The 57671-nt window shown below is 36.9% G+C and carries 52 protein-coding genes and 1 pseudogene (2 of these 53 running past the window's edge); 40 read left to right on the top strand and 13 right to left on the bottom strand.

Annotated features, from left to right (window positions below):
* The 5 genes from QE450_RS10430 to QE450_RS10410 all read left to right on the top strand — a co-directional run.
* Positions 1-1560: the 3' end of a glycosyl hydrolase gene (locus QE450_RS10430; protein WP_307299149.1), read on the top strand. 1638 nt of this gene lie to the left of the window's left edge; the window shows 1560 of its 3198 coding nt (coding positions 1639-3198); the start codon falls outside the window, past its left edge; its stop codon occupies positions 1558-1560.
* Positions 1561-1761: 201 nt separating this feature from the next.
* Entirely contained in the window at positions 1762-3126 is a 1365-nt protein-coding gene (locus QE450_RS10425) for a glycoside hydrolase family 140 protein (RefSeq protein WP_307299146.1), read from the top strand.
* 6 nt (positions 3127-3132) lie between these two features.
* A complete protein-coding gene (locus tag QE450_RS10420) occupies positions 3133-4800 on the top strand; it encodes a response regulator transcription factor (protein WP_307299144.1) in 1668 nt (555 codons plus the stop codon).
* Complete coding sequence (locus QE450_RS10415; protein ID WP_307299142.1) at positions 4797-6659, top strand: sensor histidine kinase; 1863 nt, start codon at positions 4797-4799, stop codon at positions 6657-6659. Before QE450_RS10420 ends, QE450_RS10415 begins: the two co-directional genes overlap by 4 nt.
* A gap of 22 nt (positions 6660-6681) precedes the next feature.
* Positions 6682-6906: a bacteriocin immunity protein gene (locus QE450_RS10410; protein WP_307299139.1), complete on the top strand. Its 225-nt coding sequence runs from the start codon at positions 6682-6684 to the stop codon at positions 6904-6906.
* A gap of 9 nt (positions 6907-6915) precedes the next feature.
* On the opposite strand, the gene QE450_RS10405 is transcribed toward QE450_RS10410, so the two are convergent.
* On the bottom strand, positions 6916-7509 hold the full coding sequence (locus QE450_RS10405) for a TetR/AcrR family transcriptional regulator (RefSeq protein WP_307302664.1): 594 nt from the start codon (positions 7507-7509) through the stop codon (positions 6916-6918).
* A gap of 255 nt (positions 7510-7764) precedes the next feature.
* Here QE450_RS10405 and QE450_RS10400 point away from each other — a divergent pair, with 255 nt between their 5' ends.
* From QE450_RS10400 to QE450_RS10380, 5 genes are all read left to right on the top strand, one after another.
* Entirely contained in the window at positions 7765-8523 is a 759-nt protein-coding gene (locus QE450_RS10400) for an SDR family oxidoreductase (RefSeq protein WP_307299137.1), read from the top strand.
* 288 nt (positions 8524-8811) lie between these two features.
* Positions 8812-9750, top strand: coding sequence for an ABC transporter permease (locus QE450_RS10395; protein ID WP_273612742.1), 939 nt, complete (start codon positions 8812-8814; stop codon positions 9748-9750).
* Positions 9751-9777: 27 nt separating this feature from the next.
* Positions 9778-10680: a carbohydrate ABC transporter permease gene (locus QE450_RS10390; RefSeq protein ID WP_273612741.1), complete on the top strand. Its 903-nt coding sequence runs from the start codon at positions 9778-9780 to the stop codon at positions 10678-10680.
* A 73-nt stretch (positions 10681-10753) separates the two neighbouring features.
* Positions 10754-12223: a type 2 periplasmic-binding domain-containing protein gene (locus tag QE450_RS10385; protein WP_307299134.1), complete on the top strand. Its 1470-nt coding sequence runs from the start codon at positions 10754-10756 to the stop codon at positions 12221-12223.
* Positions 12202-12510, top strand: coding sequence for a hypothetical protein (locus QE450_RS10380; protein WP_307299132.1), 309 nt, complete (start codon positions 12202-12204; stop codon positions 12508-12510). The genes QE450_RS10385 and QE450_RS10380 overlap by 22 nt, the downstream gene beginning before the upstream one ends.
* A gap of 111 nt (positions 12511-12621) precedes the next feature.
* Here QE450_RS10380 and QE450_RS10375 read toward each other — a convergent pair whose 3' ends face one another.
* The 3 genes from QE450_RS10375 to QE450_RS10365 all read right to left on the bottom strand — a co-directional run bounded on the left by QE450_RS10375 (position 12622) and on the right by QE450_RS10365 (position 14763).
* On the bottom strand, positions 12622-13050 hold the full coding sequence (locus QE450_RS10375; protein ID WP_273612739.1) for a hypothetical protein: 429 nt from the start codon (positions 13048-13050) through the stop codon (positions 12622-12624).
* Positions 13051-13382: 332 nt separating this feature from the next.
* The gene (locus QE450_RS10370; protein WP_307299129.1) at positions 13383-13766 is read right to left on the bottom strand and encodes a VOC family protein; all 384 of its coding nucleotides are present in this window, start codon (positions 13764-13766) and stop codon (positions 13383-13385) included.
* A 154-nt stretch (positions 13767-13920) separates the two neighbouring features.
* Complete coding sequence (locus tag QE450_RS10365; protein ID WP_307299127.1) at positions 13921-14763, bottom strand: AraC family transcriptional regulator; 843 nt, start codon at positions 14761-14763, stop codon at positions 13921-13923.
* A 212-nt stretch (positions 14764-14975) separates the two neighbouring features.
* Between QE450_RS10365 and QE450_RS10360 the strand changes: the two genes are divergently transcribed.
* From QE450_RS10360 to QE450_RS10340, 5 genes are all read left to right on the top strand, one after another.
* Positions 14976-16025 (top strand): SPFH domain-containing protein, encoded by a 1050-nt coding sequence (locus tag QE450_RS10360; RefSeq protein ID WP_274172509.1) that lies wholly within the window; start codon positions 14976-14978, stop codon positions 16023-16025.
* Complete coding sequence (locus tag QE450_RS10355) at positions 16022-16990, top strand: NAD(+)/NADH kinase (protein ID WP_301262113.1); 969 nt, start codon at positions 16022-16024, stop codon at positions 16988-16990. Before QE450_RS10360 ends, QE450_RS10355 begins: the two co-directional genes overlap by 4 nt.
* Before the next feature lie 62 nt (positions 16991-17052).
* Positions 17053-17406, top strand: a complete 354-nt coding sequence (locus QE450_RS10350; protein ID WP_273612734.1) for an ArsR/SmtB family transcription factor — start codon at positions 17053-17055, stop codon at positions 17404-17406.
* Positions 17407-17616: 210 nt separating this feature from the next.
* Positions 17617-19386 carry a SulP family inorganic anion transporter gene (locus tag QE450_RS10345; protein WP_307299124.1) on the top strand — a complete coding sequence of 590 codons (1770 nt, stop codon included), beginning with the start codon at positions 17617-17619 and terminating at the stop codon, positions 19384-19386.
* Between the two features lie 75 nt (positions 19387-19461).
* On the top strand, positions 19462-20022 hold the full coding sequence (locus QE450_RS10340) for a VOC family protein (RefSeq protein WP_307299121.1): 561 nt from the start codon (positions 19462-19464) through the stop codon (positions 20020-20022).
* A gap of 8 nt (positions 20023-20030) precedes the next feature.
* Here the strand turns inward: QE450_RS10340 and QE450_RS10335 are convergent, their stop codons facing one another.
* The 3 genes from QE450_RS10335 to QE450_RS10325 form a co-directional block, all read right to left on the bottom strand.
* The gene (locus QE450_RS10335; protein ID WP_307299119.1) at positions 20031-21137 is read right to left on the bottom strand and encodes a DUF4179 domain-containing protein; all 1107 of its coding nucleotides are present in this window, start codon (positions 21135-21137) and stop codon (positions 20031-20033) included.
* 336 nt (positions 21138-21473) lie between these two features.
* Complete coding sequence (locus QE450_RS10330) at positions 21474-23198, bottom strand: methyl-accepting chemotaxis protein (protein WP_307299117.1); 1725 nt, start codon at positions 23196-23198, stop codon at positions 21474-21476.
* Between the two features lie 364 nt (positions 23199-23562).
* Positions 23563-24399: a DegV family protein gene (locus QE450_RS10325; protein ID WP_273612729.1), complete on the bottom strand. Its 837-nt coding sequence runs from the start codon at positions 24397-24399 to the stop codon at positions 23563-23565.
* Positions 24400-24582: 183 nt separating this feature from the next.
* Here QE450_RS10325 and QE450_RS10320 point away from each other — a divergent pair, with 183 nt between their 5' ends.
* The gene (locus tag QE450_RS10320) at positions 24583-25188 is read left to right on the top strand and encodes a DUF1836 domain-containing protein (protein ID WP_307299112.1); all 606 of its coding nucleotides are present in this window, start codon (positions 24583-24585) and stop codon (positions 25186-25188) included.
* A gap of 141 nt (positions 25189-25329) precedes the next feature.
* Here QE450_RS10320 and QE450_RS10315 read toward each other — a convergent pair whose 3' ends face one another.
* Positions 25330-27030 (bottom strand): methyl-accepting chemotaxis protein, encoded by a 1701-nt coding sequence (locus tag QE450_RS10315; RefSeq protein ID WP_307299108.1) that lies wholly within the window; start codon positions 27028-27030, stop codon positions 25330-25332.
* A gap of 345 nt (positions 27031-27375) precedes the next feature.
* Here QE450_RS10315 and QE450_RS10310 point away from each other — a divergent pair, with 345 nt between their 5' ends.
* From QE450_RS10310 to QE450_RS10295, 4 genes are all read left to right on the top strand, one after another.
* Positions 27376-28671, top strand: coding sequence for an alpha-galactosidase (locus QE450_RS10310; protein ID WP_307299106.1), 1296 nt, complete (start codon positions 27376-27378; stop codon positions 28669-28671).
* Between the two features lie 320 nt (positions 28672-28991).
* On the top strand, positions 28992-30941 hold the full coding sequence (locus tag QE450_RS10305; protein ID WP_273612725.1) for a 3'-5' exonuclease: 1950 nt from the start codon (positions 28992-28994) through the stop codon (positions 30939-30941).
* A gap of 106 nt (positions 30942-31047) precedes the next feature.
* Positions 31048-34167, top strand: a complete 3120-nt coding sequence (locus QE450_RS10300; protein WP_307299101.1) for a metallophosphoesterase — start codon at positions 31048-31050, stop codon at positions 34165-34167.
* A 123-nt stretch (positions 34168-34290) separates the two neighbouring features.
* Entirely contained in the window at positions 34291-34530 is a 240-nt protein-coding gene (locus QE450_RS10295; protein ID WP_307299098.1) for a hypothetical protein, read from the top strand.
* A 99-nt stretch (positions 34531-34629) separates the two neighbouring features.
* Here the strand turns inward: QE450_RS10295 and QE450_RS10290 are convergent, their stop codons facing one another.
* Positions 34630-35148, bottom strand: coding sequence for a GNAT family N-acetyltransferase (locus QE450_RS10290; RefSeq protein ID WP_307299096.1), 519 nt, complete (start codon positions 35146-35148; stop codon positions 34630-34632).
* Positions 35149-35591: 443 nt separating this feature from the next.
* On the opposite strand from QE450_RS10290, the gene QE450_RS10285 reads away from it, so the two are divergent.
* The 3 genes from QE450_RS10285 to QE450_RS10275 are packed head-to-tail and all read left to right on the top strand — an operon-like array spanning position 35592 to position 36825.
* Positions 35592-35975, top strand: coding sequence for a DUF7674 family protein (locus tag QE450_RS10285; RefSeq protein WP_307299094.1), 384 nt, complete (start codon positions 35592-35594; stop codon positions 35973-35975).
* Positions 35968-36426 carry a putative immunity protein gene (locus QE450_RS10280; RefSeq protein WP_307299092.1) on the top strand — a complete coding sequence of 153 codons (459 nt, stop codon included), beginning with the start codon at positions 35968-35970 and terminating at the stop codon, positions 36424-36426. Before QE450_RS10285 ends, QE450_RS10280 begins: the two co-directional genes overlap by 8 nt.
* A gap of 51 nt (positions 36427-36477) precedes the next feature.
* Positions 36478-36825, top strand: coding sequence for a hypothetical protein (locus QE450_RS10275; RefSeq protein WP_307299090.1), 348 nt, complete (start codon positions 36478-36480; stop codon positions 36823-36825).
* 181 nt (positions 36826-37006) lie between these two features.
* Here QE450_RS10275 and QE450_RS10270 read toward each other — a convergent pair whose 3' ends face one another.
* The 3 genes from QE450_RS10270 to QE450_RS10260 form a co-directional block, all read right to left on the bottom strand.
* Positions 37007-38107 (bottom strand): WD40 repeat domain-containing protein, encoded by a 1101-nt coding sequence (locus QE450_RS10270; RefSeq protein WP_307299087.1) that lies wholly within the window; start codon positions 38105-38107, stop codon positions 37007-37009.
* Positions 38108-38214: 107 nt separating this feature from the next.
* Complete coding sequence (locus QE450_RS10265) at positions 38215-39735, bottom strand: HAMP domain-containing sensor histidine kinase (RefSeq protein ID WP_307299086.1); 1521 nt, start codon at positions 39733-39735, stop codon at positions 38215-38217.
* Positions 39732-40418 (bottom strand): response regulator transcription factor, encoded by a 687-nt coding sequence (locus QE450_RS10260; protein WP_273612713.1) that lies wholly within the window; start codon positions 40416-40418, stop codon positions 39732-39734. The genes QE450_RS10265 and QE450_RS10260 overlap by 4 nt, the downstream gene beginning before the upstream one ends.
* A 359-nt stretch (positions 40419-40777) precedes the next feature.
* Here QE450_RS10260 and QE450_RS10255 point away from each other — a divergent pair, with 359 nt between their 5' ends.
* The 4 genes and pseudogenes from QE450_RS10255 (at position 40778) to QE450_RS10240 (ending at position 43314) form a co-directional block, all read left to right on the top strand.
* The gene (locus QE450_RS10255; RefSeq protein WP_307299083.1) at positions 40778-41218 is read left to right on the top strand and encodes an SMI1/KNR4 family protein; all 441 of its coding nucleotides are present in this window, start codon (positions 40778-40780) and stop codon (positions 41216-41218) included.
* Positions 41219-41389: 171 nt separating this feature from the next.
* Complete coding sequence (gene add / locus QE450_RS10250) at positions 41390-42436, top strand: adenosine deaminase (protein ID WP_274172531.1); 1047 nt, start codon at positions 41390-41392, stop codon at positions 42434-42436.
* Positions 42437-42795: 359 nt separating this feature from the next.
* A pseudogene (locus QE450_RS10245) lies at positions 42796-43038 on the top strand (response regulator); the annotation flags it as partial.
* Positions 43039-43314, top strand: coding sequence for a response regulator transcription factor (locus QE450_RS10240; protein ID WP_307302662.1), 276 nt, complete (start codon positions 43039-43041; stop codon positions 43312-43314).
* 10 nt (positions 43315-43324) lie between these two features.
* Here QE450_RS10240 and QE450_RS10235 read toward each other — a convergent pair whose 3' ends face one another.
* The gene (locus tag QE450_RS10235) at positions 43325-44851 is read right to left on the bottom strand and encodes a hypothetical protein (protein WP_307299078.1); all 1527 of its coding nucleotides are present in this window, start codon (positions 44849-44851) and stop codon (positions 43325-43327) included.
* Between the two features lie 137 nt (positions 44852-44988).
* Between QE450_RS10235 and QE450_RS10230 the strand changes: the two genes are divergently transcribed.
* The 13 genes from QE450_RS10230 to QE450_RS10170 form a co-directional block, all read left to right on the top strand.
* Positions 44989-45660: a hypothetical protein gene (locus QE450_RS10230; RefSeq protein WP_307299075.1), complete on the top strand. Its 672-nt coding sequence runs from the start codon at positions 44989-44991 to the stop codon at positions 45658-45660.
* 409 nt (positions 45661-46069) lie between these two features.
* Positions 46070-46345, top strand: coding sequence for a DUF6809 family protein (locus tag QE450_RS10225; protein WP_307299072.1), 276 nt, complete (start codon positions 46070-46072; stop codon positions 46343-46345).
* Between the two features lie 71 nt (positions 46346-46416).
* The gene (locus QE450_RS10220) at positions 46417-47277 is read left to right on the top strand and encodes a Cof-type HAD-IIB family hydrolase (RefSeq protein ID WP_307299070.1); all 861 of its coding nucleotides are present in this window, start codon (positions 46417-46419) and stop codon (positions 47275-47277) included.
* Between the two features lie 244 nt (positions 47278-47521).
* Positions 47522-48436 carry a methyl-accepting chemotaxis protein gene (locus QE450_RS10215; protein ID WP_274172538.1) on the top strand — a complete coding sequence of 305 codons (915 nt, stop codon included), beginning with the start codon at positions 47522-47524 and terminating at the stop codon, positions 48434-48436.
* 188 nt (positions 48437-48624) lie between these two features.
* On the top strand, positions 48625-48867 hold the full coding sequence (locus QE450_RS10210; RefSeq protein ID WP_307302660.1) for a helix-turn-helix domain-containing protein: 243 nt from the start codon (positions 48625-48627) through the stop codon (positions 48865-48867).
* Positions 48857-49522 (top strand): BglII/BstYI family type II restriction endonuclease, encoded by a 666-nt coding sequence (locus QE450_RS10205; RefSeq protein ID WP_307299066.1) that lies wholly within the window; start codon positions 48857-48859, stop codon positions 49520-49522. Before QE450_RS10210 ends, QE450_RS10205 begins: the two co-directional genes overlap by 11 nt.
* 67 nt (positions 49523-49589) lie before the next feature.
* Complete coding sequence (locus QE450_RS10200) at positions 49590-50672, top strand: DNA-methyltransferase (RefSeq protein ID WP_307299063.1); 1083 nt, start codon at positions 49590-49592, stop codon at positions 50670-50672.
* A 299-nt stretch (positions 50673-50971) separates the two neighbouring features.
* Positions 50972-51784, top strand: a complete 813-nt coding sequence (locus QE450_RS10195; protein ID WP_307299059.1) for a hypothetical protein — start codon at positions 50972-50974, stop codon at positions 51782-51784.
* 297 nt (positions 51785-52081) lie between these two features.
* The gene (locus QE450_RS10190; protein ID WP_307299056.1) at positions 52082-54187 is read left to right on the top strand and encodes a thioredoxin domain-containing protein; all 2106 of its coding nucleotides are present in this window, start codon (positions 52082-52084) and stop codon (positions 54185-54187) included.
* A gap of 216 nt (positions 54188-54403) precedes the next feature.
* Positions 54404-54988 (top strand): RDD family protein, encoded by a 585-nt coding sequence (locus QE450_RS10185; RefSeq protein ID WP_274172541.1) that lies wholly within the window; start codon positions 54404-54406, stop codon positions 54986-54988.
* Entirely contained in the window at positions 54979-55551 is a 573-nt protein-coding gene (locus QE450_RS10180; protein WP_307299052.1) for an RDD family protein, read from the top strand. Before QE450_RS10185 ends, QE450_RS10180 begins: the two co-directional genes overlap by 10 nt.
* A gap of 199 nt (positions 55552-55750) precedes the next feature.
* Complete coding sequence (locus QE450_RS10175) at positions 55751-56881, top strand: PP2C family protein-serine/threonine phosphatase (protein WP_307299050.1); 1131 nt, start codon at positions 55751-55753, stop codon at positions 56879-56881.
* Positions 56882-56906: 25 nt separating this feature from the next.
* Positions 56907-57671, top strand: the 5' portion of a protein-coding gene (locus tag QE450_RS10170; RefSeq protein ID WP_307299048.1) for a FapA family protein. The gene runs 1296 nt beyond the window's last position; only the first 765 of its 2061 coding nucleotides appear in the window; its start codon is at positions 56907-56909; its stop codon lies beyond the right edge, outside the window.

The raw sequence follows: 57671 nt of genomic DNA, 5'->3' as shown, positions 1-57671 counted from the left end.
GCTCTAGGTACATTACCTGTCTTGATTGATGGACAACCAGATCAACGTCTGCTTCAACTTGAACATCATGTAACTGTATTGAATATTGATCGAGAATTAATATCATATGAACTGGATCAACGATTATCTGCGACGATCAAGCTTCATCAGCTCACACCTATTGTACCTGCACAGCAAGAGTCAATATCTTTATCTGCGACAGATCATTCTCCGATTCTGACCCAGCGAAGTACATTGGAGCAATACGAATTATATTATCTCGTCAATACTGATCGTCATATCAGTTATACGACAGAGATTGAATTTCCTTGTCAGGGGCATCTAGAGCAGATCAATCTTCAAACAGGTGATATTCATACTGTATCTACTGCAATAAACGTTCCAAGTGATAGTCATACTATGAATATCAAGCTTACATTTGCACCAGCTCAATCTTATCTATTTCGCATATTGCCAGCTCAACAAGCAACTGATCTGTTACCGATTGCTGAATCTTCGCTACATTCTCGTTCGGGTATAAGCGACCAGCATAGTGTAGAAATGAGTTCGAACTGGCAAGTGATGCGAAGTGATCTGAACAGTTTAACTTTAGATCGGTGTCGATTACAGATCGATAAAAATGAATGGAGTGAACCGCAACCGATTATTTTTTTGCAAGATCAATTAGTGAAAATAGGGCAAGCAGTTGATATTGGGTTGTCTTTTGAAGTACAGCTACAATATGAACCTCAAAATCATCAAGAAATGTATCTGGTGATAGAACAACCTCACTATTATCGTATGACTATCAATGGAACATCTGTAGATCTTCAGGATAGTGGATGGTGGCGAGATATTTCATTTCGCAAAATCAATATTCAAAATCATTTGCATCAAGGTGTGAATCAGATCGTTTTAGAACGTCATTTTCAAAATTCACAAACCACATTTGATGCGGTAGCACGAGCACAAGTCTTTGAATCTGAAAGCAACAAGTTGAGTTATGAAGCAGAGATTGAAAGTATTTATATTTTGGGAGATTTTGATGTGCATAGTCTTACCCCGTATGAATACGAAACAGGCGACAATCATAGTCTGTATACTCAAGGGGAGTTTGTACTGCAAGAAGTTACTCCTACAGCGCATACAGGAGATTTAACTACACAAGGGCTTTTATTTTATGCAGGTAATGTAAAATTACAACAATCTATAATGCTACCAGAAGATATAGCAGATCGCAGAATCTATTTTCAGTGGGATTGTCCTGATGCGGTATTGTCCAAGCTATGGTTGAACGGGCAAGAAGTGCATACTTTTTTGTGGGCTCCTTATGAGGTGGAGATTACTTCTTATGTGCAGAGCGGTGCAAATGAAGTGATTATCGAATTATTTTCCAGTTGTCGTAATCTGTTAGGGCCGCATCATCATATTCGCGGAGAGTTAACGATGGTAGGGCCGGATAGCTTTAAAGATACACCGAGCTGGACAGATGGTGATATTGATACCGAACATATCTATACACCACGTTATTGTATGGTGACATTTGGCTTAACTAGCAACCCTGTTATTTCTGTGTATTAAAAATATAAAGTTCAGACAATATCCCAAAAAAAGGTTGCAATCATACATCAGCGGTTGCATCCTTTTTTTGAGTTTGAGTTTGAGTTTGAGTTTGAGTTTGAGTTTGAGTTTGAGTTTGAGTTTGAGTTTGAGTTTGAGTTTGAGTTTGAGTTTGAGTTTGAGTTTGAGTTTGAGTTTGAGTTTGAGAGGAGTGTTATAGATATGAGTAAAATATATGATGAACATGAATCTATTCCGCAGATGTCTCGTTTGAAAGTCAGTCCGAATCAGCGGTTTGTTATACAGGAAGATGGTACGCCTTTTTTCTGGTTAGGGGATACTGCATGGGAATTATTTCACCGCTTGGATCGAGAACAAGCATTGATGTATTTAACGTGCCGGGCAGAGCAAGGTTTTAATGTTGTGCAGGCTGTCGCGCTAGCTGAGCTTGATGGTATCACAACAGGAAATGCTTATCATAGAATGCCTTTGCTAATGAATAAAGCAGGGGTATATGATCCTTGTCTGCCTGATACTACAGGAGATTACTCGTACTGGGATCATGTTGATTATATTGTAAATACAGCGGCTACACTTGGCATCTATATTGCTTTTTTACCGACATGGGGTGATAAATACAATCAGTTATGGGGAAAAGGCCCTGAAATATTTACAGCAGATAACGCATATACATATGGACAATGGTTAGGAGAACGGTATCGGAATTGTAATAATATTGTCTGGGTACTCGGTGGTGATCGTTCGCTTGATCAACCTCATCATATACAGATTATCGATCGTCTAGCAGAAGGATTACAAGCAGGTGATGGTCATACTCATCTGATCACATTTCATCCCAAAGGTTCAGCTTCTTCATCTCAATATGTACATCCAAAATCGTGGCTAGACTTTCATATGATTCAATCCGGTCATGCCGCAGGTGTACGTAATAATTATGTGATGATCCAGCATGATTATGAATTACAACCGATCAAACCTGTACTTGAAGCAGAACCCTGTTATGAAGATATTCCGATAGATTTTCAAGCCAGTAATGGATATTTTGACGAGGTAGATGTACGGCAGACTGCTTATTATGCTGTACTTGCTGGTTCACTGGGGTATACGTATGGGCATCATTCAGTATGGTGTATGAGTGATGGGATGTATGCTTCTACAGCATTGGATGCAATTGGTGATTTTATTATAATGTCGTGGCAACAAGCATTAACTCGTCCTGGTGCTGAGCAGATGAAGTGGTTGCGCCAACTGATGCAATCGGTTGATTTTGTAACAGGTGTACCTGATCAATCAGTAGTAACAGCTAACTTTGCAGGAGCTAACTATCAAGTGGCTAGTCGTGGCGTAGATTATATTCTAGTCTATTGCCCTCAAGGTCTGTATGTTAAAGTAAGATTAGGTATCCTGAATACAGATCAAGTCAGTCTGAACTGGTATTGTCCACGAAGCGGACAATTATATCCGATCGATATAGTAGCGAATGATGGAGTACATACACTAATCGCTCCATCCAGTGGACGAGGTCAGGATTGGGTGTTATATATTCATTCTGTACGTAAGGAGTGAGGTTGAATGTATAAAGTGATGATCGTAGAAGATGAGATGCTTGTACGCATCGGGTTGAAAAATTCAGTAGACTGGAGCAAGTTCAATATGCAGGTGATTGCTGATCTTCCAGACGGGCAAAGTGCCTGGGAGCAGTATCATCAAGAGCGCCCTGATATTATTATTACCGATATTCGAATGCCCAAAATGGACGGTATGGAATTGATTGCTCATGTGCGTGCAGAAGATAAATCGACTCGGGTTGTTGTCTTATCTTGTCTGGAAGAATTTGAACTTGCGCGTAAAGCAATGTCTCTAGGCGTATCCGGTTATATCCTCAAACTAACGATGACTGAAGAAGAAATTCAAACGATATTACAGACGATTCGTAATGAACTAGATCATCAGCAACGTACCAGAGTAGTCGAAGATCGCCCTTCATTATTGCCTTCTAATATTGAATTGATCAAAGAAAAGTATATTAAAGATTTCCTGTTATACGGTATCTATTCTGTCGAAGAATTTGAACGATTTGCTGTACAGAGTCAGATGCAGTTGTCACCTGTACGTCTGGTCGCTTGTATGATGGAAGTGGATCATTATTCCAAATTAAAGCAAAAATTTAAAGATGAACATGGTCATCTAATCAAAATGACATTACTTAATATGTTAAATGAAATTACGACTGCTTTTCAAAAAGGAGAAAGTCTGTATATTGATGAGACCCATTATCTTGTATTGCTGAGCTTTGAAGATATATTCTCCGAGCAACAGATCCGTCAGCAGACATTATTAATTTTACAACGGGTACAACATGTGATCGGAACGTATTTTAATAGTTCAGTTTCTTTTGGTATTAGCGAAATAGATAACGCTTACAAATCGCTTCCTCGCTTGTATGTAGAATCTTATGAACGATTACAGCATAAATTTCTTACCGGTACAGGATTGTATCATACAGGGCAGGAACATATAGATGTTGCGCCGATTCAAGCTCAATTAGAACAGATTCGTCTGTATCGTCCTTTACGCGAATTATTATCTCCGATGAAGCAAGAGCGATATGACGATTATATCCGTATACTGGATGAACATCTGTATGCAGATCGGCGATCGATTCAGCATTTGCTATTTCAATTGGTACAATGGATCAGTACCAGTCTATATGATTATCATCAAAATGAAAAAACGATTTTGTTCAATATTACAGATCAGCTAGAACAGTGTGATACATTGCCTGAAATGCTTGCCCAAATTCAATTATATCTGTCTGAAGTGGTAGAGCAATCACGCACAATGATGCATATGAGCAGTGAAATTACCAAAGCGATTCAATATATTAAGCAACATCACACCGAAAATATAAGTTTGCAACAAGTGGCTGCCCATGTGAATTTGAGTTTTGGTTATTTGAGTAATTTGTTCAAAAAAGAATTGCAAATTACGTTTATAGACTATCTGAATCGCTACCGGGTCGAACGGGCAAAAGAGTTATTAGTCGGAACTTCGCTCAAATCGTACGATATTGCAGCTCAAGTCGGATTTTCACCAGAATATACGTATTTTAGTAAGGTGTTCAAAAAAGTAACCGGACTGAATCCTAACGAATATCGCCGTCAATATTGGACACAAGGAGAAGGGACTTCTAATTTACATCATTCTTCACCATCTGAATCGCTGAAAGGCTCGTTATGAAAAAGCTACGCTGGCGTAAAATACAAAAAATTAAAAAAATCGGTAAAGTACAACATTTGGGTACGCAATTAATCGTCTTTTTTATGGCGATTAGTATTATCGTATTTTCGATTGCTTCGTATTCGCTATATTCATTTATGTTGGGATTGATCAAAGAACAAAACGAAAAATTACTATTACAACAATTCCAGCAATTGGATCATAATATTCATAGTCTTGTAGGAGATGTAGATCGCTTATCCAAGCTTTTTCTGCTGGATGATCATGTGCAGAATTATATTCAAAACACGAATATGAACACAGAAATCGATATGATTGATTTGAAAAAGGCGATCTATGGGCGGATCACCAATTTTATCAGCAATTATAACTATATTCATTCGATCTATATCATTTCAGATACGCGGGGAGCATTAGGGGGCAATACCACGCAGACACTGGTACATGGAGAGCAAACATGGACCGATCGCTTTTTTCAATCCGATGGATATGAGAAAGCCAAGCAAGCTTTTCCTAATCTGATTATCGAAGGCGGAATTAAAGAATCTTATTATAATCCTTATAATGTGGATCAATATGATGGGAATCTGGTGAGCTTGATTCGTGGAGTTAGACCTATTTATGAACCACGTACCAATGCTACACTGGTATTCAATATTGATGAAACGTACTTGGCTTCTACGTATGCAGCTTCTCTTGATATGGCAGAAGGAGATATGTATATTGTTAATGAGCAAGGCGTGATTATTTCGGCTAATCGGGCTGAACAAGTAGGTACACAAAGTCCTTATAGTCCGCTACAAAACAGTTATGCTAATTTTGGTAGTTATGATATTACGCGTGATCATGAGCCGTTACAAGTCGTCTATTACAAACTGCAAGATGCCAATTGGTATCTGGTACGTGAAGTGCCATTAACTTTATTTTCAGAACAGATTACTGCAGTACAGCGGATTATGTTAATCGTATTCTCATTAAGTATTCTGGTTATTTTTTGCGCGACTTATTTTTGGTTACGTAAACTAATTCGTCCACTTCATTTATTGGCTCACAAAATGAAAAATGTCAGTCAAGGAGAATTAGGAGTAACATTTACAACGATTCCTAACAATGAATTTGGTATGGTGATGAGGCGATTTAACGAGATGTCGCTGAGTATCGTAGAATTGCTTCGTAGCAATAATGAGATTCAAGAGAAACGACGCGAATTAGAAATTGAAGCGTTACAATATCAGATCAATCCGCATTTTCTATACAATACACTCAATATGATTCGCTGGATGGCTTCCGCTGTAAAAGCAGATCACATTGTTAATAGTGTAGTAGCATTAGGCAATATTTTGCGTCCTGTATTTGCAAGTAAAGATACGATGTGTAGTCTACGGGATGAAATTAATTATTTGGAGAATTATATCAAAATTATCAATTATCGCTTTAACAATACGATTACATTCACATTTGACATTGAGCCTTCTTATTTGGACTATCGGATTCCACGCTTTATTTTGCAACCATTGATTGAGAATTCGACCAAATCAGGCAGACCGGATGATAACGTGATTGATATAGCGATAGAAGTCTATGAACAGGATAATGATCTGTGGATTTCAGTGATAGATTCTGGTCGTGGCTTCGATCCACAGATGCGTGAACAATTAAATAATCAGTTGCAGAGCGGAGACAGCTATACTTCGGAACAACAAGAATACAGCAGTGGTGTCGGATTATATAATGTGAATAAGCGCATACAGCTTTATTTTGGCAAAGAGTATGGTATTCAATTACCTCAAGTTCCTTATGGAGCAGAAGTTGCTATTCATTTACCTCGCTTATTAGAAAGTAAAGATCATATCTTATAAAAGAAAGGATATCCGAATCACTATGAGCCAGCTTACACGAACCGAATTAATAGAATGGGTTGAACGCATTATCAGCGCAGAAGGCAGTGAAGCAGAGATTGATGATTGGTTAACTATTGTACAGCAACATGTACCTCATCCTGAGATCAGCAATCTGATTTTCTGGAATGAAGAAGAGTGGACACCGACTCAAATTGTAGACGAAGCGTTAGCATATCAGCCGATTATTTTACCACCGCCATCTTGAACCAATAGACTAAGATAAGGGATTATTCCGGTGTCCATTTTGTTGAGTAATGATCTGTAGTAGCTGTTCAGACATATAATTGGCACTGTATTGGAAGTCATTTTGGATCCAGGCAATAATAAGTCCCCATATAGCATAAGCTTGATAACTAGCATATAGATCGATATTGATCCCTGCTTGATTCATCGTGCGAATCGCTTCTACATTGTGCATATCCTGAATACACAACTGTTGCAATTCATAACAAATACGTTGCTGAAATCCGGGCAAAGCGTTGGAATGTGTAATCAACTGATAAAAGTTCCGATGAGTCGCCACATGATCGAAAATCTTAATAGCCGATGCTACCATTTCTTGAATAATTAATGTGCTGACATGACGATAAGGTTCTTCATACGAATCTTTGAGATCAACAATTACACGTTCAATAATATCGTCGAGCAAGTCTTCTTTGTACGTATAATGCTTGTAAAATGTACCACGATTCACGTCTGCTATCGTGACGATATCGGTGATGGTAATACTGCGAAATTCTTTTGTTTGCAACAATGATAACAACGCATCTGTTAACGCTTGTTTGGTTTTGCGTATTCGTCGATCTATCATAGTGACTCTCCTCTGTCTGGCATCATTTCGTCATTGATCAATAATTAGTCTGTGATTAGTCTGTAATTTTATCGAGTCTAAAAAAAGATAATCAACAATCAGTATGATAACTGTTTATTTTTCAACATAATGATTCTTTTTTGCTGATTGCATGTCTATGTTTTAGATTTTAAGATAATTATAACAGATGTTTGTTAACCAACAGATGTTGATTAATAACGATAGAAGCCATAGATCGCGGGAGGAATCACGATGAGATTAAAGAACAAAGTTGCTGTTATTACAGGAGCCGCTTCAGGAATGGGTAAAGCGATTGCTTTACTGTTTGCAAAGGAAGGCGCTAAAGTGGTCGTTTCTGATATTGCGCAAGCTTCAGCACAATTGACTGTTGATGATATTTTGGCTCAAGGTGGCGAGGCTGTCGCTATCGCTACCAATGTCACGCAAGAAGAGCAAGTGCAATTGCTTATTCAAACAGCGGTTGAACACTATGGCACACTAGATATTCTCGTAAATAATGCAGGCATTATGGATAACTTTGTACCGGCAGCAGATGTAACTGATGAATTATGGGAAAAAGTATTTGCGATTAATACAACAGGAACGATGCGAACAGTCCGTCAAGCATTGCCTATTTTTACAGAGAAACAAAGCGGGATTATTATCAATATTGCTTCAGCAGGTGGATTAAATGGATCAAGAGCAGGAGCGGCTTATACTGCTTCCAAGCATGCTGTTGTAGGATTAACCAAAAATATCGGGTTTCAATATGCTCCATTAGGGATACGTTGCAATGCGATTGCTCCGGGCGGTGTTGCTACTAATATTGGCACTACGATTAGTGAACCGAATCCATTTGGGATGGAACGGGCTATGATTGGCATGGGCTTAAATCCTAGGAATGGTCAGCCAGAAGATATTGCTAAAGTGGCTTTGTTTTTAGCTTCAGAAGATGCTAGCTTTGTAAATGGGACAGTGATTGTGGCTGATGCTGGTTGGACAGCCTATTAAGATATACACGATTGAATAATATCTAACCGAATATAAAGTAATCACAACGTGTAAAGCATTCTAGAGTGAATCTGGAATGCTTTTTTGTGTTATATTTGTTCAACTTAATCTGTAAATGATTCAAGAATAGTGAAGAACTATCTGTATATTATTCAATTCTATCTACAGATTGTTCATTCAGTCTGTACCGGTATACCTTTACTATTAAAAGCAAGCAAACGATCTTTATACAACTATTGAATCTATAGATTCTGCACTCAATAGTCATCTATCGAAGGGGGTTCCGCTATGGATATTACGTACAAAAAAGAAAAGGTCGTTCAGATCAAAAGGCGGAAATATAATGCCGATGGAATTCGTTTATTACTTATGACTATTCCTTTCCTTCTTTTTGTAATCGCTTTCAGTTATGTGCCATTGTTTGGTTGGGTGTATGCCTTTTTTGATTACAAGCCGGGTATACCACTCAGCCAGACAGCTTTTGTAGGATTAGAACATTTCCGCGAAATGTTGCATGACCGCGATATGGGAAGAGTGATGATCAATACATTAGCTTTGAGTGTATTATCTATTTTATTTGCCCCTTTGCCGCTAGTGTTAGCGATTATGGTGTCAGAAGTGCGTAATGGATTTTTTAAACGTCTTATTCAGACAACGACTACATTACCGAACTATATCAGCTGGATCATTGTATTCTCATTAGCTTTCAGTATGTTCAGTTCTGAAGGGGCGATTAATACAGCGATAGATCGACTGGGGTTAAGTGATACTCCGCTCAATGTATTGGGAAATGCAGATCATGTCTGGTTAGTACAAACGTTGTTATTAATCTGGAAAACGATTGGCTGGAATGCGATCATTTATCTTGCGGCGATTGTAGGAATTGATGGAGAACAATATGATGCAGCGCGGATTGATGGAGCCGGGCGATTACGAAGTATCTGGTACATTACGATTCCGAATATTATGCCAACGTTTATTGTCTTACTTTTGTTAGCGGTTAGTAATTTGCTTTCAGCAGGGTTTGAGCAATATTTAGTATTTAACAATATTATGGTTGCTGACAAAATTGAAGTACTTGACCTATATGTGTATCGTCTGGGATTGGTCACTAATGATTATCCGTACTCCACTGCTGTAGGTATGTTCAAATCTGTAATCAGTATTGCGCTGTTATTTATGATCAACAGCCTATCCAAACGAGTACGTGGCGAAAGTATTATTTAATCATTAAGAGCATAAGGAGGACAATCCATGATCAGAGCGGAAAATACTAAATCGATTCAATGGTCAGACTGGCTATTTAATGCAATCAATTACACATTGTTGACGATCTTATTAATTGTGACGATCTATCCATTTTATTATATTTTTATTTATTCGATTAGCGATTCATTTCGTGCCCAGAGCGGTGTCTTTTTATGGCCTGCTGGCTTTTCGCTAGAAAGTTACAAAGCAACGATTAAGCTTCAAGGATTAGGCGATGCCGCAATCGTTTCTGTGTTGCGTACTGTATTAGGAACTGCGATTACGGTGGTATGTTGTTCTTTTTTTGCTTATTTGATTACCAAGCGAGAAATGCCTTTTCGCAAAATTATTTACCGATTTGTATTGATTACGATGTATTTTAATGCAGGCTTTATTCCATGGTACTTAACGATGAAAATGTACGGATTACAAAATAATTTCCTGTTATATATTCTGCCTACTGCATTAACAGGATTTTATATTATTTTGATCAAAACATTTATCGAGCAGTTACCACCTGCTCTGGAGGAATCTGCTAAAATAGACGGTGCTGGTTATATCACTATTTTTACTAAAGTTATTTTTCCACTTTCTACGCCGATTATAGCAACTATAGCTGTATTTGCGGCTGTCGGACAATGGAATACATGGTTCGATAATTTTTTCTTAGTCGAAAATCCCAAATTACAAACATTACAATTGTTACTTTATAACTTTTTGAGCCAATCTAATAGTATTTCAAATATGAGTGCTGCTGATTTGACGATGTCTGCGGAAGCTAGAGTGATGACACCTCAATCGATTCAGATGACGATTACGATGTTAGTCACATTACCTATTGTGATTGTATATCCTATGTTACAACGCTTTTTTGTCAAAGGTATTATGATGGGTGCAGTCAAAGGATAGACAAAAAAATCTTATCATTGCATAAACCAATGATAACTTGTAGCAATATAGAAGAATATGAGGAGGAAGCTTTATGAAAGATGAGAGAATCAAGCCGTTCAAGCGTACTATTAGTGTATTGTTAGCGCTAATTTTGATAACGCTTACAGCATGTTCAAATAATACAGCTAATACTAATGGTTCGGCTACACAAGCAGGCACAGTAGATGCGAATGGTATTGTCACTTTGCGTATTTTGGTAAACGAGACAGGAACCAAATGGAACACGTATCCAGATAATGAAATTGCCAAAGCGATTGAAAAAAAGATCGGCGTCAAAATCGAATATGTAGAAGCTGATTCTAATAAAATGAATGTATTGCTAGCAGGAGGAGATTTGCCAGATATCGTACGCTCCGATCCGACGCAATATGGAAAGCAATTAATAGATGGAAATCTGGTCATTCCGATGGATGATCTACTTGCCAAATATGGTAAAGACATTTCTAAAAATATCCCTACCGTTGTAGAATACAGTCAAAAGAATTGGAGTGAAGGGCAAAACAAATTGTACTTTTTACCTCCTCAAGTACAAGCAGATCCTAGCCCGGTCTACGCCAACCTTTCAATCGGCCCAACAATTCGCTGGGATTACTATAAAGAAATAGGAGCACCTGCTATTAACAGTACAACCGATATGCTAAATGTACTCAAACAAATTGTAGCCAAACACCCTACTACCGATGAAGGTAAAAAAGTATATGGAGTCTCGATGTGGCAAGATTGGGGATTGTGGCCGTATATTATTCCGTTTACATGGATTACTCAACAGACCGCAGCAGGCAATTCCGATTTGTTTGCGAAGCCTTTAGGTGGTAAGAAGCTAATTAATGTACTGACAGATGCCAATTCAAATTACTGGGTAGCTTTAGATTTTTATAACAAAGCTTATCGTGAAGGACTACTTGATCCAGATGCATTAACGATGAAAAATAATGATTATATGGCGAAAGCGACAGCAGGGCAATTTATATTAGGGCCAGCTACATGGGCAATGGGAGATTTTAATTCCAAATATGCTAAAGATGGCAAAGGATTTGTTGTATTACCTGTAGGCAAGCAAGCATGGTCAGGTGGCGTTCGTCCGATCGGTTGGGCAGACAAAAGCTATGCTATTTCAAAAAGTTCTAAATATCCAGAAAAAGCGATGGAATTTTTAAATTATATATATTCATATGAAGGTGCCAGAACGATGTATAGCGGTATTGAAGGAACTAATTGGACGATTGAAAAAGGTGTACCGCAATTAAGCAAAGAAGTTTCTCAGCTCAAAGTCACAGGAGGCGATGCTTGGGAACGTACAGGGATTGCGCTTGATCCTAATTTAATCGGATTAGGTGGAAATGTAATTGATCCTAAGACCAAGACACCACTTGATCTATTTGCTACAGAAGAAGCACTAGCGAACAATGCGACGGCATTAGAGAAAGACTTTAGTCAATATTATCATGCTTCTTATCCAGGCGAAGTGGTCGCTAATTTTTGGTCAAAGAAGGCAAATTGAACGATGAAAATACACCGCTCAAAAATTTGACACCAGAACAGACTATTATAGAAAATACGATTGTGTTGCCAGTGCTTACCGATGATCTACTCAAAAAAGAAACACAGCTCAAAGAAGTGGCTGCACGTACAGCAGCGACTATGATTCTGTCCAAAACGGATGAAGACTTTGCAGCCAATAAGCAAAAAGCGATCGAAACGTTCAAAAGTTCAGGAGCAGACGAATTGTCTACTTATATGAATACCGAATACGCCAAAGCTAGAGCAACAGCAGAGCAAGCTAAATAGAAAATGTATAATACGTTACAAAAAACCGCCAGTCTGTAAAAGCAGATTGGCGGTTTTTTGCTGTATATGATTTGGCTATATATAGCGTATAGTGGCGGCTATACGATACTTTTAACGTCGTGATGAACGTGTTTTGGAAGTGAATAATACTTTCTGTCCGGTGCTATTCAGGCTAGGTGCACCATGTACCACTGTAGATTGTGCTTTGGGAGTCGCTTGAAAAGCATCTTTGAACGAAGTAGAACAACCTGAGCATAGACGTCCTTGAGCAATAGGTTGCAAGCAACATTCACAAGGATAAGTCAAATTTTTGTAGCCGTTAGATAATTTACCTTGTTTGATCAGATCGTGCAACTCTGCTAAAGGAACTTGGGTCGCTTCACTTAAAGCTTCTGTCGTCGCTTTAGGAAATCTCCACATGTAATCCATGCAGTTTTTCAAAGCCAGATCTAATTGATTACTACAAGAAGAGCATAAGTTACGCATATTTTTTTGGAAAATAGAACCGCATTTCGCACAATAATCCACCATTAGAGTCAACACAATCACCCCTTACATCTGTTTTTTAGTCTTTAAGATATAGGTACATAATACTATATCGGTTATAAGATAACAATACAGTATACAAAAAAACATGAAATTTGTCGAAATCAATAAAATAATCCTGAGTATGTAGGTATTAGGGCTTGCAGGGTAATAATAGCATAATTAACACATTTACAAAGTAAGTTCCTGTACTATATAAAGCAATCGTAAAAATTTCAATCACTTTAGTACAAAAAAAACAACTCGCCTTCTTGATGGCAAGTTGTTGATAGATCAAATAGACAGTAGATAAGACTCCAAATTGCAAGCGGTTAACAATGATAATGTTATTCTAACGCACTACAGATTTCGATAAAATGTCCATCAGGATCAGCGATATAAGCGACTGTCTGTCCCCATGGTTTGACTACAGGTTCTTTTACAATCTTTACCTGTTGCTGACGCAATTGTTCTATCGTTGCTACTACATCATCGACGACAAATCCAATTTCAAATGTACTGGATGTTGCGATCTCTTCCGCAATTTCAAGTCCAATCTCTTGTCGCACAGACTGGCGTGTGTTAAACGACAATGTAGTCATGCCTGTATCAAATTCCACATAAGTATCCACTTGCATTTTGACTGGTAATTGTAGAATATCTCTGTAAAAATGCATCGTCTGCTCTACATCTTGAATATACAAAATAATATACTTCATTGCTAATTTCATAGATTGATCCAACCCTTTCTTAGTCACTTCTATTGTCAGTTCATTATTATGATTCTGATCTAGTTTGATTATGAATGATCTTCCTGCAAAAAGATTGGAAAAAACGGTCATATCATTGGGAATATCTGCTAGATATCTATTGTGTAGAATCAGACTAAGCTTGGATAACGTCCTGTACAGATAATTGCCCTGGAGATAGACCATAATAACGCTGAAAATGATGAATAAAATGAGATTGGTCATAATAACCACCAGAGATGGCTAACTCACCAAGACTACACTGCGGATAGCGATACATCATCTGCAAAATAGACTGAAAGCGAATAATATCTAATATTTCTTTGGGACGAATACCGAACTCTTGCTGGAAAATACGGCGTACAGTTCGTTCGCTGTAATGTACTTGTTGAGCAAGTGTCGCTAGATCCATCTGTCCGCCATAGGCATACATTAATTGTAAGCTGTGCGCTAGTAACGGATGAACAGGGCGAGGGTGAATATCATATGTATATAGCGCTTGTTGTAAGTATTGCTCGATAATATTGATCCGCATTGTAGTATCTGTTGCAACTATCACTTGCTCCCAGAACGTGCTTGCAGAATGTCCCCACAATTCCTCTAATAATATTTGTCCTTGAAGATCAGCTATAGGATATCCAACAATCGCTTGTACAGACTGAATATACATTCGGATACCAAAGAAATTCATAGATTCTTTAGGATAAAAAACTTCATACGTAGACATCCATGAAGAGACAAAAGCCCCTTGAGTTACAGAAATAGCATCCAGATCAAAAATAATATCTATACATCCATCTGGAATAATACGATAAGCAGAAGTATGAGGCAGAGTAGTAGAAGATACTTGAAAAGTAGACGACCAGTAACAAGCTACTGTAGATTGCAATACCGGTTGTGGAGCATATTCCTGATAATGATAATAATCATTCTGTAAATGAGATTGTAGCTTAGGCGGCTGAAGAGGACGATATATCATGCCAGCACTCCTTTTCCAATACATAGCATTCGATGGATGTTTCTAATAACAGCAATATCACCAGATATCGATATTTTACGTTTAGTGTAACATGATTTGAAATGATCGTAATCTAATAATAATTAACAAATTGTTATTATCATATTGTAAATATCAAAATAGCGTGCTATATTGTTATTAACAAAAAGGAAATAACAAAGGAGAGAGTGATTATGTTTGGATTTCGCTTCGTCAAATTTCAACCTAGTGAATATGTGATGAAAGTAAGAAATGGCAAAATAGTAAAAGAAGGAGTCGGCTTATCTTTCCGCTATTATGCACCGACTACTTCTGTGATCGTAGTACCGGTATCATCGATAGATGTTCCTTTTATATTTGAGGAAATAACGAATGATTATCAGACCGTAACCGTACAAGGGCAATTGACATACCGGATTGTGGATTACCGTAAAACCACTCAAATCTTAAATTACACGTATAATTTACGCAAAAATCAATATATTTCAGATGATCCGAACAAACTGGCTCAACGGGTGATCAATATTGCCAAAGTATTAACTAAAAAACATCTGGAGCAAATGCCACTGCGAGAAGCGATTCAATCCAGTGAACGTTTAGCTCAAAGTATTACACGCGAAATTATGCAAAATGCCGAATTAGAAAAGTTAGGCATCGAATTGATGGGCTTCTCTGTTTTAGCGATTTTGCCTAATAAAGAAACGATGAGAGCGTTAGAAGCACAAGCACGTGAGCAGATTCTACGCAATGCGGATGATGCTCTATATGAACGCCGTAATGCCTCGATTGAACAAGAACGACGGGTCAAAGAAAATGAATTGAATACCGAAATTGCAGTAGAAACCAAGAAAAAACAAATTCGGGAAACTCAATTAGATGCTGAGCGCTCGGTAAGTGTGAAAAAGAATGAGATCAAAGAAGAACAATTGCAATTCGATACGATGATGGAAGAAAAGAAACAGCAATTAACAGAACTATCGATTGCCAATTCCAAAGCACAAGCCGATGCCAAAGCCTACGAAATGTCTGCGGTAATGAAGTCGCTTGAAGGCGTTAATCCTGCATTATTACAATCGATGGCGAATATGGGCATGAATCCTGATAAATTGATCGCGATTGCTTTCCAGGGATTAGCTGAAAATGCAGGTCGTATCGGACAATTGAATATCACACCAGATCTATTGCAAGGACTATTATCCGAATCAAATAACCATCAACAACAGCAAGGAGGTCGGAATAGATGAATAGCCGGATAAGCGAAAATAAAATTGTACTCGTCAAGCGTAAAACACGACTAGAAGAATTGATTGTTCGTTACAATACGATCCAGCAAGCACAATTTTATATTGAGCGTCTGGGTGTTGATTTTACCGACTATATACAAGAAGATCAGAATTATCGTCATGCTGTAGAACAATCGATGCTTGTGTTACAAACGATCGGAAGAGTACAACTGTTAGAGCGTGAACATGTACCGAATTTTATTTTTGGTGAAGATGATATTGTAGTGGTGCTCGGGCAAGATGGATTGGTTGCGAATACGATGAAGTATGTCACGCATCAACCGTTAATCGGTGTAAATCCTGATCCACTACGCTGGGATGGGATTTTGCTTCCTTTTCAAGTTCGTGATCTGATTCAGGTGGTACCTGATGTATTGAATCGTCGCCGCGCGATCCAAGAAGTGATGTTAGCCAAAGCAGAATTGAACGACGGACAGACGCTATACGGTGTAAATGATTTATTTATCGGGCGCAAAACACATGTCTCGGCTCGTTATCAATTGCAGTTAGCAGGGCATACCGAGCAACAATCTTCAAGTGGCATTATTGTATCAACAGGGATGGGTGCAACAGGTTGGTTCAAAAGTGTTCTTGCAGGAGCAAACGGTATTGTACACAGTGAAAGCTATCAGCAGATAACAGGTAGTATGCAGTATGAAGAGACTCACAGCTCCACTTATACTTCATTGGCATGGGATACACCACAGTTGTATTTTACAGTGAGAGAACCATTTCCTAGCCGTACCACTTCTACCGAATGCGTTTTTGGACAGATTCACGAACAACAGCCATTGCGCATTGTATCGCAGATGCCTGAAAATGGCGTCATCTTTAGTGATGGCGTAGAAAGTGACTTTCTGGAATTCAATTCAGGCATGACAGCAACGATCGGTCTAGCCGAGAAGCGGGGGCATCTGGTGGTATGATGATTATTTTGTGTTATGATATCCGTATCTGTTGAAGATAATACAGTAAGGGGTATGGATTCATGAATCAAAATATACAGCAATTCAAAGCTGATTTCTTCAAAGCTTTAGCCCATCCGATGCGGATTCAGATTTTAGAAGCACTTTGTACAGGAGATAAGACAGTCAATGAATTACAAACGATTGTCGGATCAGAAGGATCGGCTGTTTCCCAACAACTGTCGATATTACGTAGTAAAAATGTAGTCCAAGGAATCAAAGAAGGCACCTCGGTAATCTATTCACTACGTGATCCGCTTATTCAAGAATTGTTAGCAGTAGCCAAGCGCATTTTTGATAATCATCTGGTAGACGCGATTTCTTTATTGGAAGGCATGCGCAATGAACCTGAAGCAAGCAGACATCTTGAGAAATAAAATAAGCGAACCTGTTTACGATAAATAGATCATTTCCAAACCACAATTGTCTATACACAAAAAAAGTATCTCTTATAAATAAGGGATACTTTTTTTGATGTGCATAAAATATCATTGACACAATGTGTATGCAGGCGTACTATCTCTGTATATTCAAATAATCAGATATTTGAAATTAAATATTAAAATATGCAAAAAGAAGGTAGACAAATGAAGTGGACAGGAAGATTTGCTGGATATAACCGCAATAGTTTACGCAAAGATTTGATTTCAGGCATGATCGTAGGTATTATCGCTATTCCACTCGGGATGGCTTTTGCTATTGCTTCAGGAGTTAAGCCTGAATATGGAATCTATACAACCATCATTGCAGGTATAATCATTTCTTTGTGTGGAGGTTCCAAATTCCAAATCGGTGGGCCGACAGGTGCATTTATTCCTATATTATTCGCTGTAGTGATGCAATATGGATATGAAAATTTATTGATTGCTGGTTTTATGGCAGGTGTCTTTTTGCTTATTATGGGATTGTGTCGATTAGGCAAATTGATTGCCTTTATCCCAAGACCGGTCACGATAGGATTTACCGCAGGTATTGCTGTCACTATTTTTGGCGGACAGATCGCCAATTTTTTAGGATTAAGTGGACTTGCCAAACATGAAGATTTTTTCTCGAATATGCGTGAAATCGTTATTCATCTGAACACATTTAATATATACAGCCTTATCACCGGATTGATCTGTTTTGTAGCTATGATAGTAACCGCACGCTTTTTCCCTAAAGTGCCAGGTTCATTGATCGGATTATTGATCTCGACAGGGGTGGCTGTGCTATTTTTTCAAGGCAAAGTGGCTACTATCGAATCTTCATTTGGCGCGATCTCAGGAGCACTTCCTCATTTTCATATTCCAGATTTAACATGGGATAAAATTACTTTTTTGATTCGCCCGGCATTAGTGATTGCAATGTTAGGCAGTATAGAGTCTTTGTTATCAGCCGTTGTTGCTGATGGGATGACAGGCACACGTCATAATAGTAATCGAGAGTTGATCGGGCAAGGAATCGCCAATATGATCACTCCTTTATTTGGTGGTATTCCAGCTACAGGAGCGATCGCTCGGACAGCTACGAATATCAAAAATGGCGCTGTATCGCCTATCTCCGGTGTAGTACATGGGATTGTGGTTTTACTTGTATTAGTGTTATTTGCTCCTTATGCATCCAATATTCCACTTGCTAGTATGGCTCCGATCTTAATGTTAGTAGCATGGCATATGAGTGAGCGTAAGCATTTTATGCATATTTTGAAAATCAAAACAAGTGATTCGCTCGTCTTGGCGATCACATTTATATTGACCGTATTTGCTGATCTGACGACTGCTGTGGAAGTAGGATTGTTGTTAGCAGTTATATTGTTTGTCAAACGAATGAGTCAAGGATTAACGATAACCAAAGTACTCCCTGATCCAGAAGCTGTGAATCAGCAAGTACAAAGTCATATGGTTACTGAAAATCATGATTGCCCGCAGATTAGTATCTACACGATTGAAGGAGCACTCTTTTTCGGTAGTACCCATCTGATCGAACAAGCGATAGATGAAGCTATTGCGAATCAACCTCGGATCGTATTGCTTCGTATGGGTAGAGTCCCGATGATTGATACAACAGGAGATGCTAACCTGACAATCTTAGTGCGTAAAGTACAATCGTACGGTGGCATAGTGATTGTCTCTGGTATCCAGCACCAACCACTTGAATTGTTACAAAAAACAGGCTTGTATACGATGATTGGAGCAGAGCATTTCTATGAGCGTACAGGTATTGCGATTAATAAAGCGCTGGGGTATCTTGATCTAGAACGTTGTCGTGGTTGTCAGCATTTTGCTTTTCACGAATGTCAGGCGTTATCTGCTGGAATCATCACTTCACCAGTAAGCTCACCCTTATTATTGAAAAAAGCATTAGGATCTACCGTTTAATTTTCAGAAAACAAGTGTAAAAAAAGACATACGCATCATATCCAATCTGTTGTTATTTAGAAAGGAAGGATACATATGTCTGCATCATCTCAATATACACATCAAGATTATCGATCTATACGAGGTATCGATCATATCGGTCTAACCGTTCCCGATATCGAAGAAGCGACTCGGTTTTTTAAGCAAGCATTTGGAGCTTCGATTTGTTATGATACGCTTACCCCTCAACAGCCTGCTCAAGAAGGCCCAGAGACTGAGCAGAAGTTAGGATTGCCACAAGGCGCTAAAGTGCTTCATATGCGACTGATTCAGATCGGTCAGGGTGCAAGTATCGAGATGTTCCAATTTGAAAATACAGAACAACGCTCTCCCGCATTAGCAGTAGATTATGGTATCCAACATATAGCGTTATATGTAGATGATATGCCAGCAGCTATCCGTCATTTTGAATCGGCGGGTGGCATTTTGCTGTCTTCTCCTAATCCATTACCTAATGAAGAAAAGGGAGAAGGGCATTTATTTGTGTATGGACGTGCGCCGTGGGGAACATTGATAGAATTACTGTCTTATCCACATGGGATCGATTATCCACAGACAAGCGAAAGTAACCGCTGGACACCGCCAGCAGTTACATAATTTGATGCTTATTTGATTTGTATAAGTTGAGTATCTCCAATATTATCAGCTTCTCGGGTAACGACTTGCAATTGCAGTGTTTTGGGTTGATCGAGTAAATTGCTGTAAAAGATATATTCATAACTGTTCGGATCATCGAAAGCCATTTTTCGATTTAACGCCCGTAACAGCACTGCTTGATCGCCTTCACCTGCAATAATGCCTGTCGCTTCTACCCATGATTTTTTGGTGTTATACGGTTCAAATGGCTGATCTAATGTAAAGCGAACACGCATCTCTAAAGGAGACATTTCGACTCTGGTCAGAGCAACTTTGTGATCTCCTAATTGAATAATATGATTCGGATAGACAATTTCAGTCTCAGGTCGTTTGAATTGACCAGCTAATGAGAAATGAATCAGCAGGGTAGGAGAATAATGCATATCTTCTGTGTTAGTATTGGTTACTGGATCGCTTAATCTGCCATCATCTACAGAAGCAATTTGGAATTTGGCGGCAATTTCTTGCGGGAAAGGTTCTCTTGATTTCAAACGAATAGTGGTTGTGCCACGAAATACATTTTCACTATCAGCATCATGAGTTCCGTTGTTGCGTGAATGACCTAGAGGCTTTCCTGTAGCGATACTGCTTAATTTGACACTGTTCATCCCGTATATTTCTTGTCCATTTAAGCTTTTGGCGGTATAGAGGAGAATCAATTGATTTTCATCAGCGGTCACAGCATTGACAGTAACGATATAGCCGTCTTTTTCAGCGCTCTCATTTACATATTGGATATAGTTGTGCTTGATAGCAGATATTAAGCTCTGGTTCTGGATAACATCACTTTGATACTGGTGAAAAGGTTCTAATTTGCCCCATGAATTAGCAGTGGTATATGTGCTTTGTGTAGGCATAGGAACGATCAATAGGATCAGCATGACTACCGAAGTAAAGCCCACAACGACTAATAAGCGAGCATCCAACCATGGAAAACGTGATTGCATTCGTTTGGCTTCTAGTACATCTTCCTCATCTGTAAGAGTAGAGGTATGAGACATTTGAGATAGAGAAGGTTGTTCTGTATGTAGGTGATTGTTAGATGGTTGAGAAGAATCTTTTTTGGATGTGCTCATAGCTACCATTCCTCCTGATTCAGAATAATTGACGAAGTTGCTTAGTTATAAGGCATAATTATAAAATGTAGTGTGCTTATTTTTAAATTTCTGGTCTGCTAAGTACTTATTGTATATATCGGTGGTAAAGCTACTTTTGTTACTTTTTTCTGCTAACCTCTAACTATAGATATTCTTTATTTTATCTTACTACGAATAGCCAATACAAGTAGACATCAAAAAGCCCGCCAGCTCTTTAAAGAAAAGCAATCCTTTTCATTTTAGAGTAATGTGGGCTTTTTGATCTATAGGTTGTAATATCTATTTTAGCGTAGTGCTGGTACAGATTGTCCCGAGTTAAATTTTGAATTCATTCATTTCGCTGTGTAACTGTTCGGCCGTCTCTGCTAGCGAAGAAGAGGAAGCATTAATTTCTTCCATCGATGCTAACTGCTCTTGTGTAGCAGCAGATACATTTAACATACCAGCAGCCGATTCTTGAGCGATATGAGAAATCTGTCTGGAATACTCTACAATCTCAGTTGTGCTTGCAGACATCTGTTCTGCACCAGCAGATACTTCTTCAATATCGCTTGCTACTTGATTAACTGCTTGTAAAATATCCTGGAAAGCAGTCCCTGCAATCGCGACAGAAGCCATCCCTTTATCAAATTCACGATTGTTTAGATCAACCGCTTCAATCGCATTTAACGTATCTTTTTGAATAAAAGCGACCAATTCAATAATTTGCTTCGCTGATTGGGAAGATTGTTCTGCTAATTTGCCGACTTCATCAGCGACCACTGCGAATCCTCGACCTGCTTCGCCTGCACGAGCGGCTTCAATCGAAGCGTTCAGTGCCAATAAATTCGTTTGCGAAGAGATGCCAGTGATTACTTTGGTAATATTACCAATCTCTTGAGAGCGACTACCTAATTCTTTTACTACAGAACCTAGAGAATGTAGCGATTGTTGAATCGAATCCATTTGTGATACCGCTTGTTGGATAGCATGATTACCATCCGAAGATTTGCTTGCCGCATCGACAGCAGAGTTAGATACTGTCTGTGCACGAACCGCAATTTGTTCTACACCGATCGCCATTTCTTGCATTGCTTGAGAAGATTTATTGGCAATATCGACTTGTTTGGCTGTACCGACTGCATTTTCTTGTACGGTTTCGGCGATTTGTTCAGCCGCTTGTTTATTTTGTTCACTACTTGCTGTTAATTGTTCTGAAGAAGCCGCGACCAACTCCGAAGTAGAAGCGACCGATTCGATCACCTGACGCAAATTGTGCTTCATATCATTAAATGACACCGCTAATGAACCGATCTCATCTTTGTTTTTGATAATCAAATCAGATCCAGTTAGATCACCGGCAGCAATTTGTTCAGCTGCTTTTTGTAGCGATCTAGCAGGCTTGGAGATCGAACGAGCAATAAGGAAAGCAATAACCAAAGCAACAACAATAGCGATTACACTTAACAAAATAATATTAAAACTTGCTGTCTGCGATGTACTTACCGATTCATCTGTAAGTTGAGTGGCTTGTTTGTTATCATAAGCTACCAATTCTGCAATAGTAGAATTAGCCGTGTACCAGAAAGCATACGCATTACGGTGCAAAGCAATCGCTTTATTCAAATCATTATTCAGACCTGCATTAAGCACGTTAGGTGAAACTTTAATATACGCTTCATATTGTGTAGAGAAGCGTTGATACAGACGTTGTTCATCATCGCTTTCGATTAACTTTTCATAAGCAGTACGTTCTGTTTGAATTTTTTTCAGTAATGTCTCGTAATCTTGATTGAGCTTGGCAACTTCATCTTGATTATTTTCTACAATAATATTGAGCAATAGACGCTCTAGATCGGACACATCTCCGTTAAGTGTTCCTAATAAAGTAACACTTGGCATCCATTTCGTATTTACATCGACTGCTTGATTACCCATACTCCGTGTACTTGTTAGAGCAAGTAAACTTACTATGACTAACAAAAGAATTACACTTAAAAAGCCAGTTAACAATTTGGTCTGTATACTCATTTTGACTTTACCAACACGCAAACGTTTCATAATATTGTCCCCCAATATGTAATGTGTAACGCATTCAACTTTATCTATATCGACAATTTCTTTTTATATATTAGACAATTTTGTAAATTTTAGTGCTTAAGATGTAGTTCTTAAGGTTCTAAATGCAATGCTTACATTTCAATTTAATAAATCACAGGTAGAAGCTGTAATTGTGAAGAATAGTCAAAAAAAGATATGGTCAGAGTCATTATTCATTTTTTGGATTATCTTATTGAATAGTTATAAATGCTGACCAGTGATCGCAGACAACAAAAAAGCAACCTGTAGCATATAGCTACAAGTTGCTTTTTGATGAGATTTATAGGTAATCCTTTATATATAGAATGAATGTGTTACATAGGATTTAATTTTGACGAATCCATGCTAATGCCATTGTACCTTCACCAGCGTGAACACCGACCACAGGAATAAAGGGAGCAATTTCAATTTTGAGTAGCGGAGCAAATACACTGATTTCTTTCTCCATTTGAAATGCTTCTTCAATATTATTAGCGTGCATAATACATACACTTTTGACCAGATCGATATCTTTTTTGAGAATATCCATCAGTTTGTGTTTGGCTTTTTTGAAAGTACGAATTTTGTCTTCTACAATAATTTTCCCTTCTACAAAACGCAATAGGAGGTGGATACGTAGTAACTGACTGATCACCAATTGAGTACCGGATACCCGTCCACTACGATGCAATTGAGAAAGACTTGCTGGAATCAGATAAAAGTCCATATTTTCAATAATCATATCGATTTTGGCTTTGATCTCCAGAGCCGTATCGCCTTGTTGTTGCCATTTGACTCCTTGCATAACCATTTCACGTAAAGGAAAAGCGCCGACTTTGGAATCAATCCCGATCACAGAAGTCTCGGTGATCTCAGCCGCTTGTAGTGAAGTGTGATACGTACCACTTAATTCAGAAGAACAATGAATCACGATAATATCGTCATATTTATCTTTAATAGATTCGTATAATTCCATAAATTCGCCAATCGGTGGCTGTGAGCTACCTACACTTTCGTTTTGACGCATTTTCTCATAAAATTGTTCTGCTGTAATTTCAACATTTTCTTTGTACGCTTCATTGTTCACAATCAGACGTAAAGGTACAATATAAATATGATGTTCTGCTGCAAAATCAGTATCGATCATAGCTGTACTATCTGTCACCCAAGCAATTGATTTCATCCAAACCACTCTTTCTTTACACAGAGATAGAATATACTAAAAATGCTATATTCATTTTATTAAAATTTTAACATATAAAACTAATAACTTTATGATATAGTTATTATAACCATATACAATCATAAACACAAATTACAGACAATGAATCTTATCATACATGCTCAGCTCAAGGAGGAATACATAATGCAAGACAAACTGGCTCAAGAATTAGAGGCATGGGGTAAAGAGAAAGTGGCTTATAAGTTTCCCAGATGGGAGCAGATTCCCGACATTGATTTATATATGGATCAAGTGGTCGCTTTATTAGAAAAGCATTTTCACAAATTCCCCGGGGAGAGTGCAGGCAAGTTAATCTCACCCTCTATGATCAACAATTATGTCAAACAGGGCATTATTCCACCTACGATCAAAAAGCGCTATTCCCGTACGCATATTGCTTACTTGATGATGCTGTGCACCCTCAAACCTGTATTACCTTTAGCAGTCATACAAGGTATTATCGAATTTCAATTACAGACCAAAACATTTGCTGAAGTGTATGATCACTTTGTGACAGAACAAGAGCAAGCATCCAGTTATACGATGGAACAAGCCAAAGCCGAAAGCAGATTGCTCGGTCAGACGACTACGACAGAACAAGAAATGTTAAGTAATCTTTCGCTCAAAATGGCAGTACTGGCGAACTCCAGTAAGATTTTGGCGGAAAAGATTATAGAAATGGAGCGAGCAGAAGGAAAGCTCTCTACTCTAGATGATCATGGTAAAAAAACGAAAAAGATTAAAATGTAAATTCAAGTTATTATCTTTACACATGGTACACAATGATAGACCAAAATACCCCTTATCCTTTATATGCGATCTTCTGATCATAAAAGGATAAGGGGTATTGTCTATTTGCTATACAGCTAGTAACACAAGTAAGCTAGAATATTACACTTTAAATGCGCTAACTTCGTTATGAAGTTGTTCTGCTGTCTGCGCTAGAGAAGACGATGACGATGTAATCTCTTCCATAGAAGCTAATTGTTCTTGCGTAGCCGCAGATACACTTAGCATACCTTCAGAAGATTCTTGAGCGATATGATTGATCTGTTTGGAGTATTGGACAATCTCAGTCGTGCTTGCTGATAATTGTTCTGCACCTGCGGAGACTTCTTCAATATCACCAGCGACTTGATTAACAGCCTGTAAAATATCGCGGAATGCTTCACCTGCAATCGATACCGAAGCTAATCCTTTATCAAATTCAAGATTATTCAATTCTACCGCGTCAATGGCATCGGTTGTATCTTTCTGGATAAATGTAACCAGTTCAATAATTTGCTTCGCCGATTGAGAAGATTGTTCTGCTAATTTACCGACTTCATCAGCAACGACAGCGAATCCTCGACCTGCTTCACCTGCACGAGCCGCTTCAATGGAAGCATTTAGAGCAAGCAGATTGGTCTGTGTAGCAATACCTGTAATGACTTTAGTGATATTTCCAATTTCTTGTGAACGACTTCCTAATTCTTTCACGACAGAACCTAACGAGTGTAGCGAAGTCTGAATCGAATCCATTTGATTGACTGCTTGTTGGATCGCTTTGTTACCATTAGACGATTTGCTTGCTGCTTCGGTTGCTGAACTGGATACTGTCTGTGCACGAACAGCAATTTGCTCTACACCGATCGCCATTTCTTGCATCGCTTGAGCAGACTTGGTAGCAATATCAACTTGAGTAGCAGCGCCATTAGCACTTTCTTGTACCGTTTCAGCAATTTGTTCAGATGCTTGTTTGTTCTGCTCACTACTTGCTGTTAATTGCTCTGAAGAAGCGGCAACCAATTCAGAAGTAGCAGCTACAGATTCAAGCAAACTACGAAGATTTGCTACCATTTGATTGAAAGCAACAGCCAGTAGACCGACTTCGTCTTTATTACGAATAATGATCGCTTCGCCTGTTAGATCACCAGCAGAGATACGTTCAGCCGCTTGTTGAATTTGTTTCACAGGACGGGAAATAGATCTAGCAATAAGATAAGCAATTACGATACCAATAACAACAGCGATAATACTTAAAATAATAATGTTCGTGCTTGCAGAAGTTGCTGATTTTACAGATTGATCTGTCAAAATACCTGCTTGTTCATTATCATAAGCAATTAATTGAGCAATTGTGTCATTAGCAGTATACCAGGCATCATAAGAAGCACGATGCAATTCGCGCGCTTTATCCATATCATTGCCTTTAGCCGCATCGACTAAGGCAGGAAATGTTGTTAAAAATTGATCATAATTGGTGTTGAATGTTTCAAATAATTTGGATTCTTCATCCGATTGAATCAATGCTTTGTATTGTACACGTTCGGTTTCGATCCGTTTTAACAATTCATCTAATGTAGTGTTAATTTTAGTAATTCGTTCTGGATCATTTTCGATCGCCATGTTCAGGACTAGACGCTGTACATCAGAGATATCACCATTCATCATACCCATTGTGCTTACACTAGGCATCCATTTGCTATCAATTTGCTTGGCTTGCGATCCTAACGTATTCATACTGAATAGTGATAAAAGACTAACCAATACCAGTAATAGAATCACGCTAAAAAAGCCGACTAATAATTTAGTTTGAATATTAATACGCATTATTTCACTCCTCATCATTGTTTAAACATATAACGTAATACCTATATCGACAAAATTCGCTATATATTTAGGTCTTACAGATTAAAAAGAATAAAATTTCTAATAAATAATAAAAAAACTAATAAATGTTTTAATAGTTATATATTTCAAATTAATAAAATACATTTTATTTCAAAATATAATATTGTGTATCCGTTGTTGTAAGAATTTATAATGCAAAATGATTATAAAATTATAAATAATGTAGGATAATATATATATTATTTATTGCAACCGTTTCCAAAAAAAGTTTAAAATAAATACAGCATATTATTCCAAAATAGATATATCTAAAGGAGATCCAATATGGAACATCATCTATGGGCACAATATCCACCCCGGGGCTGGAATAGTTGGGATTGTTATGGAGCCGCTGTACGAGAAGAAGAAATTATAGGCAATGCCGAGTATATGTCTACTCATCTCAAAGAGCACGGTTGGGAATATATTGTAGTGGATATTCAGTGGTATGAAGCAGGTGCTGTATCCTCAGCGTATCGCAAGTTTGAGCCATTAGAAATGGATAACTATTCCCGATTAATTCCAGCAGTCAATCGCTTTCCTTCCAGTAAAGATGGTCAAGGATTCCGTCTGTTAGCTGATCGGGTACATCAATTAGGATTAAAGTTCGGTATACATATTATGCGTGGTATTCCAAGACAAGCGGTGCATCAGAATACAGCGATCAAAGGAACGCATATCACCGCCAGACAGATTGCACATCCTAATTCGATCTGTCCGTGGAATACAGATATGTATGGAGTAGATGCTTCACAAGAAGGAGCACAACAATATTACAATTCATTATTTGAAATGTATGCAGAGTGGGGAGTCGATTTTGTCAAAGTCGATGATATTGCGGCTTCACGTCTGTATGATACTCATCTGGAAGAAATTGAACTGATTCGTCGCGCAATTGATCAGTGTGGTCGTCCAATGGTACTCAGTCTATCTCCAGGGCCAGCGCCATTAGAATACCAACAACAATTAAGAGACCATGCGAATATGTGGCGTGTTACCGATGACTTCTGGGATATCTGGTCATTATTATATGCGATGTTCGAACGGTGTGAGAAATGGTCACCGTATGTAGGCGAAGGTTCTTGGCCGGATTGTGATATGTTGCCACTCGGTCATATCGGTATTCGCTCTGTAGATGGAGGCGGAGCAGATCGCTGGACACGATTCACACCTGATGAACAGCGCACTATGATGACACTGTGGTCAATTTTCCGTTCGCCATTAATGTTCGGAGGAGAATTACGGGATAACGATGAATGGACATTGTCATTGCTGAACAATCCGCTGATTTTAGAAATGAATCACAAGAGCCGTCAAGCCTATCAACTTTCTCGTGATGAGCAAGATCGAATCATCTGGGTAGCAGAGGAAGATGGAACGAATCATCGCTATATCGCTTTGTTCAATGCAGGAGAAGAGCAGAACACCGTAACACTGGATCTATCTTTATTAGATATAACAGTCCCAGTGAATCTGCATAATCTATGGCAGCCTACAGAACAATTAACTGTACAAGGACAATGGGAAATAGAACTTCCACCACACGGATGTGTCGTTTATCGATTAGAGCCACTAGCTTAAAAAGAGTACTTGTATCCCCAATAGAAAAACAGAATTAAAGCATATAGCAACTAAAGAAGATCACTACCAACAGACCTAATAAAAGTAGGACTTTTCCAATTTAAGATGGAAAATGTCCTGCTTTTTTGGTTTAAATCCATTATCTTGAAAAAAAGTATTTCCAATATGAGTCAAACGAAGTATGATATAGGTAAATGTATACGCTACCTAAGACCTAAAAAAATTGAAATATTTCATTTTAAAGCAAAATTATCGCAGATTTCCAGAAGAACTGGACTCTAACTCGTACATCTTCTGCCTGCACTAAGGAGAACACAGCTATGGCATATACGATTCCAGACACCATCCCGAGAAAAGCAACCGCAGGCGAACGCCTTTTATTTCAAACGCTCAAAGAACATCTTCCAGACGATTATATTGTCTACTACGAACCAGAGATCGGTGGCAGACGACCAGACTACGTCATTATCGGTCCGGATCTTGGACTATTGGTGTTAGAAGTGAAAGACTACACCGAAAATACCCTCTACGAACTCAATACTCATGAATGGCAGCTACATACCCAAAAAGGAACAGGATCGGTAGAAACGGTCAAAAATCCGCTACTCCAAGCAAGAGACTATGCTTTTCGAATCAATAATAAGCTTAAAAAAGATCAGAATCTTACACAACAAAGCGGCGTGTATGCAAATAATCTCAAGTTCCGCTATGGACATGGAGTTGTTTTTACCCGTCTTAAGCAGACCCATATCGTCAAGCATAGTCTACATCGGGTGATCGACCCTAGATATATGCTCACACGAGAAGAAATAGACCTCGAAGATGAGAATTGCACCGCAGATCATCTACTAGAGCGCATTACCAATATGTTCGATACCCCTTTTCATATGAATCAGATGCTAACCGACGAAGATATCAAAGCGATTCGTTATCATCTATTTCCTGAAGTACGGATTAGTGCAGAATATCGGGAGCCTGCTTATTATCAAGACCAACTCTTACTATCGCTTCATAATATTCAAGCGATGGACTTGCATCAGGAATCACTTGCCAGACAGTTGGGAGATAAGAATCGATTAATACGCGGTGTAGCAGGTAGTGGCAAGACTTTAATTCTAGCCGCTAGAGCGAAGATGTTAATCAAAGACCATCCACATTGGAAAATTCTTGTCCTCTGTTATGGCATTCCATTATCAAGAGTGATTCGCAGTCAGATTGATCGGATGCTCGAAGAACCGGAAGATTTGTTCGATTTTGCTAACAGTCAGACGAATTCATCAGCTACACCTTCTATAGAGAAGTCATCCAACCTACAGATTGCTACATTCCATGAATGGCTGTGGAGCACGATGCGTATCAAAGACGAGCTGATCGAATCTTATCTGGAAAAGATCAATCGTGGCGAAACCATCTTACCGCAATACGATGCGATCCTGATCGACGAAGGACAAGACTTCGAACCGTCATGGCTAGAATTGCTAAGTAAGGTGCTTAACCCGGAAACCCAATCACTATTACTGGTCGAAGACAAAGCGCAAAATATTTACAAACGCAAAACCAGTCTGAGCCAGAACACCGGACTCGACTTCCGTGGACGCTCCAAAATTCTCAGTATCAACTACCGTAACACCGCTCAGATCGTCAACTTCGCATGGGACTTCTATCGTACCCATTCGAGCTTAGGGGAAAAGGTCAAAGAAGGCACAAGTATAGAAGGCGTAGAGATTATCCCACCGCAAAGCACCAAGCGTAAAGGGATAGAGCCACAGATCAAGCACTGCGCTTCATTTGCAGAAGAAGTACAATGGGTCGCACAGCAGATGAAGATATTACATGAGCAGAAAAAAGTACCTTACGCCGAAATGGCTGTCCTGTATCGGGTACAAAAGCGCTATTCGTACTCTTATATAGACGTATTACAAAAAGAACTATCCAAGCATGAGATTCCATACAACTGGTTCACCGAAAATACAGCATCCAAACGCACATTCGAACGCCACCAAGAAGCCGTCAAGCTATCCACACTCGACAGCTCCAAAGGACTAGACTTCAAAGCCGTTTTTATCGTCAATGTCGACAGTATGCCATTCAAGCTAGAAGAACATCCAGAGCGAGAAGTTTCGTTATTTTATATCGGAATGACGAGAGCGATGGACTGGTTGTTCTTGAGTTATAGCAAGGTTGAGGGATTTGCAGGGTGGCTTGAGGAAAAGGTTGTCGAAGCAAGTGATGCAGTTGAACAGAAGAAGCAACAACGATTCAAATCCTAGAACACACTTTAGAACATTCTCAAAGGGGAGTTACACATTGCATGTAGAAAGCGAAAAAATTTAAACAAATAAATTTTATTAAACTAAATGAAAGAGTGGGTAAAAAATGAGAATTATACATCTTTCAGATTTTCATCTTACTTCTAATAGTATTAGCGATTTGAACGATTTTATTATGAGAGCACTTATATTTGATTTAAAAGAGCAAAATAAAAGACAAAAAATTGATCTGATTATATTTACAGGTGATTTAGTGCATCAAGCTGGAAACTCATTTTCTCAAGATATTGAATTAGCATTTTATAGTTTTGTAGAAAATGTTATAGATCCTATTTTAGTAGCTTTGCAATTGGAAAGAGATCGTTTTTTATTTGTACCAGGTAATCATGATGTTAATAGGAATTTAGATAGTAAATATATCGAAGATGGTTTAAGAACTTCTCTTAATAGTATAGAATCTGTGAATGATTATATACTTAAACAAGATGAAGAAGGAAGAAAAAGAATACTCCCATTTAAAGTTTTTGAGCGGGATTTTCATGGATCATTTAAAGGCGAATTTAAAATAACAGATTTTGAATCTAACTATATTCTTAATATAAATAATGAAAAAATTGGAATAACCTGTTTTAATTCTTCTTGGCGTTGTTATGATGATGAAGATAAAAATAGAATTATCTTAGGAGAAAAACAAATCACTAGATCAATTGACCTTCTTAGTGAATGTGATATTAAAATAGCATTAATACATCATCCATTAGATTGGTTAGCTAATTTTGAAATAAAAGCTATAGAAAGTATGATAAATAGAGAATATAACATGCTGTTTTGTGGTCATGTGCATGAAGGTAGTGCTTGGAGTAAATCAAATCTGTATGGAGATTTATTCTTTTCTATAGCTCCTGCAAATTGGACATATGCTATACGAAGCAACGATAATAATTATTGTAATGGTTATTCAATAATTGATTATGAAGGAAGAGAAATTAAAATTAATCACAAAATATATATTTATGAAAAAAATAAATATGAAATAAACGTACACTTAGGTAAAAAATTAGGAGAAACTATATTCAGGCTTCCCGATACAGAAGAATTAGTAAAAGAAAATAAAGGAAAAGAAATAGTAGAACAGATAAAATTAGTTTATATGCCTGAAATTAATGAACACTTGCTGAGTTATAGTACAGATACTAAAGCTCCTAAAGATATTGACGAAGTTTTTGTTCTTCCTAAAATAATTAGTAATGTTAAAACAAAAGAAGATGAAAAAGAAGAAATATTTAGTATACAAGATTTTTGTAGTAATACACAAAATATATTAATAAATGGTGATAAAGAATCAGGAAAAACTATATTGCTTGATAAGATCATGATTGAATTAGTTAATGAATACGAAAATTATAAATTAATTCCAGTTTTTTTTAACTTTGAAGATATTACTAATAGAATAGAAACTTTAATTAGTAAATTTCTAAATGTTGGAATAGTAAATATTAAAGAGTTTATTGATGGATATAATTTAATATTGTTGATAGATGATGTTTCATTCTCAGAGCACAAAAAAAATAAGATGAAACTTTTAAATGAATTTATTTCTGAGCATCCTAGTGTTAAGTTCATTTTATCTAATACAGGAACTTTAGCTGGAGAAAATCTGCTTGCCATGCAAAGTTATTCTAAAATATCACTTTGTAAAACAGTTCAAATAGGTCAATTTAGAACAAAAGAGATTAGATCTTTAATAAAAAAGTGGTTTTCAAATAATGAGACTTATGATCCTGATAAATTAGATAAAATTGTAAATATTTTTACTACTCTAAATATTCCTAGAACGCCACTCGCAATTTCTATGTTTTTATGGATCATAGAACAACAGGAAAATTATAGACCAATTAATAATGCTGTAATGCTAGAAAATTTTATAGAAAGATTATTAAAAAAGCATTCTAGAGTTGAAGGGTATTCTGAAAAATTTGATTATAGAAACAAAGAAAGATTATTAGCACATATTGCTAATGAAATGTTTAAAAAAAATCAAAGTAATTATAGATTATCTAAGATTGAACTCACCATTTTTATAAGAGAGTATTTGGTAAGTAGAAAATTCGCTTTTGATGTAGAAACTCTTTTAGAAGAATTTATTAATTGTGGAATATTTGTATTAGAATATGATTTACAAGAAAGTTATGTTAGTTTTAGATTTAACTGTTTTATAAAGTATTTTATAATGAAATACATTGGATATAATAAAAAGTTTAAAGATTTTGTTTTAAATGAAGATAATTATTTACTGTTTGAAGACGAAATAGATTATTATACAGGTATAAATAGAGATGAAGCTGGAATTTTAGAGCTATTAGTAGAGCGTATGAATAAAGAATTCAAAGAATTAAAAGAGAAATTAATAGAAGATAATGATGGTTTGGACTCCTTTTTTGAAATTAAAACTTCAATTGCAAGTCGTTTAGAAAATAAAAAATTAAATTTAATCGGTAGAAATAAACCAACTCAAGAAGATTTAGATCAAATGAATGATCATATGTTAGAAAGCGGAAAACAAGAGAACGGTATAGTAAAAAAAGAACAATCTATAAGCTCTTTTGAAAAACTTTTTAGGTCATGGTCTCTAGCCGCAAAAGTTTTAAAAAATACGGAAGAAATAGAAGTTGAAAATTTAAAAAGCGATGCTTTTAATGAAATATTATTTTGTTCTATGGCATTTGCAGCCTTATACAAATTTTTATTACAGGAGCATCTAACTAAAACAGAATTAAAAGAAGGAGACAATATTGAAAAAATAAGTAGATTAGCAGAATTTATGCCATTAGTTCATGAATCTGTTATTCATTCTTTTATAGGTACAAAAAAACTAAGTATTGTACTACAAGAATTGATAGATACCAAAATTGAAGACAACAAAGTTTCTGATTTTGAAAAATTTCTTTTAGTTTTTCTATATGCAGATTTAAAAGAAGATAAATATATTGATAATATAATTAAGTTAGTTAAAAACGTTAATAGAAATTATATATACGATATGATTTTATTTAAGGTTACTTCTTATTACTATTTGAGATCTTCAAATAAAGATAGTGATCAGATGTATGAGAACTTAATAGCTGATATTGTAGGGGGTTCAAAAGGCAAAGAAAATATAAATAAAGGGAAAGTTATTGAAAATTACAGAACTAAAAAATTATTGAAACAATATAGAGAAAGCTAATTTATATTTAAACAATATGTTTCTACTATTATGCATAATGCAACGATTTGTTTCCTCATATTCTTTCTTTCACTAAATTGTTTTATACTCCTCTTATACATACCCCGAGAGGAGAAAATAACTATGTGGATCATCAGTCAAGATGAGCAAACGATCGTCAAATCTGTTGCCCTTACCCTAGAAACATCAACCGAAGGAACGGTTCTTTCCGCTTACGTAGGAGACGGTTCAGTCGAATCTGCTTTTACAGTAGGTACGTTTCAACAGAAGGAAAGGGCAGCTAAAGAACTATCTCGCTTCCGCCAATATTTGTCTACGATCAATATGGAGCCTTTTTATATTCAACCCGATCTTGAAGCCTAACTTTATTGTTGCATTGCATCATATGCTGTTTAATGTTAAAGCCTATTCGACTATTCCCGAATAGGCTTTTTTACTTGAAGTAGTATTAATTTATGTTCATCATCTTGCTAATACGTCGTCGATATTATTCCATTCATAGACTCGTTCATTGAGAAGCACGCCACCTATTTGGATATTCACAGTCTTAGATAATGTCGCACCATAATACTCATACCAATCACATGTTTTATTATCTTCTAGCACTTCAACAAATACCTTTTGCCAGCCCAATTGCTTGAATATCTTAAATAAAGATTGAAGTAGTTGCTTACCTATACCTTTACCATGATAAGACTCCAGTATATAGATCGAAGTTAAGTCACCAGAGTGAGGTACGGTGTTGGTTTCTTTTTTCCAACCATCTGCAAATCCGACAATCTGACCTTCGAAATTCTCTGCTACCATAACGAAGTGATCTTGTTGTGCTATGGCTTGCATCCATAGATCATTTCTCTGGGTATAGGATAGATTGTTAAGAAACTCATCTGGGATGATACCTTTATATGTTGTTTTCCAACTGTCTACATGAACTCTGGCAATATCTTCTGCATCTTGAAGTGTTGCTTTTCTAATGTGCAAGATATGTACACCTCCTCAAGATTATCACTTTATTTTATGTTCGATTATACTCTTCATGTATATATCATTGTTGATTGATATATACTGGTTCTACTATCTGTATTACATACCCATTTTGAAATAGGTTGGAAGGGGATGAACTTATTTTGAAATCAACTATAGTACTCACTTTATTAGCAATGCTTATAGGTTGTAGTCTCAACACAGCACAGACTCCAAAAGGAATTCAGTATAATGATAGTACAGCAATGAGATTAAAAATGCAGTCAACGTAGATCAATTAGCGATCAAAGGTAAAGAGGATTATCGAGTATACAAAGCCCTTGTCGAAGGATAAGCATTGTATAGTCATAGCTGTTAGTTAGATTGAGGCATATATCTGTATATAGCCTTTGTAATACACATAATATATAGAAATAAAGGTAGAAAGGAATACCACTCTGATGATTATGAAAGAGCAAATGATAGATTTATTATTAGAAGCTTGTCCTTCGTATCAAGAGTCCTGGAACGACTATATAAAGGATGAAGATATAGATGAAGAACGATTATATTATTTGGAACTCTCTGACTTTGTAAGACATCTTATTCGATTGTATCGAAGTGGTAAGCATGATGAATTTCCGTCTATTTTTCATGTCATAGAGCAATTTCTTACGGAAGGTGAGCATTATGTAAGGGAAGCAGCAACGATTGGGATTTTAGAATTACTTTTGACGGATGAACATTTAAGCAGGAATGAGTTTATAAAGTATTTTGGGAAACATACGATGATCGGATGGAATTCTTTATTTCTCTTTTGGAAAGGAGAAAGCAATATTGAGTAAATCCAAGATTAAAATTGTAGACGACTTATCTCTACGAGCCGAGATTGAACAGACGATAGAAAAGGTCAGTCATGTACAATTAGCACAATGGGCGCTTAGTATTGCCCGGCATGTAATGCCTTATCTTGAGCAAGAGTTACTGAATGTTGAACAAGTAGAGAAAGCATTTAAAGTAAATGAGCTATGGCAAGTGGGACAAGCTACTGTACATCAAGTAAGGCAAGCTGGATTACAGATTCACAAAGTCGCTAGACAATGTCAGAATGAAATAGCTAAAACAGGGGCAAGAACTGCCGGACAAGCCGTAGCTGTAGGACATATGAAAGAACACGCAATCGTCGCTAGTGATTATGCAATAAAAGTAATCGGTCTGGCATCAGATAACAATATAAAATCTATTACCGAAGAACGCATATGGCAATTAGAACAATTGCAGAGCAACGGAAAATAACATAAATAGTTATAGGAAAAATCGATCTATTCCGAACTAAAGAGGTGAACTATGAAAATACTCATTATGGCTTTCTGTATACTTGGATATTCATTATTTCTTGTAGGTTGTAATACCAGTGCAGATCATACGGATTCCTATGCAGCTATTATTAATTATAATGATCAACAATATATAGGCGGACAATCTGTAGATATGAAGCAGTATACAGATATTCAGCCAGTGGGTGAAATTGTACAACGCGTGGAAGCAGGGATGTACCCGCCAGAACATCTGATGTCGAATGCGGTAGATAAAGGCACTCCAGTCTTTCAGACGGCAGATCATCATTTGTTAATCAAGCAGTTGAATGGAGAGTATCAATTATTTCGTAAGACAGATGTAGAAGTAGAATTATGACACTTTAGACGTGTTATTATATTTGGAACGTATGACAGCTACAATCTTTAAGCAGAATATTATAAGGATGTTTGGATGAAATGGAAGCAGGTCAGATTAAGCAATTATCATGACAAAAATAATCTAAAACAACAAAAATAAGCTAGAGCCACAGATACATTATGATCATGTTGGCTTTAGCTCATTTTTCGATTCCTATAATATAGGTCATGACTCCGCGACTCTCATCATACAGCGACAAGTGATCACCCGATGGATTCCATTGCATAGAAGTATTAGCATCTTGAATTTTGGCAAAAACAGGCGTTGTTTTACCTGTATGTTGATCGAAAATATACAGCCCGTTCATACCTTGCTGATTCACCTGATGGATAGAGAATGCAAGCATCCGACTATCTGGAGACCATACACTACGGCTGATTAAGCTTCCTTGACCTAATGTGCCTTCTACATGACCTTCTGTATCGATCATGATTAATTTGGCGGGTTCAGTTGTATTCCATACACGTTGTTCTATAGCGATTCGCTGTCCATCTGGAGATACCGAGAAGGCTCTAACATCGTTGGCGATCGGAGTGATCGTAGGCTCGGATTGATTCGCATATTGTACCAGCCGATAGACATTGGTATCTGGACTCAAATAGTAAATAATTTTGCCGACTTTTTGTACCGAATCCAGACTGTCTTGTTGTTGCACTGCATCTGGCAGAACCACATCGGAAGAGTGTCCGTTCAGATCGATTAAGCGCATACCACCGCCTACTTTGGTAGTAATTAAGTGTTTATTATCTGCCCAACTCACTGTACTGGTAATATCCAGTTGACCAATCGATGTTACGTTGCCTGTTGATACATCCCATATATATCCTAGAATCTGATAAGGATCACCGTCTACACCTTCTGTAAAAAACACATGCTGACCATCTTGAGACGTCAGCGCAAGATACTGAGGTGATGTGCGCCCGGGTGTTAAAGCATTTTCTTTACCATTTTCGAGATGATACATGTACAGACGATCTTTTTTGTTGATAATCAGCTTTGTATCCGATAACCATGTCCGTCCATATACATTTTTTAATGGTGCTACTGAGGTTAACATCACTTCATCGGCTTGTTTTTGCATCGAAGTATCTAGAGGTAATACCGTCAGTTGTGGTTCTGATGAACGTAGTCCGCCTGTATTGGTTAACGTACTGCACGCACTGAGCAATAGGATACATCCTATGCCGATACTTAGCCGATAGAGACGATAGAATCGGCAGAATAACATTATTTTGTTCACAAAAGAACATCTCCCTTATATGATCGATGTCTTTACTATAATCAGCAGACGTTTCGTAAATATATCGAATTGTATCCAAGTTGTAAATAATCTAGCTAATCAGCCTATTACACCGGAAGTTCCAAAACAAATTCGGTACCCGAATCATTCGATTGAGCAATATACAACTTGCTTTGTAGACGTTCTGCTAGACGGCGGGCAAGTGGAAGACCGAGACCTGTTCCGCTACCTGTACGTGCTCGATCACTGCTTAATGTGGCATAAGGCTCGAATACATTGTCCCATTGATCTTCTGGAATAATAGCACCGGAGTTGATAATACGAATGATCGTCTTGTGATCGTACAGTTCATTAGAGAGTCTAATCCATCCATGATCATTACGATTATATTTTACTGCGTTGTCTAGCAAATTTAATAAAATATGCATCAGATGCTTGGGATCGGTCGTCAATGTTACAGCAACTGTCTGTACCTGTAGATCAATACCTGAAGTGGATGCTTTGCCATGTGTACGCTTGGCGACATCGCTTAACAGTTCATCTAATTGCACAGAAGTTACTTGTAATTCAAAGTCGTATTTCTCCAACAATGACAAACGAATCGAATCTTCGATCAATTCGATCAGTCGTTTGGTTTCTTTGGCAATACTTTCACTGGCTTCGTGTACCAGTGTAGGATCGTCACCATACATATTCAGTAAGTCGGCATAGGCTTGAATCGATGTAATCGGTGTTTTGAGTTCATGACTGATATTGCCGATAAATGCTTTTTGCAATTGTTCTAGCGCTGTTAATTTGGTAATCGCTTGTTCCAGTTGTTGTTTTTCATTTTCCAGCTCGTTCACACTTTGAGCAATCATATGTCCCATCTGCACGATGTCGTCTCCCAATTGCCCTAATTCGTCTTTACGAGTAAAAAGAACAGTGCGAGGGAGAGGATAGTGTCCCTGAGATATCGAATGAGTCTCTTGAGTCAGCCGATGAATATCGGCAATCTGCTTGCGAATATATAACCAACCGACTACAAAGCTGATAATCAACACCGATACCCCTATTGTAAGAAGTAGTTGTACAATATCTTGATAAAATGCTTGTTGTTCTGCAATCGAAAGATGAAGCTGAACGACGCCAAGCAGACCATCTGGTCCTTGAATAGGAGACAAGTAGATAACCGAAGAACCTGCTGTAATATAAGCGATCTGACCTTTCAAAGCATAAGCAAGAGCTTGCTTTACATTCACTTGAGGAGCAACGGGTAATGAATCGCCAGCTAATTGCCCTGTAGCATCGTACAGAATAATACGCATATTACTGGATATTCCAAGTTGACCGGCAAGTTCGGTAGCGCGCAATTTCATAAATTGCTGAGGGTCTTTTTGATTACCGGCTAGATATTCCTGACGTATAGTAAGACCTATGATTTCGCTTTGTCGTTTGAGTGTAGTTTCGATCTGATTTTTCTGATTCGATTGAATGCCGATCAGCACTAGCGTACTTAATACACCTACAGTAAATAGAAGTAAGCCTGCTAAAAGCAGTGGAAACTTCCAGCGTAAGCTAAGTCCGCGTGACCAAAAAAATGGTGCTTTACGATCCGGTGAAGTATGGCTAAATAGAGAACTTTTCACGATAGCGGTTCTGCTTTGTAGCCAACACCGTAGACGGTTTGAAGCAAAGCTTGATGAGGTTCTATTTTTTTGCGTAATCGCTGAATATGAATATCGATCGTGCGCGTTTCTCCCAGATAATCCATTCCCCATACCAGTTCCAATAGTTCTTCACGTGTATACACTCGGTTAGGATGGTTAGCCAGTAGCGCCAATAAATCGAACTCTTTGGGTGTAAGTTCAATCGGTTGCTGGTCTACCAATACTTTACGGCTACTGCTGTATACTTCTACAGATCCTAAGGTAGCAGGTAGATCATTGACCGTAGGTGTACTTTCACGTTCCATCAGACGTGCCAAAGCTTTGATACGAGCAATCAATTCACGAATATCGAAAGGCTTGGACAGATAATCATCTGCGCCCATTTCGAGACCTAATATTTTGTCGATAATATCAGACTTGGCAGTAAGTAAAAGAATACCGATACCTTTGCGATGATTCAGTTCACGACAGACCCCATATCCATCAAGCTTAGGCATCATCACATCAAGCACGATAACATCGGGCTGAAATATAGCTGTTTTGGCAAGAGCGTCTTCACCATCTATCGCTGTTTCTACTATAAAATGTTCTCGTTTCAAAGCATAAGCAATCGAGTTACGAATACTTTCTTCATCATCTGCGATTAGTATTTTTTTGGACATGAGTGTAACCCTCTCTTTATAAAGATCCTTCATTTTCATCTTGCACATCGTATACAACAGTGTTGCTAATGCAAACAGTATAACAGACATTGCTTCGCCCAGGCAGATCATCACTACAACAGACTTATAGGTGATGAAAGTTTTAATTTACTATGACATGACACTAGTAACAGGTGAAATACCTGTGCCTGTAGAAAGCAAACAATATCGTATTACATTAGCTATTTTGTTATGAAGAAATCTAGAAAAGATCGTATTCAAATATTTCCAGTAATGATGTGTAGATGCAACCGTCTGTATAATTATACTATAATAGATCATATCGCTTATATCCGTTAGCCAAATAAGGAGTGTTGAAGATGGAATTAGAATTGTCTCAATTAGGATCATGTGAATTTTATCCACCGGCTGAAAATAGTACGATTCGTGATGCAGAAAAATGGATGAATACGACATTTCCCAAAGCACTAAAACAATTATGGAAAAAAAGTGATGGATTATATACAGATGAAGGCGTATTGATCTATGGAGCAGAACAAATTGCAGAACGCAATCAGACATGGGAGACCGATCTGTATGCAGAAGGATATGTAGCTGTTGGTGACGATAGCGGCGGCAGAGTATTGATTATGCTAGCTGAAGCAGGAGCGAAAGACGTATGGATTGTGGATGGTGGAAGTATGAGCCCTGATGATGGAATGCATGTTACCGATCATTTTATCCGCTGGGTAAATCAAGGGTTAGAATTAGGGGAATCTGAAGAAGATGAATACATAGACGATGATGAAGATATAGATTAATACCATATGTCTAACATTATTATTGCGAAATTAATATAAAACCTCTTATATGTTAGTTAATATAACATTAAATAAATTAAAGATGTACTTTTTAGTGTTATTATGTTATATTAATGAACATTTAAATGACGCATTTTTAAATGAGTCTGATCATAAGAGGAGGGAATAATAATGAATAGTCATCTGAACGGTATTGATATATCTTCTCTGCCTAAAATAGATTTACATGTTCATCTGGATGGAAGCTTACGCCCGCAGACAGTACTTGATTTAGCTGAAAGTCATGGGGTTCAATTGCCGACGACAGATAAGCATGCATTACTCTCCCATATGCAGGTAAATGAAGATTGCAGTAGTCTGCAAGACTATTTAAGCAAATTTCATTTTACAACTCGCTTTTTACAAACGGCTATTGCGTTAGAACGGGTCGCTTTTGAAATTGTGGAAAAAGCAAACAGACATCATTGTAAATATATCGAAATTCGCTTTGCTCCTCAATTGCATCGGGAACGCGGACTTTATACAGAAGAAGTGATTCATTATGTGCTTGCAGGTCTGAAGCGCGGTGAACAACAGTTCGGGGTACGAGCACGTGGTATCGCGATCTGCATGCGTCATCATGATCATCAACAAAATATGGAAGTGATTCATGCTGCTTCAAAATATATAGGCAAAGGTCTGGTCGCTGTCGATCTAGCCGGTGATGAAGCGTCATATCCACCCGAGTTGTTTCGTGAGATTTTTGCAGCTTCTCATCGCAGAGATATTCCAGTTACGATTCATGCTGGAGAAGCGGCAGGAGCTGCTAATATTCATGAAGCAGTATCCAATCTAGGCGCTACTCGAATCGGTCATGGCGTACGATTGCAAGAAGCACCAGCGATTATGGATATGATGATTGCCCGTCAGATTCCGCTTGAAATGTGTCCGGTGAGCAATATTCAGACCAAAGCGGTATCCAACTGGGAAAGCTACCCGATTCGTGATTATTTTGAACGTGGATTGATGATTACGGTAAATACCGATAATCCTGGTGTATCTGGAACAAGTATGACCAAAGAATATCGTATTTTAGCAGAGCGCTTCGGGTTCACTACATCGGAATTAGGTCAAATCGCTATGAATGGAGCTCATGCTGCTTTTCTAGAAGAAAGTGAAAAAGCGAAGTTAAAGCGAGAATTGCGAGAAGAATTTGCCAGCTTAGGCATTTCAGTGTGAATTAAAGTAAACAATAGCGATGTAAAGACTTTCCTCAATCTGTGGAAAGTCTTTTTTGCGTGTTTTTGTTAAAAATACGCCTTATCATGCGCAAGTGTGCGTGTAATACTCAATCCAATAGAAAAGATCACGATTATAATAGCTTCAGAAAGAAATAATTGCCACCTAACATAAAGGGAAAGAGTAACCATAACCTTATTAGATATCTGCAAATTAAAAACAGTTACTTATCTGTAAGAGCGAATCATCACAGAGCTTGTATCTACAACGAATGAAGCCTTAGAACAATGGACAGACTATATTCAATTACCTGTTCAATATAGACAGGTCTTTATTCAGAAGTCAGTAGCTTTCGATCGGTACAAGAAGTAGCAGAAATGATGAAGATGATAGAGGTAAAACGTCCAGATATTTTACTCGTAGATATCAATTTAAGCAATATTAGTGAAGAGGACGGATTGATCGTAGCTGAATCGGTATCAAAAGTATATCCTGATTTGAATATAGTGATTTTGACAGGATTTGACCTGCCGGTCTACCGTTATGAAGCTAAAAAAGCAGGTGCACGTGGATTTATCAACAAAAATGTATCTCCTGATCAGTTGTTACATATCCTACTTCATATTCATGCAGGTTGTACATATTTTCCCGATGAAGAAGAAGAGATCGAGCAACTGACTGAGCAAGAGACCAAAATTTTGCAAATGTTAAGCGATGGGTACAAACGAGAAGAAGTAGCCGATACGCTGTTTATTAGTAAACGTACGGTATCTAATCATATTCAACATATTTTTGATAAATTGCATGTCAGTTCAGCATTAGAAGCTGTAACTAAAGGGATCAAATTAGGTTATGTCAAAACGTATAAGCAGTCATAGTTGTGTACACTTAAAAATCTCGAAGTTCATCAAAAAGTTCGTATAAAGCATCTTTATCTACAAGCAATTTGCCTTGCTCACCTAATTGTTCTTGTAGTTCTGTTAATAGTTCATCTAACACAGTATAGATTTCTTCGCGTTCAATCGTGTCAATAATGCCACGACCCCGATCCATTTTGTTAAACGTTTCGGTATATTCAGTGACCATCTTTTCTAACATCGAATATACTGTATCTGCCTGAATCGATGCATCGATCATACGTGTAGTAGTCAGCATTTTTTTATAAGATTGAGCAGCTTTCTTAGCATTTGCAGCCGAAATGTGTTCACGTCCATCCCAATCGCGGAAAGGGTTGAGTAAATTTTCAGCTAGCCATTCTGGTTTACGAGGTTTGGTGATCCAGAGATCCAGCCCGAGAGTAGCAGCTTTTTTGTATTTCGTTTTGACCGATTTGGCTACATTGGCTGGAATACTGCTCATCCATAACACCGATAGCTTGGGTAACTGCTCAGGAGATGGGAACTCATCTGCTTCGAATCCAAATAGATCATCTGTGTTCAAAATTTGCAAATGAGGTAGTTTTGCTAGATTTTGTATATGATGTACAACACCTGGCTTGCCTGATACTCGCAGTTCGGTCAGATAAGGAAAGCGTTCCACTATAGTGTTGATATCTATCTCTTGTATACGAACTAGAGATAGTCCGGCTAAATGATCTAGACCATGAAACTGGAAAAAATGGTTCCAACATTGTAAATCAATAAATCGTCCATCAGACACACTATGAATATGAAGATCAGGAGAAGGTTCACTATTGAGCATAAAATGTATAAGATCATCATTAAGATAAATTGTAATAAGATGATCTGGTTCTAGCATCAAACGATTTAAATGGCTCTGCCTGAGATCAAGTTCAGTCACTATCGAAGATTTCCATTGTAATTCATGAATAAGAGGATTCTGGTTGATATAGTGTGCCAATTCTAGGGTACCTTGTTCAGTCTCAATCGATATCAGGCAAGGAAGCTTATCCAATTCAGAGAAATCTTCTATCTTTTGCAAGATCAGATCGTTAATTCTTGTCGTATTTTGAGGTAGTGTCTGACCCCCTACGACTACTTCAATATCTGGAGAAGCCGATTTGAATAGGTTTCTTTTCGTTACATCAATACGTTCCCAGCGACGTTGGTTATGGATGCTATTGCCGATATGCCAACCTCCAGCGTAGCTTTTTACTTCTTGATCCACCAGAGGAGGAATATTTCCTACAAATGAGTATTCCGGAGGCACGTTGGCACTCACATATTTATGATCAAATTGATCATTCCAAAAATAAGAGTTGCACACTAACGGCTTCATCGTATGTAAAGTATCTTCATCAGGCAGTGTATCTCCTGTCCAGTCTAATGCTAGAATAGCGGCTAGTGGAGGTTCTTTTGGAGATGATCCTTCTTTAAGATGAGTGACCTGACAGGCTACATATTGCTGTAGTTTTTGAGAAAAAACACAATAGATATCTCCAACTTGAGGTAGCATCATTTTTTCCTTTCGTGTATAAATATAGAATGGATTGTAATTAGTATAGCAAAAGCATGTAGGCAATACGAATCGTATCTTTATTAGAATATACAGTATAAATAGTATGACTTAATCAATTGAAAGTTGGAAAAACTATGCTACTTTTTCAATCCAAAAACAATGATGTGCTTCAGACTGCTAATCCCCCTTTAGAAATAATCACGCCATTGGGAAATATTCGGTTAGCACTAGATGCTGGAGCAGGTAATCTGCTTGATGACACATATACATGCCAGCAGCTGCAAAATGGTGGGTACATCTATACATGGAAATATGAACACGTCTACATTGAAATGATCCTTTCCTATCCAATCATTCCGCTTCCAGTACATATGGTAGTCGATGGTAGTTGTGGTCTATTGATTAGAGTAATGAATGTAGGTAGCGAGTTATCTTTGAAATGTACAGCGTATTGGTCAGAGTACCAATGGATCACAGGTGGAAGTAATACCGGTCAATATTTAGAAGCTTCCACATGGGAAGACGATCATTATTGTGTATGTATAGGAACTGAAGATAGCGAAGCTTTGTTAGATCGGATGAAAAATAACAAGCTTATGCCTATTTCGATTGAAGATGAGGAAGGGTTAACTTTTAGTAATATGAATAAAATAGGTATCTATTTACCTTTTATAGAAAGTCATAAGATCTGTCAGTTCCATTTTTATATCTCTTGGAAAAGGTATACTGATCATGAAGATGTAGATACTTGGTATGCTGTAGATCAGCAAGCAGAATTAATTTTAGAATACGAAGGATATTGCTAGCTGAAATTATGGACTATCTTTGTTGTACTATAAATAGATTATGAATTGATATAAGTACGAAAATATAAGTAAAAGACCACTCTTTTTATGCAAAGATTGGTCTTTTTTATTTAGATTCTATGATCTGCTATAAATTTATCCTTTGTGAGTCCAAATAAGATCAAATCTTGGTCTTTTGCATTTGTATAGATCACTTGGCGTCGAACTCCTGCTTGAACACAGCCTAACTTCAATCTCATATACATAGAACCTTCGTTACCTTCTAATACATAATTATTAAATTTGTTTAATCTTTGTTCAAAAAGCATATGTAATAAAAATGGTAATTTTAGCGAATTATTCGCTAATCTACACTAGAGTTCATTTGAGTAAAGTATGCTTATCTTTATATCCGAAAAGGAGGATGAAGATGAGTATTATTGAAGATTTGTATTATGGGAAATTGAATCCAAGTGAGCAAATAATACCGAAAAGTTCGGAATATCACTATAACGTAGCTAAAATATCAGATATGCTAAATAAGCTTAAAGTAGATTTATCTGTAAAAAACTACGAAAAAGTAGAAGAAATCTTAGAATTACAGGGGATATTAACTTCCATTTCTTTAGCTTCTGCTTATCGCTATGGACATCAAATAGGAACTTTGATGATGGTTGATATTTTTGGAAAAGATAATCAGGCATAAAAGATGGATGATTACTACGAATAAATAGCTATCACTATTTTTAATTTCTTATATATTATGGAGGTTAAATCATGACAGAACGTATTCGCCCAAAAATAGTCTTTATTGATATTGACGGCACACTGGTAGATGATGATGGTAATATTCCTCTTTCTGCACAACAAGCTTGTCAGCAAGCACGTCAGAACGGACATTTACTTTATTTGTGTACAGGACGATCCAAAGCGGAGATTTACGATAGTATTTGGGATATTGGGTTTGATGGACTAATTGGAGCAGGTGGAGGATATGTCGAGTTCGGAGAAGATGTTTTGTATCATAAAAAGGTAACCGCAGAAGATGTACGACATATGGTCGATTTTTTCAATCATCATCAGATCGACTTTTACTTAGAATCCAATTCGGCGCTATATGCCAGTAGCAATCTTCAACCTCATTTGGAACGACGCATCTATGGAGATATTGAGAATGATCCAGTCGCACGGGAAAAGAAAGAATTAAGACCTCATCCTTTTATCACAGGATTAACGTATGGCGAAGCTGATCTGTACAAAGACGATGTCAATAAAGTCTGTTTTCTAGAAAGTTCCACGATTCCTTTTGAACAGATTAAGCAAGAATTTGAAGGAAAGTTCCAAGTGATGCAATGTACTGTTCCTATATTTGGCGAAGGTAGTGGAGAGCTAGTCATCCCTGGAATACATAAAGCACTAGCGATAGCAGACTTGCTCGAACATCTGGGTATGTCTCATGAGGACACGATTGCGATTGGCGATGGCATGAATGACGCTGAGATGTTAGAGTATTGTGCGATTGGGATAGCAATGGGAAATGCGAAGCCAGCTCTGAAAAACATTGCAGACGATATTACAGCAACTATAGAAGAAGATGGTCTATTTTTAAGCTTTCAGAAATACGGACTTATTGAATAAGGTTGTCTATAAAAATAAAGTTATAAATCATATTAAAGAAGCAATATCAGTTAGATGTAAGCCTAACTTTATTGCTTTTTTATTTTATTTTGTAAATTTATTATTTTTTTCTTTTATCCGATATAGATAAAGAATACTTAATTTGGTTAAATTTGCACATTAAATAAATATTTGTTATACAGTAAAATAGAGTGATATCGAGCAATGAATAACGATAATGTTACACATACATTGGAGGGAAAACATGAACGAAATGAGTCAGCTTGAAATGGTGACGGACGAATTGGTGATACGTACTTTGCAAGATAATTTGGCTATTATACGCTTTGGTACGAATCGTAAAATTGCTTATGTTAATCCTATTTTTGCAGAAGTCGTTAAATATTCACCAAATCAAATGATTGGTATGCACCATAAAAATTTATGTTTTCCTGAATTTGCAAATAGTATCGAGTATGAAAAGTTCTGGGATAGTCTACTTTCCGGCGAAACCTTTCACGATAAAATAGAACGCAAAGATGCACACGGTAATGCAATCTGGCTAGAAGCCACTTATATGCCGGTATGGAACAAAAATAGAAATGAAGTCATTGGCGTGACCAAAGTGGCTACAGATATTACAGAGCGTCAAGGTGACCTCTCTTGTGTCGTAGATGATCTCCAAAAAACAGCACAAGCACTTAACATTCGTTCATCCGCAGGCATCGAGCAGAGTCAAGAACTACTCAATAGCATGAACAGAATTGTGGAATCATCGACGACGAATACAACAACACTGATTAATTTGCAAGAACAAGCATTAGAGATTCAAGGCATTGTACAGACGATTCGTAAAATAGCATCACAAACACATATGCTGGCTCTAAATGCAGCGATAGAAGCTACACATGCAGGTGAATTTGGACGAGGGTTTAATGTAGTGGCTAGAGAAGTACGTAAGCTATCTTCGATGGTACAAGATTCGATTATCGAAGTGAAAAAAAGCGTAGATTCGATGAGTCTAGAAGTGCAGAAAATTTCTAATGGCACAGACGATGTAAGGCAAAGTGTGCAACAAGGGGAAGAGCAAGTCAATACGGCAATGAAAGCTTTTACAGATATCGCTTACTCTGCTCAGATATTAGATATTCAGGCGCAGAAGGTAGCGAAGATTATATAAGAAGATTTATCGTAAAAAAGAGCTTTATATAAATAATATAAAGCTCTCTTTCCTGTTTTTATTTAAATACAAATGAAAATTAAAAACTGATAAACGTGGCGGCTTATAATTCACCTATAAAAAGATACTTATAGTCCGTGTATTTATTGTCATCATGTTGTTAAATTTAGATATATGATAGGTGGTGAATTGTAATCGATATTCGAATAAAATTTGGTTTCACTGTAAAGTATTTTAGAAAAAAAAAAAAGTTATCACAAGAGCAACTTGCAGAAAAAGCTCATTTGGATCGAACCTATATTGGAAGTATAGAACGTGGAGAGAGAAATATATCTTTAGTGAATATTGAGAGAATTGCAAAAGCGTTAGAATTAGAAGTCTGGGAATTGTTCAAAATGGAAAATGTAAAGGTGGAACAATATGATAATTGAAATAACAGATTATAATAGAGCAAGTAATATAATTCAAAATTCTTTTCAAAGTGAATGGAACGATATATTAAAAACTATAACAAAAATGCCTTTACATCTTAAGGCATCTGATCAAAAAGGAAAACAAGGAGCTCCAATTTTTGATGCTATAGGAACAAATCTTTATATTAAAAATGGACTTGTACAAAGAGGATGGTTAAATAATATTCCTATTCCTAAGAAATATGATTTTCTAGGTAAAGATATTGATTTTGGTAAGAGAGGAATGCTTATAGAAGTTCAATTTTCAAATTATCCTTTTCTACTAAATAATACTATACGTTCTGAATTATTTTATAAAAGTGGTATGAATATAGATAGTGCTCCTATGAAGATTGCCGTGATAGTAACTAAAGCCCATATGTTTCCTTCATCAAATAGTACTTTATATTATGAGCAGGCAAAAAAGCAATTGGATGAACTTTCTTCTAATGACGTTTTTGATGTTCCCATTCGTTTAGTTGGTTTTTTTGAGAATTATGATACTTCTTTAGAAATTCTGTATACTACATATTCAGAATTAAGATATTCAAGAACAATTGGTACTCAAGAATATAGATCATGTAAAATATTATCAACAAGAAAAAATAGTATGTCTTCAATTATTATCGACTAATAAATAAATTAATGTTAAACTTAATATAAGTGATGACTATAAGCACCATATTTTGGAGGTAATAATATTGATAGAAGAGCGGAAAATTGCCATACAACTTCATATGGGTTTTGACATCGATGAAAAGCCCAAGGAAATCATAAAATCTCAGCCAATTATTCCAGAGAATATAATAGATAATATATATAATGGTGATTGTATGGAACTACTAAAATCCTTACCAGATGAATCGTTAGATTTAATAGTAACTTCACCACCATACAATATTAACAAATTTAAAAATGATAGAAAATCATTAGATGAGTATCTAAATTGGCAGAAGGAAATTATTATAGAATGCCATAGAACATTAAAATCAACTGGATCAATTTTTTGGCAAGTTGGAACCTATGTAGATAAAATTGGTTCTCATATTCCTTTGGATATTAAATTCTTTCCTATATTTGAATCTTTAGGAATGTATCCTCGCAATCGTATTGTATGGTTAAGACCTCATGGTTTACACGCAGATAAAAAATTTGCGGGTAGACATGAAACAGTTCTATGGTTCACAAAGACTACAAACTATAAATTTTTTCTTGATCCGATCAGAGTTCCACAAAAATATGCAAACAAAAAATCACATAAAGGCGAAAACAAAGGCGAATTGACTTGTGATCCTTTTGGGAAAAATCCAGGAGATGTTTGGGCTTTTCGGAATGTGAGACATAATCACGATGAAGATGCAAATCATCCTACACAATTCCCACAAGATTTAATTGAACGAATAATTTTATCATCAACTGAAGTAGGGGATACAGTGTTTGATCCATTTATGGGTGTTGGAACAACTGCTCTAGTTGCCAAAGAATTTAATCGTCATTTTTGTGGTGCAGAGTTAGAAAAAGAGTATGTAGATATTGCTAATCAACTCTTAGATGGAGAACCAGATGAACATGGTAATTTTGTTAATCTAAGGTCTTTACGTGAATACTGTAAAAAACATGGAATAAAAGATGCATCAAATTTTACATTTTCACGACAACGTAAAGGAAGTAAACCTTCATTGGATTCAAAAGCTAATCCAGAATCGCATCATCTTGAGGAAATTATCAATAGAATTGAATTTGAGTCAGAAGAAGTAGTTTATAAAAAAATATTTGATGTTTAAAATATATATTTATTTTAAACAATAGGATTATTTAAAACTAACAAACATCTGTGAATATCTGTTTGTTAGTTTTTTATTACATAAAATAATTAGAAAGAAACTTAAATTTAACAGATGCAATGTACTCATAGCTAAGATAATAAAATGATATAATTTTTTTCTATAAGAAATTAATGCGAACTACTGATAGAATAATCTGAATTTATTTAGATTTTAAATAAATATTATTTTTCTAATTTAATTATATTTTTGATATATTTGATATAAAAAAATTATCTAGATCATTGGAGTGTTAATTAATGAATTTAATTGTAATTGCTTTAATTTTACTGATTTTGTTTCCAATAATTATTAATTATGGTCTTTTAACTTGGCATATGCCGGGTTTACAACTTGATAGCAGGTCTTGGCTTTCATTTTTAGGCAGTTATGTAGGTATTTTTTCAGCATGGATATTATTCTCATTACAATACAAACGTCAGAGAAAAGATGAGGTTTTAAAAGAAGAAAAACAAAAAATGAAGGAAAATATAAAAGATAAACAAGACAATAGGTCTTATTTCACGTATCAGGATATGAATGTTACAGGTGATTTACATAATATAATTACTCAACCAAATAGTAGGTTTATTTATACTGAAGGATATAAGTGGTTTAAAAATATTATAAAGAAAGAAAAAAATTACCGCATACCGTATTTGAGATTTAATCAATATGGAAAAAATCCTTTTGTTATAAATGTTATCCTGAAATTAGATTGGTTTATAATAAAACAATCAGGACAACATGTTGAAGAGAAAATAACTATTCAATTGGGCGTAGTTGAAAAAGACATAGAAATTTATGTTCCTACAATCATCGAAGGTATGTTAAATGGAGAACAGATTGAAATCAATCTTTTAGAGCTCGAATATACCACATTAAGAGAGGAACGAATGTGCCTAAGGTATGTTGGGAAAACTGGTGAAGAAGTATGTATTATTATAAATTCTGATGGTACCGAAGAGTGTTTATATAAACATAATAACATTGGAGTTGAATATTTTTTGCCCAAAAAGACTAAAATAAAAAAGAAAGCAGTTTTAGTCAGAGAGAATAAATTTAAATTGTAATATTTTAAATTTATTAATAAGATTTACAGTACCATTAGTACTAAGTTCGAAAAAAGGAAATTTAATATATACATGTCAAATTATTAAAATAAATACAATCAAAATTTATATCTAATGAAAGAGCTTAATATCAATTTTAAATGCTGTTTTTCTTTAATTTGAACATAAAGAAATTCTTATAAAAATTTCCTTTTAAAAACTATTTTATACTGACCTTCATATTTTAAATGAAGGTCTTTTTTCTTTTCTTCCGCATTTGGTTATATTATCAATAACAATCTTAAGGAGGAATCATATATGCACGAATCTATTGAAGAAATCCCCAGACACACAAATAGTCTAATAAACGAAAAATCTCCATACCTTCTCCAACATGCTCATAATCCAGTGAATTGGTTCCCTTGGGGAGAAGAAGCTTTTAACAAAGCCAAAGCTGAAAACAAACCTATTTTCCTCAGTGTAGGATATTCTACCTGTCATTGGTGTCATGTAATGGAAAAAGAATCTTTTGAAAATGAGGAAGTAGCTGAACTTCTCAATGAATCTTATATTTCGATCAAAGTCGATCGTGAAGAGCGACCGGATATTGATAATTTATACATGGCGTACTGTCAGGCACTTACCGGGCAAGGGGGATGGCCTTTAACGGTATTGCTAACTCCTGATCAGAAGCCGTTTTATGCAGGTACTTATTTTCCAAAAGACACTAAGTATGGTCGCATCGGTATGATGGATATGCTGTCTCAGATTCGTGATAAATGGACAGAAGATCGTGAAAATATTGTTAAATCCGGTGATGATATTGTAGAACGGATGAATCGTCAGCAGACGAAGATTACACAGGCGGGTCAATTTAGCGAAGAACTTGTACATCGTGGGTACAAAACATTTGTCAGTTCTTTTGACGAAGTGTATGGTGGGTTTGGAGGAGCACCTAAGTTTCCGACACCGCATCACTTGATGTTTCTAAGCGCTTATTCTCATGTGTATCAAGAACCTCAAGCATTGAATATGGTACGCAAAACGTTAGATCATATGTACAGTGGTGGGATTTATGATCATATTGGATTTGGATTTTCTCGCTACTCCACAGATGAGAAATGGTTAGTTCCTCATTTTGAGAAAATGTTATACGATAATTCACTGTTAGCGATCGCTTATTTGGATGGATACCGTCTGACAAGTGATACCAAATATGCGCATATTGCAGAATCTATTTTTACGTATGTATTACGTGATATGACTTCACCTGAAGGTGCTTTTTACAGTGCTGAAGATGCTGACTCCGAAGGGGTCGAAGGAAAGTTTTATGTATTTACACGCGATGAGATTGAAGAAGTGTTAGGGTTAGAAGAAATGCATAAGTATTGTAATGTGTACGATATTACACCAGAAGGCAATTTTGAAGGCAACAATATTCCTAACCTTATTCCTTTTTCGACAGCAGAAATAGCGGAGCAACGTGATCTCAATGAACTGGCATTACGCACCGATCTAGAAGAAGCTCGTCAGAAATTATTTGATTACCGGGAGCAACGTGTTCATCCTTCCAAAGACGATAAAGTCTTAACGGCTTGGAACGGTATGATGATTGCGGCTCTCGCTAGAGCCAGCCAAACGTTGCAAAAGCCTGAATATGCACAAGCAGCAGTCAAAGCGGCTGATTTTATTTGGGAACATATGCGCCGTGAAGATGGTCGTCTACTTGCACGTTATCGTGATGGAGAAGCTGCCTATAGTGCTTATGTAGATGATTACGCTTATCTGATCTGGGGCTTACAGGAGTTATATGAAGCGACAGGGATGGCAAAGTATCTGCAATATGCGATAACGCTCAAAGAGCAATTGATCACTCTATTTTGGGATGAACAGCAAGGTGGATTTTATTTTACAGGTCAAGATGGAGAGCAACTGATTACGCGTACAAAAGAAATCTATGATGGAGCAATGCCATCTGGTAATTCTGTGGCTGCATGGACGTTAGCCAAATTAGCTGCGGTGACCCAAGATATAGAATTACGTCAATATGCCGAACAAATTGTGACTACATTTACAGGGACTGCTGAGCAATATCCAACAGGTTATTCTATGTTACTGCTAGCAGGGCTACAATTATTACAAGGTAATCAAGAAATTGTGCTTGCAGGAAAAGTGGAAGATATCCATTTTCAAGAAATGATTGCTGAAGTGCAAAAAGCTTATTTACCATTTGCTTCTCTTATTATTCATGCTGATGGAACATCAGGTGAAGCGATTCGTGAGTTGCTGCCTCATTTGCAAGATAAAGGTATGCAGCAGAGTCAAGCGACTGCGTATATCTGTGAAGGCTTTGTATGTCATGAACCATTGACGACAGTCGAAGCGCTACGCGAAAATGTGCATCAATCAGCGTTAAGTCTATAAGAAGCCAAAGCCTGATCTACTATTTTCTATACTATTAAAATAACAACAACATATTACTACAATCTATTGTCAATAGTTCATATAAGCGTATTCTACATGTAGTTAAGTAGAGTGCGCTTATTTTTTATCTCTATGATTCTCTAGTAATTTAAAATCGTATCGTATAAAATAACAAAGTTAGCAGTAATATACATAGATGAATAGGAGTTAGATGAAATGAATGGAGTAGCAACAACGACTTATGGATACGCAGGATTTTGGAAAAGAACAGCGGCTACATTGATTGATGGTTTTATTATAGGATTTGGGGTATCTATTTTGCTAGGGATTCCGTTTATCCTCGGATTTGTGAATGGAGTATGGTTGAAAGAAGAATATGAATATACTACGCAAGATATCACTTTTCTGATTATGTTCTACATTTTCTATGCCATTGTTGAATTGGCAGTGCCCTGGCTATATTATAGCTTGTTTGAGAAATCCAAATACCACGCCACACCGGGTAAAATGGCTGTAGGTATTATTGTAGTTGATCGTTATTTTCAACCGGTTCGATTCGGTAGAGCAACAGGAAGGTATTGGGCTAAAAATTTGTCATACATGATTTTATGTATCGGTTATATGATGGCAGGTTGGACACAATACAAGCAAGCACTACATGATATGATCGCTAGCACGTATGTTGTAAATAAAAAAGATTGGGAACAATATATGTATATGCAACAACAGCAACAAGCAGCATCTTGGAATCAACCAGAGATGTCTCCTTATTTACAAAAAGACCAGCAAGAGTGGAAATAAGTTTTAAGAAGATTAATCTAGGAGTGGTTACTATACTGTATGCAGGGTTTTGGAAGAGGTTCGCAGCGATATTAATAGATGTCGTTATTTTAAGCATTTCATATTTAATCATCAGTTTTATATTGAGTATAGTTATTGTCGGTATTGTCCATGTAACAGATGATTCACTGGGGAGCGAAGTATCTATAGGTTCGCTACTGCCTGTTATTTTTCAATTATTATCAGGATTAACAACGTGGTTGTATTTTGGATGTTTTGAAAAGTCTAAATACCAAGCAACTCCAGGTAAAATGCTACTTGGCATCAAAGTTGTTAATCGTTCTATGCAACGTATAGGTTTTGGACGTGCAGTAGCGCGCTATTGGTTAAGATTATTATGTAATCTCACATTAGGTATAGGATATATTATTATCGGATTTACCAAGTATAAGCAAGGGATTCATGATATGATTGCAGATACGTATATTGTAAATAATCGAGCGCTTGATAATTACTTATATGAACAGCAATATCAGCCACAATCACAGACCGAATATCCTTTGAATTTGAATAAAAATATGTAATTATGAGCATCTTTATCATCATGGGTGTGTATATTGAGAGTCTATTTTGCTGCAAGCAAAGTAGGCTTTTTTTGTTAAAATAAGTTCCAAATGATCTGATACAATCGCTTACTCTACATAATTGTAATCGTTACCTATCACATAAATGGAAGAAAATGACGAAAATAAACATATAAACCTACTCTGAAGGAGAAGTATCATGAGTATATTGATTGTAGATGACTCCAGACTTAATCTTGTCTTTTTGCAAAATGTACTTGATGCAGCAGGATACAAGAATATACAGACCGCTTCTTCAGCTCAAGAAGCATTTGATATTCTAAGTATTCGAGATCAACTCTCTCCTCGTAAAGCAGCGGCAATCGATTTGATTTTACTTGATATTGTGATGCCAGGGATTGATGGTATTGAAGCTTGTCGCATTATTAAAAGTTGTACCGTTTATCAGGATTTGCCTATCATTTTTCTAACCGCAGATCGGATTCATTTCAAAGAAGCTTTTAATGCAGGCGGTATGGATTTTATTGAAAAAGGCGGGCCTGATTATGAACTGCTAGCACGAGTTCAATCTGCAATTCGACTCAAAAAAGAAATGGATTCGCGTAAAGTTCGAGAAGAAAAAGTACACAAAGAACTTCAATTGGCCAAGCATTTACAACGTAGCGTGCTCAGTCCACCGATCAATGAAACTATGATTCGAGTGCATAGCAGCTACCTACAATCAACAGAAGTATCTGGCGATATGCTGTATTGGAAAATGTTCGATCCTCAGCATTGCGGTGTACTGCTGATCGATGTGTCCGGTCATGGAATATCTGCTGCCCTGATCAGTATGTCGATTCGTTCATTGCTCGATGGTATTGTAGGCGTCGTCAAAGAACCTCATCTGGTATGCGAAGAATTGAACAAGAAGATGAGAGCGTTGTTTGGTAAAAATCGTCGGGCTGCTTACTTTACAGCAATCTATTTATTTATCGACTTGGAACGAAAGCAAATCGAATATTTTAATGCAGGTCATCCGCCGGGATTGCTATTTCTCAAAGACCAGTATCCTACACAATTGACCGGAACCACCGTACCGATCGGTATTCAAAATGATATGAAATTGGATACTGCTATCGTGACGTACGATACTCCTGCAAGAATCGTTCTATATACAGATGGATTAGTCGAAAAACCCGGTGTCTCTATTCATGCTGGTATTGAAAAGCTAGAGCATTATGCTCAAAGTCTATATTATTTGGAAAATGAAGCGTTTGTTGTAAAGTTAGAACGCTTGATTCAGCATCGTAAAGACGATGTGTGTATTATTTCGATCGAGTTACCATAAGCAAGGTATGGAGGAGGCACCCCTGATGGAGCGTAGTGTGATAGCTAGAGCCAAAACAGTGCAAGAAGCCGTAGAACAAGCACTTTCTTTACTCGATGCCACCAAGCAACAAGTGAGCATTGAAGTGATGGAGAGTGAAGCTAAAGGCATGCTAGGGCTCTATTCCAAACAAGCGGTAGTCAAAGTCACTTTGAAAACAGAAGAAATCACCGACCAGACGATAGAAGATACACAAGAATCGTTACCGATATTAGTAGCAGAAGCTGAAACGATCATTAATATGCAAGCGCTACATCTCGAACAGCCAGTAGCTTCTCCTGCTATGGATGGAACAGAAGGAAAAATATGGGTAAAAGAAGGACAGATACATTTTCATTCACAAGGGCATCAACAACCCACTATTAGCACAACCGATAATGTATATCTCTGGATTAATGATGTGCCGATTATAGCAGGAGAGACTGTAAAGTTAGCAGCTACCGATATTGTACGATATGAAGTCGAAGATAAAATAGTAGAACCTGTCTGGCATCTTCATATTGATGATAAAGCGATGAAGGTCAACTTGAATATCGAAGTGGGCTATGTCATTATCCGAAAAATTATTTCTGCGCAACCTACGTTACGATTGGTACTTAGAGCGGAAGAAGAGAAGCAGTATATACCGATCGAACCAATAGCAGTACGCAAACAATTGGTTGAGCAAAAAGTAATTTACGGCTTGGATCATGATGAAGTTAAGCGGGCTTGTGCAACAACAGTCAATGGTACATTTCTAATTGGAGAAGGA

Source organism: Paenibacillus sp. SORGH_AS_0306 (assembly GCF_030819345.1).
Classification (GTDB): Bacteria; Bacillota; Bacilli; order Paenibacillales; family Paenibacillaceae; genus Saccharibacillus; species Saccharibacillus kyungheensis.
This window is presented reverse-complemented; position numbering and strand designations above follow the sequence as displayed.

What these genes read in the sequence shown, in the direction of transcription:
- QE450_RS10350 (WP_273612734.1), top strand. Translation starts at nt 17,053, where the DNA reads ATGAATCAAAATATACAGCAATTCAAAGCTGATTTCTTCAAAGCTTTA.
- QE450_RS10355 (WP_301262113.1), top strand. Translation starts at nt 16,022, where the DNA reads ATGAATAGCCGGATAAGCGAAAATAAAATTGTACTCGTCAAGCGTAAA.
- QE450_RS10185 (WP_274172541.1), top strand. Translation starts at nt 54,404, where the DNA reads ATGAATGGAGTAGCAACAACGACTTATGGATACGCAGGATTTTGGAAA.
- QE450_RS10415 (WP_307299142.1), top strand. Translation starts at nt 4,797, where the DNA reads ATGAAAAAGCTACGCTGGCGTAAAATACAAAAAATTAAAAAAATCGGT.
- QE450_RS10365 (WP_307299127.1), bottom strand. Translation starts at nt 14,763, where the DNA reads ATGATATATCGTCCTCTTCAGCCGCCTAAGCTACAATCTCATTTACAG.
- add (WP_274172531.1), top strand. Translation starts at nt 41,390, where the DNA reads ATGAATAGTCATCTGAACGGTATTGATATATCTTCTCTGCCTAAAATA.
- QE450_RS10230 (WP_307299075.1), top strand. Translation starts at nt 44,989, where the DNA reads ATGCTACTTTTTCAATCCAAAAACAATGATGTGCTTCAGACTGCTAAT.
- QE450_RS10235 (WP_307299078.1), bottom strand. Translation starts at nt 44,851, where the DNA reads ATGCTACCTCAAGTTGGAGATATCTATTGTGTTTTTTCTCAAAAACTA.
- QE450_RS10225 (WP_307299072.1), top strand. Translation starts at nt 46,070, where the DNA reads ATGAGTATTATTGAAGATTTGTATTATGGGAAATTGAATCCAAGTGAG.
- QE450_RS10175 (WP_307299050.1), top strand. Translation starts at nt 55,751, where the DNA reads ATGAGTATATTGATTGTAGATGACTCCAGACTTAATCTTGTCTTTTTG.
- QE450_RS10410 (WP_307299139.1), top strand. Translation starts at nt 6,682, where the DNA reads ATGAGCCAGCTTACACGAACCGAATTAATAGAATGGGTTGAACGCATT.
- QE450_RS10335 (WP_307299119.1), bottom strand. Translation starts at nt 21,137, where the DNA reads ATGAGCACATCCAAAAAAGATTCTTCTCAACCATCTAACAATCACCTA.
- QE450_RS10390 (WP_273612741.1), top strand. Translation starts at nt 9,778, where the DNA reads ATGATCAGAGCGGAAAATACTAAATCGATTCAATGGTCAGACTGGCTA.
- QE450_RS10315 (WP_307299108.1), bottom strand. Translation starts at nt 27,030, where the DNA reads ATGCGTATTAATATTCAAACTAAATTATTAGTCGGCTTTTTTAGCGTG.
- QE450_RS10360 (WP_274172509.1), top strand. Translation starts at nt 14,976, where the DNA reads ATGTTTGGATTTCGCTTCGTCAAATTTCAACCTAGTGAATATGTGATG.
- QE450_RS10285 (WP_307299094.1), top strand. Translation starts at nt 35,592, where the DNA reads ATGATTATGAAAGAGCAAATGATAGATTTATTATTAGAAGCTTGTCCT.
- QE450_RS10275 (WP_307299090.1), top strand. Translation starts at nt 36,478, where the DNA reads ATGAAAATACTCATTATGGCTTTCTGTATACTTGGATATTCATTATTT.
- QE450_RS10205 (WP_307299066.1), top strand. Translation starts at nt 48,857, where the DNA reads ATGATAATTGAAATAACAGATTATAATAGAGCAAGTAATATAATTCAA.
- QE450_RS10255 (WP_307299083.1), top strand. Translation starts at nt 40,778, where the DNA reads ATGGAATTAGAATTGTCTCAATTAGGATCATGTGAATTTTATCCACCG.
- QE450_RS10320 (WP_307299112.1), top strand. Translation starts at nt 24,583, where the DNA reads ATGCAAGACAAACTGGCTCAAGAATTAGAGGCATGGGGTAAAGAGAAA.
- QE450_RS10385 (WP_307299134.1), top strand. Translation starts at nt 10,754, where the DNA reads ATGAAAGATGAGAGAATCAAGCCGTTCAAGCGTACTATTAGTGTATTG.
- QE450_RS10330 (WP_307299117.1), bottom strand. Translation starts at nt 23,198, where the DNA reads ATGAAACGTTTGCGTGTTGGTAAAGTCAAAATGAGTATACAGACCAAA.
- QE450_RS10305 (WP_273612725.1), top strand. Translation starts at nt 28,992, where the DNA reads ATGGCATATACGATTCCAGACACCATCCCGAGAAAAGCAACCGCAGGC.
- QE450_RS10260 (WP_273612713.1), bottom strand. Translation starts at nt 40,418, where the DNA reads ATGTCCAAAAAAATACTAATCGCAGATGATGAAGAAAGTATTCGTAAC.
- QE450_RS10425 (WP_307299146.1), top strand. Translation starts at nt 1,762, where the DNA reads ATGAGTAAAATATATGATGAACATGAATCTATTCCGCAGATGTCTCGT.
- QE450_RS10215 (WP_274172538.1), top strand. Translation starts at nt 47,522, where the DNA reads ATGAACGAAATGAGTCAGCTTGAAATGGTGACGGACGAATTGGTGATA.
- QE450_RS10370 (WP_307299129.1), bottom strand. Translation starts at nt 13,766, where the DNA reads ATGAAATTAGCAATGAAGTATATTATTTTGTATATTCAAGATGTAGAG.
- QE450_RS10395 (WP_273612742.1), top strand. Translation starts at nt 8,812, where the DNA reads ATGGATATTACGTACAAAAAAGAAAAGGTCGTTCAGATCAAAAGGCGG.
- QE450_RS10190 (WP_307299056.1), top strand. Translation starts at nt 52,082, where the DNA reads ATGCACGAATCTATTGAAGAAATCCCCAGACACACAAATAGTCTAATA.
- QE450_RS10300 (WP_307299101.1), top strand. Translation starts at nt 31,048, where the DNA reads ATGAGAATTATACATCTTTCAGATTTTCATCTTACTTCTAATAGTATT.
- QE450_RS10400 (WP_307299137.1), top strand. Translation starts at nt 7,765, where the DNA reads ATGAGATTAAAGAACAAAGTTGCTGTTATTACAGGAGCCGCTTCAGGA.
- QE450_RS10295 (WP_307299098.1), top strand. Translation starts at nt 34,291, where the DNA reads ATGTGGATCATCAGTCAAGATGAGCAAACGATCGTCAAATCTGTTGCC.
- QE450_RS10345 (WP_307299124.1), top strand. Translation starts at nt 17,617, where the DNA reads ATGAAGTGGACAGGAAGATTTGCTGGATATAACCGCAATAGTTTACGC.
- QE450_RS10310 (WP_307299106.1), top strand. Translation starts at nt 27,376, where the DNA reads ATGGAACATCATCTATGGGCACAATATCCACCCCGGGGCTGGAATAGT.
- QE450_RS10325 (WP_273612729.1), bottom strand. Translation starts at nt 24,399, where the DNA reads ATGAAATCAATTGCTTGGGTGACAGATAGTACAGCTATGATCGATACT.
- QE450_RS10220 (WP_307299070.1), top strand. Translation starts at nt 46,417, where the DNA reads ATGACAGAACGTATTCGCCCAAAAATAGTCTTTATTGATATTGACGGC.
- QE450_RS10195 (WP_307299059.1), top strand. Translation starts at nt 50,972, where the DNA reads ATGAATTTAATTGTAATTGCTTTAATTTTACTGATTTTGTTTCCAATA.
- QE450_RS10340 (WP_307299121.1), top strand. Translation starts at nt 19,462, where the DNA reads ATGTCTGCATCATCTCAATATACACATCAAGATTATCGATCTATACGA.
- QE450_RS10420 (WP_307299144.1), top strand. Translation starts at nt 3,133, where the DNA reads ATGTATAAAGTGATGATCGTAGAAGATGAGATGCTTGTACGCATCGGG.